A 57671-nucleotide genomic window follows, 5' to 3' on the forward strand; every position below is an offset into this window, starting at 1 on the left:
CGCCCGCCTCGGACGCGGCCAGAATGGTCGCGCTGGCGATACCGGCGGTGTCGTGGGTGTGGAAGTGGATCGGCAGGCCGACCTCTTCCTTCAGCGCCCGGATCAGAATGCGGGCCGAGGCCGGTTTCAGCAGGCCCGCCATGTCTTTCAGGCCCAGCACATGCGCGCCCGCATTGCGCAGTTCTTTCGCCATGCCGACATAGTATTTCAGGTCATACTTGGCGCGGTCCGGGTCGAGGATATCACCGGTATAGCAAACCGTGCCTTCGCAGATTTTGCCGTTTTCGACGACCGCATCCATGGCGACGCGCATATTCTCGACCCAGTTCAGCGAGTCAAATACGCGGAACACGTCGATATTCTGCGAGGCCTGACGCACGAATTCCTGCACTACGTTGTCGGGATAGTTGGTATAGCCTACGCCGTTCGCGCCACGCAGCAGCATCTGGGTCATCAGGTTTGGCATCGCCTCGCGCAGATCGCGCAGGCGCTGCCAGGGGCATTCCTGCAGGAAGCGATAGGCCACATCAAAGGTCGCGCCGCCCCAGCATTCAACGCTGAACAGCTGCGGCAGGTTCGCCGCATAAGTCGGCGCGACCTTGATCATGTCGATCGAGCGCATCCGCGTCGCCAGCAGCGACTGGTGCCCGTCGCGCATCGTGGTGTCGGTAATCAGCAACTGCCGCTGTGCCTTCATCCAGTCGGCAACGGCCTGCGGGCCTTTTTGCTCCAGCAGATTGCGCGTGCCCATCTGCGGTTCCGCCTTCAAAGCGGGCGGGCGCGCCTCTTTCAGGTCGGGGCGCGGGGTTGGCCGGTCTTTGGTCTCGGGGTGCCCATTGACGGTGATGTCGGCGATATAATTCAGAACCTTGGTGCCCCGGTCGCGGCGTTTCTTGAACTGGAACAGATCGGCCGTCTCATCGATGAACTTGGTGGTGTATTCATTCGACAGGAAGGTCGGGTGTTTCAACAGGTTTTCGACAAAGGCGATGTTGGTGCTGACACCGCGCACACGGAACTCGCGCAGCGCGCGATCCATTCGCGCAATCGCTTTCTCGGGGGTCGGCGCCCATGCGGTGACCTTGGTGAGCAGCGAGTCGTAATACCGCGTGATCACCCCGCCCGCATAGGCCGTGCCGCCATCCAGACGAATGCCCATACCAGTGGCCGAGCGATAGGCGGTAATCCTGCCATAATCGGGGATGAAGTTGTTCAGCGGATCCTCGGTGGTCACCCGCGTCTGCAGTGCATGACCGTTCAGACGAATCTCATCCTGACTGGCTTTGCCGGTGGCCTCGGCCAGCGTCTTGCCCTCGGCGATCAGGATCTGCGCCTGCACGATGTCGATGCCCGTGACCTCTTCGGTGACGGTGTGCTCGACCTGCACGCGGGGGTTCACCTCAATGAAGTAGAACTTGCCGGTGTTCATATCCATCAGGAATTCGACAGTACCGGCGCATTCGTAATTCACATGGGCGCAGATGCGCCGGCCCAATTCGCAAATCTCGGCGCGCTGTTCGTCGGTCAGGTAGGGGGCAGGGGCGCGTTCCACCACTTTCTGGTTCCGGCGCTGGACCGAGCAATCGCGCTCGTAGAGATGATAAATCTCACCATGCTTGTCGCCCAGGATCTGCACCTCGACGTGACGAGCGCGGGTGATCATCTTTTCCAGATAACCCTCACCGTTGCCAAAGGCGGCTTCGGCCTCGCGGCGGCCCTCCAGAACCTTCTCTTCCAGCTCATCCTCGGACAGGATCGGACGCATCCCGCGCCCGCCGCCTCCCCAGCTGGCTTTCAGCATCAGAGGATACCCGATCTCGGCGGCCTCTTTCTTGATGGCGGCCATGTCGTCGCCCAGCACTTCGGTCGCCGGGATCACCGGCACATCGGCGGCAATCGCCACTTTCCGCGCGCTGGCCTTGTCGCCCAATGCGCGCATGGTCTCGGCCTTGGGACCAATGAAGGTGATGCCGTTCTGAACACAGGCGTCAACGAAATCCGGGTTCTCGGACAACAGGCCGTAACCGGGGTGGATCGCGTCGGCACCACATTCCTTGGCCACGCGGATGATCTCATCAATTGACAAATAGGCTGCGACAGGTCCCAGATCGGCCCCGATGCGATAAGCCTCATCCGCCTTGAACCGGTGGAGGCCCAGCTTGTCCTCCTCGGCGAAGACCGCGACGGTTTTCTTCCCCATCTCGTTGGCTGCCCGCATAACACGGATCGCAATCTCGCCGCGGTTGGCGATCAGGATTTTCTTGAAGTCTGTCATTTCGGGTCCCGGTCTTTATAGGTGTGGCCTTTTGCTTAGGCGGACAATACGGCCACGTACATCTGTAGTTCTGGGTAGAACCGGCATGTTATCGCTCGCAAACGCCGCCTTTTGGCGCTTTTCTTTTACACATGCTGCGTCGCAGCATCAAATGTTGTATTTTTGTTTCGAATTTTGTTTGACGGCGAGCGCCCTGCACTGGCTCGCCATCCTGCGGGAAAACAACACATTCCCGGTTTGGACAACTGCATCGCAGCGCCTTTGCCGATCTGCAATCCCGACCGTTGAACGACTGAATGACCAAACTGGTATAAGCCTGTCTGAACGGCGACGCTGGTATTGATGATTCGCGCCACCTGATGCGGTTCCGGCCATGTCCAGCGCCGGAACCGGTTTATTGGCGACGATCAAGCTGCAGGCGTGTGGGACGCTCCGTTGATCTTATAGGCGTCATTCCCGGCGACCTCCTTGGTAGCGCCACCCCCCATCGCGGACCGTGCGACCTGCACCTGATTGCGTCCCTTGTCCTTTGCAGCATAAAGCGCATCATCCGCTGCTCTCATCAGGTCCTGAGGCATCGTACCATGCGCCGGATAATGCGCGACCCCGACCGAGATGGTAATGCGCGGCAGCGATTTCTCACCATACCGGACCGAGATCGCCTCGACCGCCTGCCGCACGTGCTCGGCGCGGGTCAGGGCGTCATCGGGCGCGTTGTCGGGAAGGATCAGCATGAACTCTTCACCGCCAATCCGACAGGCGACCTCATCCCGGTCGCAGCCCTGTTCCAGTGCCGAGCCAACGGCGCGCAGAACCATGTCGCCTGCGTCATGCCCGTGCGTGTCGTTGAATTTCTTGAAATGGTCGACATCTACCGCAATCAGACTGAGCGCAGCGCCGGTCTGCTGGCTGCGGCTGATCGCTTTGCGCAGCGTGTCCGTCATGTGGCGGCGGTTGAACAGCCCGGTCAGAGGGTCGCGCACCGACTGGTCATGCAATTGATCTCGCATGCGCACATTGGCGATTGCCATGCTGATCTGTTCGGCGCACAGCTGTGCCAGTTTCTTACTGTCGTGAAACGCCTCGCCACTGCCCTCATGCGCGCGCAGATGCAGCAGGCCGACGGTCTCGCCATGGGCCAGAATAGGAAAACAGAAATAGGGTCGCCCGTCATGCGGTTCCGCATGTTCGCAGACAAAATCGATCTCGGACGCGCCGAATTCATAAGTCCGGCCACGCCGCAGGCCCCAGCAGCCCTCGGGGTGGATGTGCGCCTTGTGCGACCCGCCGTTCCAGCTGGCGCAGCCATCCAGCACATCGCGCGAATTGGAATAGACATACACGCTGCCCTCGGCCTCGGGCAGGATATGGGTCATGAACCGCGACACCATGTCGAACAGCTCATCCAGCGAGCGGCTGGATTGCAGCCATTCGTTCAGCTCTCCCAACAGCCGCACCTCGCGCGCCAGACGCAACTGATCGTCCATCAATGCGCGTTCCTTCGCGGCGCGGCCCCGCAGATCGCGAACCTGTTTGCGGTTCGTGCGGTAGATCACCAGAATCACTGCCGTCAGTGCCAGCAGTGACACACCGCACAGCACCGCCAGCGACCATCGGACGCGCGTGATGAACAGATCGCGCTGCGGTGTGATGTCCGAATAGAATTCGATCGCGCCCAGAAACTGACCGTCCTTGATCACCGGCGTATAAATCTCGGCCACGTGGCAGGTTTTCTTGCCTGATCCCGCCATCACCTCGTGATTCAGTCCGCTGACTTCAGAGACCGGCTTTTCCTCATGCTTGTAATATGAACCACCCGCAGCGACGATTTCGGTGAAATAGGGCTTGGAGTTAACCGTCCCGACATCCCCCGCGCGCGTTGACCAGAACACGCGGCCCTGACTGTCGAACAGCTTGAACCGGTAGATGTCCGAGGTTTCGGGTAAAAGTTCCAGAAACTCTTCATCATGATCATCCAGAATGCCGTGTTTGAACGTCGCCTCGACATCGTGCAGATGGCTTGCCACCTGTTGGTTCAATTGCGCTGCGCGATGCCGCAGGTCCGATTCCAGCATCCGGTCGACCACCGGGGCCGGGATCGCGTAAATCCCCCAACCCGCCAGCGCCGTCAGCATCATCAGCATCGCCGAGATGCCCGCTATTTTCAGGGCCGAGGTCCGACCCGCCATGTCATTCTGTTTCATAACCCGCGCTCCCACAGCAATGGGATCAGGATGTTTGGCAAGGTTTGACAGAGGGTTAATGGCGTCGGGATGATTATCTAGAATTGATCGGATCACGTTGCAAATTCCTTGCGAACAAGGCGTGAACAAACCCTTTCCCTTGGCGCGCATCCGGCGTAGTTTGGACCCATGAGCAGTTTTGACGAAATGGACGCCTTCGAGGGCGCATCGCTGTCGGCGCGGGCGATGCCTGCGGCGTCTGCCGAGTATCTGAACGACCTCAACCCGGCGCAGCGCGAAGCGGTCGAACGGCTGGATGGCCCGGTGCTGATGCTGGCCGGGGCCGGGACGGGCAAGACCAAGGCGCTGACCGCGCGGATCACCCATCTGCTCAGAACCCATCGGGTGCGCGAGAACGAGATTCTGGCGGTGACATTCACCAACAAAGCCGCGCGCGAGATGAAAGAGCGTGTGGGCCGGATGCTGGGCCGCCCCGCCGAGGGGATGCCTTGGCTTGGCACGTTCCACGCGATCTGCGTCAAGCTGCTGCGCCGCCATGCGGAACTGGTGGGGTTGAAATCGAACTTCACTATTCTGGATACCGACGATCAGAAGCGGTTGCTGAAACAACTGACCCAAGCAGCCAATATTGACGACAAACGCTGGCCCGCCCGGATGCTGGCCGGGATCATCGATGATTGGAAAAACCGAGCGCTCACGCCCGACAAGGTGCCTGCCGCGGATGCGGGGGCCTATAACCACAAGGGCATCGAGCTTTACGCCCAGTATCAGACCCGTCTGCGCGAATTGAACGCGGTGGATTTCGGTGACCTGCTGCTGCACATGGTCACGATTTTCCAGACCCACCCGGACGTGTTGGAGCAATACCAGCGCTGGTTCCGCTATATCCTTGTGGACGAATATCAGGATACCAACGTCGCCCAATATCTCTGGCTGCGCCTGCTGGCCGGGGGGCATAAGAATATCTGCTGCGTTGGCGATGACGACCAGTCGATATATGGCTGGCGCGGGGCCGAGGTGGGCAACATCCTGCGGTTTGAGAAGGATTTTCCCGGAGCGTTTGTGGTCCGGTTGGAACAAAACTACCGCTCGACCCCGCATATTCTGGCTGCTGCGTCGAATGTCATTCGCGGCAATGAAAGCCGCTTGGGCAAAGAGCTTTGGACTGACCGCGAAGAAGGCGAAAAGGTTCGTCTGATCGGCCATTGGGACGGCGAGGAAGAGGCGCGTTGGATCGGCGAGGAAATCGACGCGATGCAGGGTGGCACGCGGGGTGTACGGCCGATGAACCTCGATGAGATGGCGATTCTCGTCCGCGCCTCGCACCAGATGCGCGCGTTTGAGGATCGGTTTTTGACCATCGGTCTGCCGTATAAGGTGATCGGCGGCCCTCGGTTCTATGAGCGGATGGAGATTCGCGATGCCATGGCCTATTTCCGGCTGGTGGTTAGCCCCGAGGATGATCTGGCGTTCGAGCGGATCGTGAACACGCCCAAGCGCGGCCTTGGCGACAAGGCGCAGCAGACGATTCAGGTGGTGGCGCGGGAAAACGGTGTGTCTTTGGTCGAGGGCGCGCGGATCGCGGTCGACAATGCTCTGATCAAAGGCAAAGGGGCCAAGGCGCTGCGCGAATTGATCGACGGGCTGGCGCGGTGGAATGCGATGACGCGCGGGCCTCGGATCGAAGTGGATGATGACACGGTGATCGACGATGGCGTGTCGCCGATCCGCTATGGCGCGCCCGAGCATACGCATATCGAGCTGGCGCAGATCGTGTTGGACGAATCTGGCTATACCGCGCATTGGCAGAATGAAAAGACACCCGAGGCACCGGGGCGGCTGGAGAACCTCAAGGAACTGGTCAACCAGTTGGACAATTTCGAGAACCTGCAGGGGTTCTTGGAACATGTCAGCCTTGTGATGGACAATGAGCAGGACGGCGACGGGGCCAAGGTCTCGATCATGACGCTGCACGCGGCCAAGGGGCTGGAGTTCCCTGCCGTGTTCCTGCCGGGATGGGAGGATGGCTTGTTCCCCTCACAGCGGTCGATGGACGAATCCGGGCTGAAGGGTCTCGAAGAAGAACGGCGGCTGGCCTATGTGGGCATCACCCGCGCCGAAGAGGTGTGTACCATTTCTTTTGCCGCTAACCGGCGGGTGTTCGGGCAATGGCAGAATTCCATGCCCTCGCGCTTTATCGACGAATTACCCGAGGATCATGTTGAGGTGCTGACGCCTCCGGGGCTTTATGGCGGCGGGCAAGTTACGACCAGCATCGAGACCCGCGCGGCGGAGGCGAATGTTTATAACTCGCCCGGGTGGAAGCGGATGCAGGCGCGGCACGGGCAGTACGGGATGTCTCAGCCCCGCGAGAGCCGCAATACAGTGATCGATGCCACCGCCGTGGCCAGTTTCACGCTGGGCGAGCGGGTGTTTCACCAGAAATTCGGCTATGGTGCGGTAATCGGTATCGAAGGCGACAAGGTCGAGGTCGAGTTCGACAAGGCCGGGGTGAAGAAGGTGGTCTCGCGCTTTCTGACCACCAAGGATGACGTGCCGTTTTGAATTTTTGCGAGGCTCTGCCTCGCGCTCCGAGGTATTTTTGAACAGAAGAAGCAGGGGGCGTTCGCGCCCCTTTTTTGCTTTGGGAAAAGAAAAACGGCGGTTCCTAGGGAGGAGAAGGGGAACCGCCGTTCTTTTCTACATCAGGGCAGGGAGGAGGAAGCCCCGATGTATCCGAACCCGGGTTTGATCCCGGTATGAGGAAGACGCGGCGACGTCAGGGAGGAGGAAGACGTCGCCGCGCGCTTTCAACATCGAGGCAGGGAGGAGGAGAGCCCCGATGTATCAGGTTCCGGCGGTCAGGGCCGGTATAAGGTGCGGCAACGTCAGGGAGGATGAGAGACGTTGCCGCTGAAACACAGGTCCGAAAGGGAGGAGGACGGACCTGATCTCGGTGTATCGTGTCGCGCTTAATGCGCGATCTGCTCTTCGGTGGCCTGCACGGCCAGCCGGCGGATCATCGACCGGTGCAGGCCCAGATCGGCCAGTTCGCGGTCGGACAGGGCCGACAGTTCGTTGACCGTTTGGCGGTACAGGCGATAGCGCGCAACGCGGGCTTTTACGTTGTCAACCAGCGCTGCGATACCGAATGCCGGCGCGCCTTTCAGGGTTGTGTGTGTGCTTGCGACTGCCATTTTCATCATCCGTTCATTCTTGCTGCTGCCGGCATCGTCCGGCGCTTGCTTGAGACTGAAAATAGGCAAATGCTGCGATTGCACAATAGCTGGCGATGTCAATGCTGCTATGCAGCAAATGCATGGATATCAGGATGTTGAGGTAAAGCCCTTGAAAATATGGGTTTTGGAGATGTCTTTTCCCTAGGGTCAAGATTGCGCGCATCAAACGACCCGGGATTGATGCCTGTTGTTTGAGCACGACTTCACGAAATTTGAGCGTTTGGAAAGGCAATCCTGAGAAAGGGAAGGGTACGACTGCGTCGTGAGCGCGCTTTAAACAGGGTTTGAGTTTTTCGTAGTTGGGATCGGCAATTTGATGTGGAAAGGTCAGGATTTCCAGCCTGAAGCGTTCTGCCTGAAATGCGGGCTTGCTGTCGGCTTTCTTTCTTCAATGATGAGCGGTCCCGGGCGTCACCCTTTCATCCAACTGACTTGGTTAGTGTGTCAAATCCCATAAGGCAGTTGGTGGGGTGCGCGTTTGCAATACGCCGAAATCCTCACGCAGTATTTGACATCTGCGCGTCTCAGGATGGACAACGCCCTTTGGTTGCTTTGAAACCAGCACTTTATCCTTTTACGGCTTGGGCATCTTTCCTCCGCCCGTCTGCTGAATGACATGGGTCGACTCATGCGCGGGCAGCATCCCGTTTTTGGCGTCCCCGCCTTTCAGGTGATCGACCACTTTGTCCACTTTTGCCATGGGCATGGGCCGTTCTTCGTTTTGCAGTTGTTTCCTCGTCTATTTTCTGGGACTGCGGCTTGGTATGCGACAGAACTCGGCAACCAGAGCTTTCATTCTCACATAAGTGATATGCTTGTCCGCATTGTGTAGCCAATTCTGGCCGCAGTGGTCTGAGACTATATGAGAGTGGGGTGAACCTGTTACTTTCCCTTTGTTCAGTGCGTCGCGATTTGGGCGAACTCCGCTAATTTAGGAGTGACGGGAAATTATGGGCGCGACCGGGATTCTCATGGGGCTGAGTCCGAAACGAATCGTCAATAAGGCCCATTTTCCAATCAGAATACGGCCGTCACTAAGAAAATCCAAAAATTATTGGGAAATCGTGGGATACGCGAATTGCCCTGAATTTGATGCACATTTATGCGATGCTTTGATATTCTTATCAATATATGGTGCCCAAGGGTGTTGATTTGGTGTTTTACCGACACCTTCAACACCTGCTCAGCGAGTATAGTCCCAAGATTTCCCTTGATTTCCATAATTTCCCATGCGATCCCTTGTTTACCCGATGAGGGCGAGGACAGTTAAGGGGCGCCAAACGACCCCGGACCAAAAATACAAAAACAGGTTTCATACAGGCATCTCGCTTTCATCACTCAACAGATCCGGCGCGCGGGCGAGCAGACATCCCCCCAGGTGGCGCGCGCAGCTGGACATCCCGCTCAGCGGGTCAATGCGGCGGGTTGATCAGTGGCAGCAGATCAACCCGCCGTTTTTACTTCCGGGGGGAACGTGAATTTTGAGGTGGGGCGCAAGCGAAAGGGACAGTCGTCTTGGCGCGCAGGTTTAGAGGCGAAAGCCAGCATAAGGTAGATACGAAGGGCAGGGTCTCGATCCCGGCCTCGTTTCGCCGTGTGCTTGAAGCGTCCGACCCAAACTGGCAGCCCGGTGACAATCCTGAACTGGTGATTGTCTATGGCGACCACCGCCGCAAATACCTTGAATGCTATACCATGCAGGCGATTGACGAGGTCGACGCCAAGATCGACGCGTTGCCGCGTGGCTCGATGCAGCGCCGGATGCTGCAGCGGCTGTTCCACGGTCAGTCCTTCCCGACCAATGTTGATGAGACGGGCCGTCTGGTCCTGCCCGCCAAGCTGCGCACCAAGATCGGTCTTGAGAATGAGGCGTTCTTTATCGCCGCCGGGGACACCTTCCAGATCTGGAAACCCGAGACTTACGAGGCCGACGAACTGGCCGCGACCGAGGAATGGCTCGACGATCTGCCCGAGGATTTCGATCCGATGCAGTATCTTGACGGCATCGGGGATGGGTGACGGCATGGCCGGCGCTCAGACCTCATCGAACCCTCACATCCCTGTTCTGTTGCGTCCGTTGCTGGCTGCCGTTGCACCTGTGTCGGGTGTCTGGCTGGACGGCACATTCGGCGCGGGCGGCTATACACGGGGCCTGCTTGAGGACGGGGCCGAGAAGGTCATCGGGGTGGATCGCGACCCGCTGGCCTTTGAGATGGCCGCCGATTGGGCCGGGGACTATGGCGACCGGTTGGTGATGCAGCAGGGTGTGTTTTCGCGCATGGATGAGTATGCGCAGGACCTCGATGGCGTGGTGCTGGACCTTGGTGTCTCGTCCATGCAGTTGGATCAGGCCGAGCGTGGTTTTTCCTTCATGAAGGACGGCCCGCTGGACATGCGCATGAGCCAGCAGGGCGAAAGCGCCGCCGATCTGGTCAATACCGCGACCGAGGCGCAACTGGCTGATATCCTGTTCCATTTCGGCGAAGAACGCGCCAGCCGTCGCATTGCCAAGGCCATCGTCAAGGCGCGGGCAGAGGAGCCGATCACCACGACTCTGCGTCTGGCTGAGATCATCGAATCCTGCCTGCCGCGCCCCAAACCCGGGCAATCGCACCCGGCAACGCGCAGCTTTCAGGGGCTGCGGATCGCGGTGAATGCGGAATATGAAGAACTGTTTCAGGGTCTTATGGCTGCCGAACGTGCTTTGAAGCCCGGCGGGCAGTTGGCCGTTGTGACCTTCCATTCCATCGAGGACCGGATGGTCAAACGGTTCTTCCAATCGCGCGCGGGCAAGACGGGCCGCGCCAACCGTTATGCGCCTGAGATGGCGCAGGAATTGCCGCAATTCACGCTCAAGACCCGCAAGGCGGTGGGTCCCGACGATCAGGAATTGCAGGAAAACCCACGCGCGCGCTCGGCCAAGCTGCGCGTGGCGATACGAACTGAGGCTCCGGCGGGGGAAATTGAGGCCCGCGCCATCGGGATGCCGCAACTGGGGGGACGGGGAAGATGAAGAGTATATTATATGTGTTGACGGCCCTTTCTGTCTTTGGGCTGGCGCTTTGGGCGTATCAAGAGAACTACCGAACGCAGCAGGTGCTGAAGGAAACCCAGTCGCTGCAGCGCGAGATTGGAATTGCGCAAGCGCGCCTGGCGGTGCTGAATGCAGAATGGGCCTATCTGAACCGGCCCGACCGCCTGCGGGAACTGGCGGATCTCAATTTCGAACGTCTGGGCCTCTTGCCTCTGCGCGCACAGCAGTTTGGCCGCGCCGATCAGATTGCCTATGGCGAAGACCCCGACCTACCCATCGTCGATCCGCTTGAACTGCAGGAAATCACCGATATTCAGGCGCTGGGCGAGGTACAGTTCCCATGACCCGCACGCCGCTCCGCCCGCTGGCCCGTATTCTCGATGCCCGCGCCAAGGGCGAAAACCCCAAGACGATTGAGCGCGAGAACATCCGCAAACGCCACGAAGACATGAAAGACCGCGCCCGCGCCCGGGCCGAAGGCCGCCTGCTGGTGCTGGGCTTGTTCTTCTTCTGCGCCTTCTCGGTCGTGGGTTTCCGCATGGGCGTTCTTGCAACCTCCGAGGCGCAGGAACCGCTGGCCAGCGCACCGGGTGCTTCCATCGCCATGCAGCGCGGCAATATTGTCGACCGTGAAGGGCGCATTCTAGCGACCAATCTGGACACCTATTCCGTCTACGCCCAGCCGCCCCTGATGATCGACCCGATTGCGGCTGCGGATCAACTGGTCGCGATCTTCCCCGATCTGGAAAAAGAGCGTCTGGTCAAGGACTTCACCGGCAAGCGCAAGTTCCTGTGGATCAAGAAACGCATCTCGCCCGAGCAGAAGCAGGCGGTGCATGACATTGGCGATCCGGGCATCCTGTTCGGCCCCCGCGAAATGCGGCTTTATCCAAATGGCAAGCTGGCCGCGCATATTCTGGGCGGCTCGGGCTTTGGCCGCGAAGGCGTCAGCGCCGCCGAGGTGATCGGTGTGGCCGGTGTCGAGAAACAGTTCGACGATTATCTGCGCGACCCGGCCAATGGCAACAAGCCGCTGCAACTGTCGCTGGACTTGACCGTTCAGGCCGCCGTTGAGCAGGTGCTGTATGGCGGCATGAAGATCATGAACGCCAAGGGTGCCTCGGCGGTTCTGATGAATGCACATACCGGTGAGGTGGTTTCCGCTGCCTCGCTGCCGTCCTTCGATCCCAACGACCGCCCACGCCCGCCGACCTCGGGGTTTGATCCTTCGGACAGCCCGTTGTTCAACCGCTATGTGCAGGGGGTGTACGAGCTGGGTTCAGTGTTCAAAATCTTCACCGCTGCGCAGGCAGTGCAACTGGGATTGGTGAATTCCAACACGATCATCGACACCTCAGGCCCGATGAAGATCGGCCGTTTCCCAATCGGTGAATTCAATGGCAAGAACTATGGCGAGATCAGCGTGGCCGATGTGATCGTCCACAGCTCGAACCGGGGCACCGGGCGGCTGGCGCTGCAGATCGGCGCGCAGCGGCAACAGGACTTTCTGAACGCGCTGGGCATGTTCGACCCGACCCCGTTCGAGATTGTCGAGGCCAAGGGCGGCCAACCGCTCAAGCCCAAGAAATGGGGTGAGCTGAGCACCGTGACCATCTCCTACGGCCATGGCCTGTCGACCAGCCCGATGCATCTGGCTGCCGGGTATGCCGCAATTGCCAATGGCGGGCACTACGTCAGCCCGACCATCTTGCGCCGCAGCGGTCCGCAATACGGCCCCCGCGTGATGTCCGAAAACACCGCCAAGCAGGCGCAGAACATGCTCCGCAAGGTGGTCACCGATGGCACCGCCAGCTTTGGTGACGTGGCGGGCTATGATGTCGCAGGCAAAACGGGCACCGCCGACAAGCCCAAGCCGCGCGGCGGGTACTATGAGGACAAGGTGATCGCTACCTTCGCCACCATCTTCCCGGCCTACGATCCGAAATATGTGCTGATCGTCACGCTGGATGAACCGTCCATCGTGGCTTATGGCGAAAAGCGCCGTACAGCGGGTTGGACGGCTGTGCCGGTTGCCGCCGAACTGATCGCGCGCATCGCGCCTTTGTTGGGCCTCAGACCCCGGCTTGAGCCTGAGGCGCGCGCTGCTATAACGCTGACCTCAAATTAGGCTGTTCGGCGAAAGGTGGGTCATGGGCAATCAGTCAAAGAAACTCAGCGAACTGGCCCTGACCGCACGGGGCGGGGCGAATCCTGACATTACCGGACTGGCGGTCGACAGCCGGGAGGTGAAGGACGGCTTCCTCTTCGCGGCCCTCCCCGGCACCCGCGTCCACGGCGGAGAGTTCATTCACTACGCCTTGCGCATGGGGGCTGCGGCTATTCTGACCGACGCCGAAGGGGCAGAGATTGCCGCCCAAGAACTGGCCACCTCGGACGCCGCCCTGATCGTCACCGAAGACCCGCGTCAGGCGCTGGCCGGGGCTGCCTCCCTGTGGTTCGGCGCGCAGCCGCAGACCATCGTCGCGGTCACCGGTACCAACGGCAAAACATCCGTCGCCAGCTTCGTCCGCCAGATCTGGACGGAACTGGACCTTGCGGCCGTTAACCTCGGCACCACCGGGGTCGAGGGCGCATGGACCGCCCCGCTGGCCCACACCACGCCCGAACCGATCACCCTGCACCGCTGTCTGGCCGAGGCCGCCGCGAATGGTGTGACCCACGCGGCGATGGAGGCCTCGTCCCACGGCCTTGAACAGCGCCGTCTGGACGGGGTGCATCTGGCCGCCGCCGGATTCTCGAACTTCACGCAGGACCATCTGGACTACCACGACACGTTCGAGGCCTATTTCGCCGCCAAAGCGGGCCTGTTCGACCGGGTGTTGCCCGAGGACGGCGTCGCGGTGATCAACCTCAGCGATCCCAAGGGCGCTCAAGTGCGCCAAATCGCCGAGGCGCGCGGACAGAACATCATCACCGTCGGCCCCGAAGGTGCCGATCTTTGCCTTCTGAATCAACGCTTTGACGCCACCGGGCAGGATCTGCGCTTTTCGTGGAGGGGCAAGGTTCATCAAACACGCCTGAACCTGATCGGCGGTTTTCAAGCCGAAAACGTCCTGCTGGCTTGCGGGCTGGTCATCGCCGCCGGAGAAGACCCCGATCGCGTGTTCGAAACCCTGTCGCATCTGACCACCGTCCGGGGCCGGATGCAGCTGGCCGCGACGCGCGAAAACGGCGCGGCGGTGTTTGTCGATTACGCCCATACGCCCGACGCCGTCGCGACCGCACTGAAGGCGATGCGTCCGCATGTCATGGGCCGCCTGATCGCCATCGTCGGCGCGGGCGGTGACCGGGACGCCACCAAACGCCCGCTGATGGGGCAGGCGGCGGCAGAAAACGTCGATCTGGTCTTTGTCACCGATGACAACCCGCGCAGCGAAGACCCGGCCACCATCCGCGCCGCCGTCATGCTGGGTGCGCCCGAGGCCACCGAAGTGGGCGACCGCGCCGAGGCCATCCTGCGCGGCATCGACGCCCTGCAACCGGGCGATGCATTGCTGATTGCGGGTAAAGGCCATGAAACCGGCCAGATCGTTGGTGATCAGGTGCTGCCCTTTGACGATGTGGAACAGGCCAGCATCTCGGTCGCCGCATTGGACGGGAGGGTCGCATGACGCTCTGGACCGCTGCCGAGGCTGCCGAAGCCACCAAGGGCCGTGCGACCTCCGATTGGCAAGTGGACGGCGTTTCCATCGACACCCGCACATTGCAACCCGGCGACCTGTTCGTTGCGCTCAAAGCCGCCCGCGACGGTCATGATTTCGTGGCACAGGCGCTTGAGAAAGGCGCAAGCGCCGCGCTGGTGTCCCGCATCCCCGAAGGCGTATCCGAGGATGCACCGTTGCTGATCGTGGATGATGTGTTGCAAGGACTCGAAGCGCTGGGGCAGGCCGCCCGCGCCCGGACCGACGCGCGTGTGGTGGGGGTGACCGGCAGCGTCGGCAAGACCTCGACCAAGGAAATGCTGGCCAGCATTCTGGAAACCCAAGGCAAAACCCATGCCAGCGTCGCCAGCTACAACAATCATTGGGGTGTCCCGCTGACGCTGGCGCGGATGCCACGTGACACCGAATTCGCCGTGATCGAGATCGGCATGAACCATCCCGGAGAAATCGCCCCTCTGGCCTGTCAGGCGCAGCCGCATGTGGCGCTGGTGACCACTGTGGCGGCGGTGCATCTGGAAGCTTTCGAGGACGTGGCAGGCATTGCCCACGAAAAGGCCGCGATCTTCGACGGGCTGACAAACGGCGGAGCCGCCATCGTCAATGCCGATATCGACCACGCCGACATCCTGCGCGACTGCGCGCGGGCCAAGGGCGCGAAGATCGTCGAATTTGGTCGCGCTGCACCGGATTATGCCCTGACCGGGGTGGAGCAGGGGCCCGACAATCTGCAGGCGCAAGGAACCGTCAGCGGCAAGCCCATCCGGTTCGACGTGCAATCGGCAGGCACCCATTTCGCCATGAACGCACTGGGCGCTCTGGCCGCTTGCGTCGAAATGGGCGTCGATCTGGATCAGGCCATCGCGGGCCTGCGCCGCTGGTCTCCGGTCAAGGGGCGCGGCATGCGCGAGGTGATCGCGCTGCCAGAGGGGCAGATCGAATTGCTCGACGACAGTTACAACGCCAACCCGACCTCGATGGAGGCCGCTCTGGACGTGCTGGCCGCATCCCAAGGCAAACGCAAGATCGCGTTTCTGGGCGATATGAAAGAACTCGGCGCGCAGGAACAGGCGATGCATGCCACGATGGCGGATGTTGCGGCAATGGCGCAAGTCGATCAGGTCCATTGCATCGGCCCGCTGATGCAGGCGCTGCATCAGGCGCTGCCCGAAGGCAAACGGGGGCTTTGGGCTGAGACCAGCGCCGAGATGGCCGCGCACCTGCCCGAACTGATCCGTGATGGTGATGCGGTGTTGGCCAAGGGCTCGCTTAGCATGGCATTGGCGCAGATTGTTGACGGTCTGCGGAAAATGGGGCAAGTGCGCGCGTGATCCATGCCCGGCGTGTAAGAAAGGTTTTGGTATGCTCTATTGGTTGACCTTCCTGTCGGACGGAGGCGATTTCTGGAACCTCTTCCGCTATATCACCTTCCGCGCAGGGGGCGCCTTTCTGACCGCGCTGATCTTTGGGTTCATCTTCGGCAAGCCTTTGATCAACGTGTTGCGTCGCAAGCAGGGCAAAGGCCAGCCGATCCGTGATGATGGTCCCGAGGGGCATTTCTCGAAGGCCGGAACCCCCACCATGGGCGGGCTGCTGATCGTGGGCGCGCTGGTGACCTCGACTCTGATCTGGGCGCGATGGGACAATCCTTATGTCTGGATGGTGCTGTTCGTGACGCTGGCCTACGCGGCCATCGGCTTTGCTGACGATTATGCCAAAGTCTCGAAGCAAAACACATCGGGTGTGTCGGGCAGAATGCGGTTGGCGTTGGGTGTGTTGATCGCAGTGTTAGCGGCGCTTTGGGCAACGTTGCACCACCCGGCGGATCTGCAAAACCAACTGGCGCTGCCGATCTTCAAGGACACGCTGGTAAACTTGGGGGTGTTCTACATCCCGTTTGCAATTGTGGTCATTGTCGGCGCGGCGAATGCGGTGAACCTGACCGATGGTCTGGACGGGTTGGCGATCATGCCCGCGATGATCGCGGCCTCGACCCTTGGCGTGATCGCCTATGCGGTGGGGCGGGTCGACTTTACGGAATATCTCGACGTCCATTACGTGCCCGGCACGGGTGAGATCCTGATCTTTACAGCTGCATTGTTCGGCGGAGGGCTCGGGTTCCTTTGGTACAATGCTCCACCGGCAGCGGTGTTCATGGGCGACACCGGATCGCTGGCCCTGGGCGGCGCGCTGGGCGCCATCGCCGTGGCCACCAAGCACGAGCTGGTTCTGGCCGTGGTCGGCGGTCTGTTCGTCGTCGAAGCGCTGAGCGTGATCATTCAGGTGCTCTATTTCAAGCGCACGGGGCGGCGGGTGTTCCTGATGGCTCCGATCCATCATCACTATGAGAAAAAGGGCTGGGCGGAACCGACCATCGTCATCCGCTTCTGGATCATCTCGCTGATCCTCGCGATGATCGGGCTGGCGACGCTGAAGGTCCGGTAACGCTCCCGCCGGGTTCGGAGGGCCTGCGGCCCCCCTGCCACCCGTTGGGCCCGGCTCGCGCTGTCGCGCGAGCCTGAACCCGCCCTTGCCTTTGGCAAATCCTTCGGTGCAGGGTGGCGCAGATTTCTAGGCGATGAAGGTGGGCGGCATGATCCCGGTCAAAGGGTTTTCAGGACAGAAGGTTGCAGTTCTGGGGCTGGGTCGGTCGGGCCTGACCACCGCGCGGGCGCTGCGCGCAGGCGGGGCCGAGCCGATCTGCTGGGATGACAACCCCGCCGCGCGTGAGGCTGCCGAGGGTGAAGGCTTCGCCTGCGCCGATCTGCGCCGTCACGGGGCGTTTGAGGGGGTTGCGACGCTGATCGTCTCGCCCGGTATCCCGCATCTTTATCCCTCGCCCAACCCGGTTGTGGCCGCCGCTTTGGACGCGGGTGTGCCGGTCGACAATGATATCGGTCTTTTCTTTCGGTCCTTCGCCGGACCGGAGTGGAACAATTACGACACCCCGCCGCGCGTCATTGCGGTGACCGGCTCGAACGGCAAATCGACCACCGCCGCGCTGATCCACCATATTCTGACTGAGGCGGGGCGCGACTCGCAACTGGCGGGCAATATCGGGCGGGGCGTTCTGGATATCGATCCGGGCGGTGATGGTTCGGTCGTGGTGCTGGAGCTTTCCAGCTATCAGACCGAACTGGCCCGCGCGCTGACCCCGGATGTGGCGGTATTCACCAATCTCTCACCCGATCATCTGGATCGCCATGGCGGCATGGGCGGCTATTTCGCTGCCAAGCGCCGCCTGTTCGCCGAGGGCGGGCCGGATCGCGCGGTGATCGGCATTGACGAGGCCGAGGGCGCGTTTCTGGCCGGGCAACTGGCCGAAGGCCCGACGGATGACCGGGTGATCCGCGTCTCGGTGGCGCGCAAGCTGACCGCGCCGGGCTGGCAGGTCTTTGCGCGCAAAGGATACCTGGCTGAATACCGTAAGGGCCGTCAGGCGGGCTCTATCGATCTGCGTGGCATCAAGGGCCTGCCCGGCACGCATAACCACCAGAACGCCTGCGCAGCTTATGCTGCCTGCCGGTCGCTGGGCCTCGCGCCCCGGGTGATCGAGGATGCGCTGCACTCCTTCCCCGGCCTGCCGCATCGCAGTCAGATCATCGCCGAGGCGGGCGGGGTGACCTATGTGAACGACTCCAAGGCCACCAATGTCGACAGCGCCCTGAAAGCGCTGAGCGCGTTCAAACAAATCCGCTGGATCTGCGGTGGGCTTGAGAAAGAGGGCGGGCTGGCAGCGTTGAGCCAAGTCAGCGATCATGTGGTCAAAGCCTATGTCATCGGGCGCGAGGCTGCGAATTTTGCGTTGCAACTGGCACCCGAAACTCAGGTCTGTACGACCATGGCCGCCGCCGTCGAACAGGCAATGTCAGAGGCACAGCCCGGTGAGACTGTATTGCTGGCTCCTGCGGCGGCCAGTTTCGACCAATACGACAATTTCGAACAGCGCGGAGAGGACTTTGCCGTTCAGGTCAAACAACGGTTGGCTGGTTAGGGATTTGCAATGATCCGCCGGTTCAGCGAAGCTGGCGGGTGATCGACTTGACGTTCGGAACCTGCTGGATTTGCCTGCCTGCAACTCAACAAAAGGATATTCCCATGAAATATCTAAACCTGACTCTGATCGTGCCAGCCCTCGTTATAATGGGGGCCTGCACCAATACAGGAGCCAATTATCAGCCCGTTATTGATGGTGCTGTGGGCCCGAACTACAATGTGGATTTAGCGCAGTGCCAGCAATTGGCTGCTTCCCAGGCCAGCGTCGATGGATCGACCGCAGGTAATGCCGCAATAGGTGCCGCAGGTGCCGCTGCGACCACGGCGATCATTCAGGACAGCAGCGACAATCTGGGCCGTGCAGCCGTTGCCGGTGCGCTGGTCGGCGCGGGCGCGGATGTGATCAACAAGAACCAGAACAAGGAAGTCATCGTGCGCAACTGTATGCGCAATCGCGGCTACAACGTCGTCGGCTAAGGCCGCGCGATCGATTGTGTAGGCTAACGGCCTGCGATGGCGCACCCGGCGGCGTGGCCCGAGGACCACGCCCACTGGAAATTATAGCCACCCAGCCAACCGGTGACATCTACCGCTTCACCAATGACATAGAGGCCGGGGACATCCCTGGCCTCCATCGTTTTTGACGACAGATCATCGGTGTCGATCCCGCCCAGAGTGACCTCGGCCGTGCGATACCCTTCGGTACCCGAGGGCGTCAGTTCCCAACCCGACAGCGCCGCGACCAGATCGGACAGCGCCGCATCGGACTGATCCGCCAGATTGCCCGCCATCGGGATTTCTTTGCTCAGATGTTCCACCAGCCGCGCGGGCAGATGCCGCGCCAGTTCCGTGGTCAGGGCCTTGCGCCCTCCGGCCTGACGCTGATCGCGCAGCAGGTCGAACAGGGGCAGGTCAGGGATCAGGTTGACCCGGATCACCTCACCCTCGCGCCAGTAGGAGGAGAGTTGCAACACCGCTGGCCCGCTCAGGCCGCGATGGGTGAACAGCAACGCCTCGTCAAAGCTGGTGCGGTCATTCGCAAGACGCGCGGGCAGGGACACGCCCGAGAGGTCCCTGAACCGGCCCTCGGAAAAGGTGAACGGCACCAGCGCCGCCCGGGTCTGGGTCACCCGCAACCCGAATTGCTTTGCGATGTCATAGGCCAGCCCGGTCGCGCCCATCTTGGGGATCGACTTGCCACCCGTCGCCAATACCAGATTGGCACAGGTCAAGTTGTGGCGCTGCCCCTCACGCTCGAATTCCAGCGCAAAACCAATCTCAGTCTTGCGCAGATCACGCAGCGAGGTCTGCACCCACAGCTCGGCCCCTGCCTGCGCCATCTCGTCCAGCAACATCTGAATGATCTGTTTCGATGATCCGTCGCAGAAAAGCTGCCCCAGCGTCTTTTCGTGCCAGGTAATGCCGTGACGACCAACCAGATCGATGAAATCCCACTGCGTATACCGTGCCAGTGCGGATTTGCAGAAATGCGGGTTTTGCGACAGGAAATTACCCGGCCCTGCGTACATATTGGTGAAATTGCAGCGTCCACCGCCCGAGATTCGGATCTTTTCTCCCGCTGCCTTTGCGTGGTCGATCACAAGCACCCGCCCGCCACAATGCGCCGCGCACATCAGGCCTGCCGCACCGGCGCCAAGGATGATCGTGTCGAAAGTCATAAGCTGCGCATGACCGGATTTCGTCGCGTTTGCAAGAGTCGGCGGGATAGGCCCTTGATTAGTGAGTTTCGGTTTCTGACTCGGAAATTTCGAGGCAAACTCAACATGCCGAGCGCCCCTCACGGCACCGTGGGTGCAGGGTCGTCACAGTGGCACGGGCGATCTTTGGCGCGATACTTGACCCACTTTAGGAGGGAATTTACCAATGAGCGGCACAATCGAAGTTCAATGATTTTTCCCAGTCGCGCGGAGTCTCGTTTCCATGTCCTCGTCCGTTTTTGGCGCATTTCGTTCCGACTCCACCCTGTCAGATGCTGGCGCATCGACAACTGTCGTGGGGTCTTCGTTTCAGATTTCAGCCTATAGCCAGATCACGATTGAAGATGGCGCAGACGGCACAATCTACAGCGGCGACAGCATTTCTAACGAAATCTCGAACGACCCGGCGCAAACCTTCAACGGAGAGATCATCTTTTGGGATTTCACGGTTTCGGTCACGGATGGCACCAATACCTATGAAATCGCCCTGTTCGATTTTGATATCAATGGAGATGGCAACTCGATCGGTGTGGATGCCGAGGACGGGTTTTTTCTGGGCTTTATCGGCGGCAATATCCCGCCGCTGAACACCACACTGACAATCACAGCGATTACGGATAACGGCCCCAGCATCGATGTCGATACTGTCGTTCCGTGTTTTGTGGCGGGTACAACCATTCTTACTCCTGACGGTGCTCGCCCGATCGAAAGCCTGTGTGTTGGCGATCTGGTCGAGACGATGGACAATGGCCCACAGGCGATACGCTGGATCGGATCGCGGGAGCTGGACAGTATTGACCTGACGATGAAACCCAAACTCAGGCCGATCCGTATCCGCAAGGGCGCGTTGGGGCAGGGGCTGCCCGAGACTGATCTGCTTGTCTCACCGCAGCATCGCATGTTGGCCAGATCACCCATTGCGGCACGAATGTTCGCCAAGCACGAGGTGTTGATCCCTGCAAAGCGGCTTTTGGATCTGCCGGGGGTTTCGATTGAAGATGGGGCGGCACCGGTGATTTATATTCATCTTCTTTTTGATCGTCATGAGGTCATTTTCGCCGAAGGCGCTCCCACCGAAAGCCTGTTCACAGGACCCGAGGCGTTGAAGGGCGTCGGCCAAGAGGCTTTGGAGGAAATCACCGAGATTTTCCCTGAAATCGCGACGGAAGCGCATACACCGATGACCGCACGTCCCATTCCGCCAAAAGGGCGGCAGATGCGCAGCATGGTCCAACGCCACGTAAAGAATGGGAAGCCTTTGGTCTCTTAGCTCTTGCGGCATGTGCCGCTGATGGCGTTTGGCAGGACACTGCGCGAGCAGCGATCATGGGGGCTTGGAACCTCTTCCAGAAGATACCGCAAATTTTGTGCAGAGCCTTCATTCCGCTAGCCCAAACGCCAAAATCCCTGTAGACTTGCACTCAGACCCCGAAAACGGGGCGGCAACGAGGCAGATAGTGGCGGTATCTCATGACTGAGATGGTGTATGGCGCGGTCCGGGACACGCGCGGAGAACCGATTCTACCAAAATGGTGGCGAACGATTGATCGCTGGACGATGTCCTGTGTCCTGATCCTGTTTGTCATCGGGCTGTTGCTGGGGCTGGCCTCGTCGCCGCCGCTGGCCGGTCGCAACGGGTTCGATCCGTTTCACTATGTCGAGCGTCAGGCGCTGTTCGGCGGGATGGCGCTGATTGCCATGCTTCTGACGTCGATGATGTCGCCGACGCTCGTCCGACGGCTGGCCATTCTCGGTTTTCTGGCCTCATTCGTGGCGCTGGCCTTCCTGCCGGTCTTTGGTACTGACTTTGGCAAAGGCGCTGTGCGCTGGTATTCGCTGGGATTTGCGTCCCTGCAGCCATCCGAGTTTCTGAAACCCGGTTTCGTGGTGGTGGCCGCATGGCTGCTGGCTGCATCGCAAGAAATCAACGGGCCTCCGGGGCGGTTGTGGTCGTTCGCGCTGTGCATGGCGATTGTGGCGATGCTGGTGCTGCAACCCGATTTCGGGCAGGCCTGCCTGATCCTGTTTGGCTGGGGCGTGATGTATTTCGTCGCAGGCGCGCCGATGCTGCTGCTGGTTGGCATGGCCGGGGCTGTGGTTCTGGGCGGCATGTTTGCCTATTCCAATTCCGAACACTTTGCCCGCCGCATCGACGGTTTCCTGAACCAAGAGGTCGATCCGACCACTCAGCTTGGCTATGCAACAAACGCTATTCAGGAGGGCGGCCTGTTCGGTGTCGGCGTGGGTGAGGGACAAGTGAAATGGTCGCTGCCCGATGCGCATACGGATTTCATCATTGCGGTCGCGGCTGAGGAATACGGGCTGATCCTCGTTCTGATCATCATCGCGCTTTATTCGCTGATCGTCGTACGCTCGCTTCTGCGGCTGATGCGCGAACGTGACATGTTCATCCGTCTGGCCGGGACCGGGCTGGCCTGCATGTTTGGCGTGCAGGCGATGATCAACATGGGCGTCGCCGTGCGCCTGCTGCCCGCCAAGGGCATGACTTTGCCGTTCGTCAGCTATGGCGGCTCGTCGCTGATTGCGGGCGGCATCGCGGTTGGTATGCTACTGGCGTTCACCCGTTCTCGCCCTCAAGGCGAACTGGGCGACATTCTGCGCGGACGAGGCTGATGCCATATCTTCTGATCGCAGCGGGCGGCACCGGGGGGCATATGTTCCCCGCGCAGGCGTTGGCCGAGGCGATGCTGCACAAAGGCTGGCGCGTGCGCCTGTCCACCGATCCGCGCGGCGCGCGCTATACCGGGGCCTTCCCCGAAGGCGTCGAAATCGTCGAGGCTTCCTCGGCCACCTTCGCCCGCGGTGGCCTGGCCGCCAAGGTATTGGTCGGCCCTAAGATCGCCGCGGGCGTCACCGGCATGGCCGCGCAGATGATGCGCGACAAGCCCGACGTCGTTGTGGGCTTTGGCGGCTACCCCTCGATCCCGGCGTTGGGTGCTGCAACACTGCTGAAAATCCCGCGCATGATCCATGAACAAAACGGCGTTCTGGGCAGGGTCAACCAGGTGTTCGCCACCCGCGTGGCGCAGGTGGCCTGCGGTGTTTGGCCAACCGACCTGCCCGATGGGGTGAAAGGCATCCACACCGGCAACCCGGTCCGAGCCAGCGTGCTGGAGCGTGCGGGCGCGCCTTTCATTCCGCCCGGTGACTATCCGATGTCCGTTCTTGTGATGGGCGGCTCTCAGGGCGCGCGCGTTCTCAGTGATGTCGTGCCTGGCGCGATTGCGGCCTTGCCCGAAGACTTGCGCGCCCATATTCGCGTGTCGCATCAGGCGCGGGACGAAGACGGAGAGCGCGTCACTGTGTTTTACGCCGAACACGGCATCCGGGCCGAGGTTCAGCCATTTTTTGACGATGTGCCGCGTCGCATGTCTGATGCGCAGCTGGTTGTCAGTCGGTCGGGTGCCTCCAGCATAGCCGACATCTCGGTGATCGGTCGCCCTTCGATCCTGATCCCGCTGGCCACCGCCGCGGGCGACCACCAGACCGCCAACGCGCGTGGACTGGTTCAGGCGGGCGGGGCGATCATGATCCCTGAAAACGCCCTTGACGTTTCCGCGTTGACCGAGCAAATGACCACGGTTCTCACGAACCCCGAAGCCGCACAGAAAATGGCCCATGCCGCGCTATCGGTCGGGGCTCCGGACGCGACCGAGCGTCTGGTAGCCCTTGTCGAACAAATGGCGCAGAAGGAGACCTCATGAATCCAGCAACCAAACTGCCGCAGGACGTCGGACCGATCCATTTCGTTGGCATCGGAGGCATCGGAATGTCGGGCATTGCCGAAGTGCTTTTGAACCTTGGCTATCAGGTGCAGGGCTCGGACCTCAAGGCATCAAAGATCACTAACCGTCTGGCCGCGCTGGGGGCTGAGATTTTCGAAGGCCAGCGTGCCGAGAACCTGCAAAACGCTGCCGTGGTTGTCACATCGACCGCGATCAAACCGGGCAACCCGGAACTGGATCAGGCCCGCGCGCAAGGCCTGCCCGTGGTGCGTCGTGCCGACATGCTGGCCGAATTGATGCGCCTGCGTTCGAACATCGCGATTGCCGGAACCCACGGCAAGACCACCACAACCACGATGATGGCCGAGTTGATGGTCGCGGGCGATTTCGACCCGACCGTCATCAATGGCGGTATCATCCACGCCTACGGCTCGAATGCCCGCATGGGGCAGGGCGAATGGATGGTGGTCGAGGCCGACGAATCCGACGGCTCGTTCAACCGCTTGCCTGCGACCATTGCCATCGTCACCAATATCGACCCCGAGCATATGGAGCATTGGGGGGATTTCGACACGCTGCGCGACGGCTTTCACGAGTTCGTCTCGAACCTGCCCTTCTACGGCCTCGCCGTCTGCTGCACCGACCATGCCGAGGTTCAGGCGCTGGTAGGCCGCATCACCGACCGCCGCGTGCGCACCTATGGCTTCAACGCACAGGCCGATGTGCGGGCTGAAAACCTGACCTATAAAGGCGGCGTCGCTCATTTCGACATTCACTTGCAATACGAAGACAAGGTAATCGAAGACTGCACCCTGCCAATGCCCGGCGACCACAATGTCTCGAACGCGCTGTCGGCTGTGGCCGTGGCCCGTCATCTGGGCATGAAGGCGGCGGAAATCCGCGACGCGCTGGCGAATTTCGGCGGCGTCAACCGCCGCTTCACCAAGGTGGGCGAAGTGAACGGCGTGACCATTATCGATGATTACGGCCATCACCCGGTCGAGATCGCCGCCGTTCTCAAGGCCGCACGCCAGGCGACCGAAGGCCGCGTCATCGCTGTTCACCAACCTCACCGCTATTCCCGCCTGTCCAACCTGTTCGATGATTTCTGCACCTGCTTTAACGATGCTGATGTGGTTGCCATCGCCGATATCTTCGCGGCCGGAGAAGATCCGATTGAAGGCGCATCCCGGGACGATCTGGTGCAAGGCCTGATCCGCCACGGCCACCGCCACGCCCGCGCCCTGCTGGACGAGGCAGATCTTGAGCGTCTGGTGCGTGAACAGGCCCGCCCCGGGGATATGGTCGTCTGCCTTGGGGCAGGGACCATCAGCGCCTGGGCCAATGGGTTGCCGGACCGGCTGATGCTCAAGGCGGGGTAAGCAGGTGGCGGCGTCCATCATACTCGCCTGCTTTTGGGTTCTGGCATCGACTCTGGTGGCCATGTTACCGATGCGATTGCAATTCCCGCCCGGGATTGTCCTGTTCGTCAGCGCCCCGGCGCTGATCGTCTGGTTGGGTTATGACTACGGCTGGTTCTACTCTGTACTGGCAGTTGCAGGTTTCGCTTCCATGTACCGCAATCCCATCCGTTATTACTGGCGCAGATGGACCGGCCGAGAGGTGTCTGAATGAACTGGTCCCTTGCCCTTGCTGGCCTGTGGGGGCTTGTCGCCAACATTCTGGCGATGATTCCCAGTAAGGACAATCACTGGACTCGCGCTTATATCCTGATCGCCGTGGGGATTCCCATTCTGGGTTATGTCACCTATCAAAACGGGCCTTGGATCGGGCTGATTGTGCTGGCAGCGGCCATGTCGGTGTTGCGCTGGCCTGTGATCTATCTGATCCGTTGGACAAAGGCGAAATTGCAGGGCATGAAGGCGACCAACAAGTAACGGCCGTACTCAGGAGACCCCCATGGTCGACATCGCCACTTTCGCCTATCTGCCCCTGATATCCTTCGTTTTCGGAGCATTCGCGGGATTTGTCGCCGGTCGCTGGATTGGCGTCAAGGGACTGCTTTGGTTGCTTGCGTTGGCCGCTGCCACGGCCCTTGTGCTGATCGTGATGCTGGCCGGTGTCGGAACCGGAGAAGAAGAGCAGGCCTTCGGCCCCTTCGTCTGGCTGACCGGCGCGGTTCTGCCCTTCCTCTTTGCTGCCATCATGGGCGGCGTCGGCGGGCGCAGCCTGGCCGCACGGGCCGGGGAATGAGCAACGTGCCCACTGTCCGGGGCCGCCTGACCAAGGCGCGTCCGCTCAACGATCTCACATGGCTGCGTGTCGGAGGGCCCGCAGATTATCTGTTCCAGCCCGCTGATGTGGAGGACCTGCAGGATTTCTTGCGCAACTTACCCGCAGAAGTACCGGTCTTTCCCATGGGCGTCGGCTCGAACCTCATCGTCCGCGACGGGGGCTTGCGCGCCGTAGTGATCCGGCTGGGGCGTGGGTTCAACGGAATTGCGATCGACGGCCCCACCGTCACCGCCGGGGCCGCCGCGCTGGACGCGCATGTGGCGCGCAAGGCGGCGGGTGCAGGCGTTGACCTGACCTTCCTGCGCACCATCCCCGGCTCTATCGGCGGCGCGGTGCGCATGAACGCGGGCTGCTATGGCAGCTACACCGCAGACGTTCTGCAAAAGGCCACCATCGTGACGCGGGCCGGAGAGGTTAAAGACCTTACGCCCCAGGACCTCAACTTCCGATACCGCCAGTCCGACTTGCCCGAAGGCGCAGTGCTGATCTCGGCCACGTTCCAAGGCGCCAAAGGCGACCCTGCCGAGCTGCACGCCCGCATGGAAGCGCAGCTGCAAAAGCGTGACGAGACCCAACCCACCAAAGACCGCAGCGCCGGATCGACCTTCCGTAACCCCGCCGGGTTTTCCTCGACCGGCAAGGCCGACGATGTCCATGACCTCAAGGCATGGAAGGTGATCGACGACGCGGGCATGCGCGGTGCCACCAAAGGCGGCGCGCAGATGAGCCCCAAGCATTCGAACTTCCTGATCAATACCGGCGACGCCACTGCCGCAGACCTCGAAGGTCTGGGCGAAGAGGTGCGAAAAAAGGTTTACGAAACAAGCGGCATCACGCTAGAGTGGGAAATCATGCGGGTCGGTGATCCGCTGGAATAATAAAGCCCCAACCGTCAGACCAAAATCAGGCAATTAACGGCGACGGATCAAAGGCATAAACGCAGTACGGACCACCACATAAGGTCCGGGGACATTGAGGCGCACATTGGGTATGTCGAGCAGGACAAACCCCAAAGTGGCGGTATTGATGGGCGGCCCCTCAGCGGAACGCGAGGTGTCACTCAGCAGCGGGCGCGAATGCGCAGCCGCCCTTGTGGGAGAAGGCTTTGAAGTGGTCGAGCTGGACGCAGGTCCCGACCTCTATGCGCGCCTTTTGGACATCAAACCGGATGTGGTTTTCAACGCCCTGCATGGCCGCTGGGGCGAGGACGGCTGTGTGCAGGGTCTGCTGGAATGGATGCGCATTCCCTACACGCATTCCGGGGTTCTGGCCTCAGCCTTGGCTATGGACAAGCAGCGCAGCAAGGAAATCTACCAGACCGAGGGCCTGCCCATCGTGCCCAGCGTGATCGTGCCCAAGGTCGAGGTGATCGAGGTTCACGTGATGGAGCCGCCTTACGTGGCCAAACCCAACAACGAAGGCTCCAGCGTCGGCATCTACATCGTCCACGAAGGCTCGAACGGCCCCCCTCAACTGTCCGACGACATGCCCGAGCATATCATGGTCGAGAAATACGTCGCAGGCCGCGAACTGACCGTGACCGTGATGGGCGACCGCGCCCTGACCGTCACCGAGATCATGACCGATGGCGGTTGGTACGACTATGACGCCAAATACAAGCCGGGTGGCTCGTGGCACGTGCTGCCCGCTGACATCCCGCAGGATATCTTCGACCGCTGCATGGAGTATGCGGTGAAAGCCCATAACGCTCTGGGCTGTCGCGGCGTGACCCGCACCGACTATCGCTGGGATGACAGCCTCGGCGCGGATGGTCTGTTCCTGCTGGAAACCAACACGCAGCCGGGCATGACCCCGACCTCGCTGGTGCCCGAACAGGCCGAACACATCGGCATGACCTTCGGCCAGCTCTGCGCCTGGATGGTGGAGGACGCCTCATGCGACCGCTGACCGCCACGCGCACGCCCGTCATCCATCGGTCAAAACCGCTGGCCGGACCAGATGCCGATTTCGCCTCTGGTGCCCGGTCTGAGGTCAAGCCCAGGTTCCGTCTGCATGGCCTGTTCCGGCGCAAGGCGACCCGGCTGGATCCGGCGCCGTCGCGCCTCAGCTACCGTATTCAGCGCTGGATGCTTACCCCCGGCATCCGGCGTGGGCTGAAATTCGGTCTGCCCGTTGTTGCGGTTTGTGCCGCCATTGGCTTCTATTTCAGTGCCGAGGACCGGCGCGAGGCAGTGGTCGCCTATGTCAACGACATCAAAACCTCGATCCAGCAGCGACCTGAATTTATGGTCAACCTGATGGCGATTGACGGGGCAGGCACGAACCTGTCGGAAGACATTCGCGACGTGGTGCCATTGGATTTCCCGATCAGCTCGTGGGATCTGGATGCCGAACAAATCCGCGACACGATTACCGGCTTGGACCCGGTCAAATCCGCCACGGTGCGCGTGCGACCCGGCGGGATCTTGCAAGTGGACGTGGTCGAGCGTGAGCCGGTTGTGGTCTGGCGCACCCGTCGCGGAACCGAATTGCTGGACGACACCGGCGCGCATGTGGAGCGGATTGCGTCGCGCAAGGATCATGCAGACCTGCCCTTGATCGCGGGCAAGGGGGCAGACGGGCATGTGGCCGAAGCGTTGCAGCTTTTGGCAACTGCGCGCAGTCTGGGCGGGCGTGTCCGTGGACTTGTGCGCGTGGGCGAACGTCGGTGGGATCTGGTTCTGGACCGGGGTCAGCGTATCATGCTGCCCACCGAACGCCCGGTGCGGGCGCTGGAGCGCGTGCTGGCCGTGAACGAAGTGCAGGACTTGTTGGAACGGGACGTGGCCGCAGTTGATATGCGTCTGGGTCAACGCCCGACAATCAGAATGACGAAAACCGCCAGCGAAGACTGGTGGAACACAAAAACAGATGTGAGTAGCGGACAGTAACCATTATGATGACCGATCTTTACCAGTCCCAACGCGCCATGCGGCAGATGCGCAGGCAGGCAATGCAACGCGGTGTGGTTGCGATTCTGGATGTGGGTAGCTCCAAGATCGCCTGCCTGGTCCTGCGGTTCGACGGGGCTGGTCGGCTGAGCGAGGATAACAGCATCGGCTCGTTGGCCGGACAGACCGGTTTCCGGGTGATTGGCGCGGCAACGACCCGCTCGCGCGGTGTGGAGTTTGGCGAAGTCACAGCCATGCAGGAGACCGAGCGCGCCATCCGGACCGCATTGCAGGCGGCACAGAAAATGGCCGATATTCGGGTGGATCATGTGATCGCCAGCTTTTCCGGGGCCAATCCACGCTCGTATGGGCTCGACGCGCAGGTTGATCTGGAAGGACAGGTTGTCACCGAGGCCGAGGTAGGCCGTGTGCTGAACGCCTGCGACGTGCCTGACTATGGGGCAGGCCGCGAGGTTCTGCACGCGCAACCGGTGAACTTTGCGCTGGACAACCGCTCGGGCCTGATCGATCCGCGTGGGCAGATGGGGCAGAGCCTTGCGGTCGATATGCACATGCTGACGGTCGATGCGGTGGCGATTCAGAATATCGTGCGCTGTATCAAGCGTTGCGATCTTGAACTAGCGGGGATTGCGAATTCGGCCTACGTCTCGGGTATCTCGGCGCTGGTCGAGGATGAGCAAGAACTGGGGGCCGCCTGTATTGATATGGGCGGCGGCACCACCAGTGTGTCGATCTTCATGAAGAAACATATGATCTACGCCGATTGCGTGCGCATGGGCGGGGATCATGTGACCAGTGATATCTCTATGGGCTTGGGTGTGCCGGCCAACGTGGCAGAGCGAATCAAGACCTTCAATGGCGGTGTCCATGCGACGGGTGCGGATGACCGCGACCTGATCGATATTGGCGGCGATACCGGCGATTGGGAACACGATCGCCGCACTGTCAGCCGCGCGGAACTGATCGGTATCATGCGTCCTCGGGTCGAGGAAATTCTGGAAGAGGTACGCATCCGCCTTGACGCGGCCGGGTTCGATCATATGCCCAGCCAGCAGATTGTGCTGACCGGCGGGGCCAGCCAGATTATGGGGCTGGACGGGCTTGCGACCCGCATCCTCGGGCAACGCGTGCGTCTGGGTCGTCCGTTGAGGGTGCATGGATTGCCGCAATCAGCCACGGGGCCGGGGTTCTCGTCAGCTGTCGGGCTCAGCCTGTTTGCCGCGCATCCGCAAGACGAATGGTGGGACTTTGAAATTCCGGTCGATACCTATGCGGCGCGCCCCTTCAAACGTGCCGTGCGCTGGTTCCGTGACAATTGGTAAGGCGCTGATCGCGGGACTGGCTGCCACAGTCCCGTTTGCGCTGCAGGCGCAAACCCTCATCACTCCGGATGTGTTTCTCAGCGCGGTTCAAGGCAAAACGGTCAAGTTTCACGATTACCCCAGCGGCGATTTGGTTGGAACCGAGGAATTCCTGAGCCGCACTGTCTCGGTTTGGCGGATGGAGGGGCGGGGCTGCGTCTATGGGCAAATCACCACGCCCGACGGGCAAATCTGTTTTCTCTACGATGACGATGCGGATGGTCTGCCCGTCTGCTGGTGGCCCTATTTGCATGAAGATCGCCTGATGGTCCGGCTGGCCACATTTGCCTATACCGAAATTCAGGAAGTGCGCGGCATCACCGAGGACAGTTTAGATTGCCCAAGTGCTCCTGTTGGCTAAAATCGGGTTGCACCGCCGGACGTTATCCCGCAAGATATCCACAGGACCCGTCAGAGGCCCAGCGGCAGGACCCGAGCAGTTTTTCCGCAGATGTGACAAGTAAGACTTTGGTAAGTTTCCACGCTCTTCGGCAGTGGGGTGAATTTTATTGCCTTGTAGTCAAAGGGCTGGCTTCCCCAATATCTGGCGAACGAACCGATATCGCCGTAAGGTTTGCCTTATTCTCTCCATATTTTGTGGGATTGGGCGATTTTTGACGTGACGTTTGCCGTTTCGCTGGGTAGGATTAGGGGCGGATAGGTAAGAAAAACACCGCTTTGGCGGGTCAATAAAACAGGCGGACAGAGTATGACATTGAATCTTTCGATGCCCGGGCACGACGAACTTAAGCCTCGGATAACAGTATTTGGCGTTGGCGGGGCAGGTGGCAACGCCGTCAACAACATGATTGAAAAACAGTTGGATGGCGTGGATTTCGTCGTCGCCAACACCGACGCGCAGGCACTGCAGCAAAGCCAGTCTTCGGCGCGGGTTCAACTGGGTGTCAAAGTCACCGAAGGTCTGGGTGCGGGCGCACGACCCACTGTGGGCGCGGCGGCCGCCGAAGAAAGCATCGAGCAGATTGTCGATCATCTGGCGGGCGCGCATATGTGCTTTATCACGGCCGGGATGGGCGGCGGTACCGGGACGGGCGCGGCTCCGATCATCGCGCAGGCCGCGCGGGAACTGGGCGTTCTGACCGTGGGCGTGGTAACCAAACCCTTCCAGTTCGAAGGGGCCAAGCGGATGCGTCAGGCCGAAGATGGCGTTGAATCGCTGCAGAAGGTTGTCGACACGCTGATCATCATCCCGAACCAGAACCTGTTTCGCCTGGCCAACGAAAAGACCACGTTCACCGAAGCGTTCTCGATGGCGGATGACGTTCTTTACCAAGGTGTTAAGGGCGTGACCGACCTCATGGTGCGCCCCGGCCTGATCAACCTCGACTTTGCCGACGTGCGCGCCGTGATGGACGAGATGGGCAAAGCCATGATGGGGACAGGCGAAGCGACGGGCGAAGATCGCGCGGTGCAGGCCGCCGAGAAGGCGATTGCCAACCCGCTGCTGGACGAAATCAGCCTCAAAGGTGCCAAGGGCGTGCTGATCAACATTACCGGTTCGGACGACCTGACTCTGTTCGAGCTCGACGAAGCCGCCAACCGCATCCGCGAGGAAGTGGACCCCGAGGCGAATATCATCGTCGGCTCGACCCTCGATACCGCGATGGAAGGCGGTATGCGCGTGTCCGTTGTCGCCACCGGGATCGACGCGACTGATGTTCAGACAGAGGCGCCTGTCGCGCGCCGTTCGATGTCCGAGCCGCTGACCCGGACCGTGTCGGCAGAAGAACACGCCCCCGCTGCGGAAGAGGTGCAGGCACCTGCCGCCGAGGATGCAAATATCGCACCATCCCTGTTTGAATCGATCGAAGATGTCGAACTGAAAGACGGCTGGTACGAAGAAAAACAAGCGGTAGCCGAAGAAGATGACGGTTTGCCGCCGCCGGCATATCAGCCTCAGGTCGCGCAGTTCGAACTACAGCCCGAGCCGCAGGAAGAGGTGACGGAAACCTATGCAGCGCCGCGTGCGGCGGAGCCGGGCACGCCGTCTCCGGCCGCGATGCAACGCCTGCAGGCTGCGGTTCAGCGCGTTCCGTCCGCCAAGCAGCACCTGTCTGCGGAAAGACCGCAAGATCCAGCGCCGCATGGACGTCCGGAATCCGAGGAGCGGCCGCGGTTCGGCTTCAACCGTCTGATCGACCGCATGACCGGTCACGCTGCCGATACGCCGGCGCACCCCCCGCGCCAGCAGCCCGCGATGCGGGCGTCCGAAGCGGCGGCCCCGGCCCATGAAGAGGCGGATCCGGATCAGGACCGTATCGAAATTCCCGCCTTTTTGCGCCGCCAGGCCAACTGATCGCGGTAACAAAATCCTGTCAAAGAGCCGCCGAAGGGCGGCTCTTTTTCTTTATTTTTCATGTTGTTATAGTAATATCAGCAGGGTTTTGCCGATCTGTCACATTCATGTTTCATTCGGTTGCAAAGAGTGAGTTGAGCCTTAGCGCGCCTTTCCTTAACTGATTGGCAACACAGCCATCACTCAGGCTGGACACCACGCGTTGAGGACAGTCTTGCAACATACGCTCAAATCATCGGTCACTTTCAAAGGCGTCGGGTTACACGGCGGTAAACCTGCGACCATGGTTCTGAAGCCTGCTGCAGCTGGTCATGGTATCTGGTTCAAGCGGACCGATATCGAACTGGGCAACGCGCTGATCCCGGCCATCTATGACGTGGTTGAACGCACACCTTTGTGCACCCGTCTGGTCAATGACGCGGGCGTGTCTGTCTCGACAATCGAACATATCATGGCAGCGCTGGCTGGATGTGGTGTGCATAACGCTCTGATCGAGATTGACGGGCCGGAAGTTCCGATCATGGATGGGTCATCCATCGAATTCGTGCGCGGCATCATGGCCAAGGGCGTCCGCCGCCAGGCCAGCCCCGTTTTGGCCTTTGAGGTCCTGAAACCTGTTACTGCAACGCGTGAGGGGGCGAGCGCCTCGATCGCGCCGGCGGATCGACTGATTATCGATTTCCATATCGAGTTCGAAGATGACGCTATCGGAAAGCAGACCAAGACGCTGGACATGGGCAACGGCTCGTTCGCGCGTGAGCTTTGCGACTGCAGGACCTTCTGTCGTCGAACCGATGTGGAAGCGATGCGGGAGGCCGGACTGGCCTTGGGCGGAACACTGGACAACGCGGTGGTTGTTCAGGGGGATGAGGTTCTGACACCCGGTGGTTTCCGCCACGCCGATGAAGCCGTGCGCCACAAGATGCTGGATGCGCTGGGGGATCTGTACCTGGCAGGCGGTCCGATTCTGGGTCATTTCACCGGCGACAAATCGGGCCATGCGATGACCAACACATTGCTGCGGAAACTGTTCGAAACACCCGGCGCCGTGCGCCCGGTATTGTGCACACCGGAACAGGCTGCACGCCTTCCGGGGCAAGGCCTTGTATGGGATGAAATTCCCGAAGTTGCCTGAACCGATCAACTCTACGACATTTCCGCCAGCAGGCGCATAATGCGTTTTGCACCGGAGTTATATGTGCTAAACCAAGGCCCGATCCGGGGCGAAACCCGTTAGACATGACGACAAGGATGGGCGGAATGGTTGGCACCAAAGCGGCAGTCAGAATCGCAGGCGCGTTTCTTCTGGCAGCGGTTTTGACGGCTTGCGGCAGCAAAGGCGCAGACCGCGATCAAAACCTGGAAGGGTTTACCCCTGAGCAGATTTTCACCCGAGGTGAGTTCGAGCTGTCTCAGAATCGGTCCGATGATGCGGCATGGTATTTTTCTGAAGTCGAGCGTTTGTATCCCTATTCCGACTGGGCCAAGCGCGCACTGATCATGCAGGCGTTTTCGTTCCATTCGGACGAGAATTACGAAGAAAGCCGGGCGGCCGCACAGCGGTATATCGACTTTTATCCGGCGGACGAAGATGCAGCCTATGCGCAGTATCTTCTCGCGCTCAGCTACTATGACCAGATTGACGAGGTGGGGCGCGATCAGGGCCTGACATTCCAGGCGCTGCAGGCGCTTCGCACGGTGATCGAAGTTTATCCCGACAGTGAATATGCGACTTCGTCGGTTTTGAAATTTGATCTGGCGTTTGATCATCTGGCCGGCAAAGAGATGGAGATCGGACGTTATTATTTGCGTCAGGATCACTATACCGCGGCCATCAACCGGTTCCGCGTGGTGGTCGAGGACTTTCAGACGACATCCCACACCGCCGAGGCGCTTTACCGTCTGATCGAGGCGTATTTGTCGCTGGGTCTGGTGGATGAGGCGCAGTCGGCCGGTGCAATCCTCGGATACAACTACCAGTCCTCAGAGTGGTATGATGCGGGCTACAAACTGCTGGTCTCGCGTGGGTTGGACGTCAAGAGCCGTGGTAACAACTGGCTCAGCCAGATTTACCGCCAGACGATCAAGGGTGAATGGTTGTAAGCGCTATGGCTAAAGGCTTGGGACGTTAAAGACCCGATGCTGCGCGCCCTCGATATTCGCGACATGCTGATCATTGACCGGTTGGAGTTGACCTTCCAGCCGGGGCTGAACGCTTTGACCGGCGAAACCGGGGCGGGCAAATCAATCCTGTTGGATTCGTTGGGTTTTGTGCTGGGCTGGCGTGGACGGGCCGAGTTGGTTCGCCAGGGGGCCGCGCAGGGCGAGGTGGTGGCTGAGTTTGAACTGCCCGAGGGCCATCCGGCCCATGCTGTTCTGGCCGAAGCCGGGATTCCCGGCGGCGAAGAACTAATCCTGCGCCGCATCAACACTGCTGAAGGGCGCAAGACCGCATGGGTCAATGACCGACGGTGTTCCGGCGAGGTGCTGCGGGCGTTGTCGGAAACCCTGATCGAGTTGCACGGCCAGCACGACGATCGGGGGCTGCTGAACCCGCGCGGTCATCGCGCCATGCTGGACCATTATGCCGGTGTCGCAGATCACCTGAAGGCGGTTCGCACCTGCTGGTCGGACATGGCGCGTGCCAGGAAGGCTCTGACCGAAACCGAGACCGCTCTGGCTGCCATGCGCGCCGAGGAAGACTTTCTGCGACATGCTGTGGCCGAGTTGGACAAGTTGGACCCGCAACCGGGAGAAGACGCCGAGCTCGACGCGCGCCGCCGGATGATGCAGGGGGCCGAGCGCATCCGCGATGACGTCGCCCGCGCCTTTGATCTACTGGACGGTGACGGGGCCGAAGGTGCCATGTCTGATGCCGTGCGCTGGCTGGAGGGTGTGTCGGACACTGCAGGCGGGCAACTTGAGGCTCCAATCGCCGCGCTGGGCCGCGCTCTGATCGAATTGGGCGAGGCGCAGGACGGTGTTCAGGCTTGCCTTCAGGCGCTGGACTTCAATCCGGCTGAACTGGAAGCCGCCGAAGAACGCCTGTTTGCCATCCGGGCTTTGGCGCGCAAACATGATGTCGCGCCGGATGATCTGGGTGGTTTCGCGGATACCTTGCGCGACCGCCTGAACAAGCTTGAGGCCGGGGACGCCGATCTGGCGGAGCAACGCGCGGCAGTCGAAGCCGCTCGGACCGCATTTGACAAAGCGGCAGAGGCGCTGAGCCGCGCTCGAAAGCAGTCTGCGGGTCAATTGGATGCCTCGGTCATGGCAGAACTTGCTCCGCTGAAAATGGAACGCGCGGTGTTTCAAACGGAGATTACTCCGGCCGATCCGGGTCCCGAGGGTACGGATGCTGTTGCCTTTACCGTGGCGACCAACCCGGGGGCACCGTCCGGACCGCTGAACAAGATTGCCTCGGGCGGCGAACTCAGCCGGTTTCTGCTGGCGCTCAAGGTTTGTCTGACCGGTGAAGACAGCGCCCGCACCATGATCTTTGACGAGATTGACCGGGGTGTCGGCGGCGCGACCGCTGATGCGGTGGGTCGCCGTCTTGCTTCACTGGCGCAGGGCGGGCAGGTGTTGGTCGTCACCCACTCGCCTCAGGTTGCTGCCCGGGCGACGCATCACTGGCGGGTGCAAAAGCAGGTGAATGACGGGCAAACCCTGTCCACCGTGATCCCGCTGGCCGATCCCGACCGCGTGGATGAGATCGCCCGCATGGTCGCAGGCGATACCATCACGGATGAGGCGCGCGCCGCTGCGCGGGCCTTGCTGGACGCTTAAGCCCTGTCACAGACGCGATCCTTCTTTTATCTGTGCCGCCCGTGGCTTAGTAAGGGATATGGACCCATCCGCCGAGGGCAAATGACCCAATCGACCCGCACTGTTCTGCGTAACCAGCTCAATCAGGCCCTGGCGGCATTGAGGGATGCGTGGCGGGTGATGTTGCGCCGGGGGCCCAGCCAGATCCAGTTCTGGTTCATTGCGCTGGCGATCGGGATTGCGGCGGGCTTCATGGCCTTGGGCTTCCGCAAGGGTATTCAGGCGCTGCAAGCATGGGTCTATGATACCGAAGACATTCTTATGCTGCACAGCCATGTCGAAAAACTGCCCTGGATTCTGATCCTGATTACCCCGATCATCGGTGGCTTGATCGTCGGTGTCATACTGCACAAATTCACCGATGACGGACGGGTGCGTTCGGTTGCGGATGTGATCGAGGGGGCAGCCCTGACCAATGGCCGGGTCGAAGGCAAAGCGGGTGTGGCGTCTTTCTTCGCCTCGCTGATTACGCTCAGCACCGGCGGATCGACAGGACGAGAGGGGCCCGTCGTGCATATGGCCGGTGTGATCTCGACCTGGGTCAGTACCCGTATTCATGCGGACGGTATCACGGGTCGCGATCTTCTGGGCTGTGCCGTTGCCGCTGCTGTATCGGCCAGCTTCAATTCGCCAATCGCAGGGGCACTGTTTGCGCTTGAGGTCGTTCTACGCCATTTCGCGGTACACGCCTTTGCGCCCATCGTCATCGCCTCGGTCGCGGGCACCGTGATCAACCGGCTGGAATATGGTGACGTGACCGAGTTCACCCTGGAAACGCCGGGCTCGTTGCAGTTCTATGTGGAGCTTCCGGCTTTCCTGATCCTTGGCCTGATCTGCGGGTTGGTCGCGCTGGTACTGATGCGCTCGATTTTCTTTGCCGAGGATATCGGCAACCACATTCAAAACCGGCTGTCCTTGCCGGGTTGGCTGCGGCCCGCGGTGTCCGGTGCGATGCTGGGCCTGATCGCGATCTGGTTTCCGCATATCATCGGGGTGGGGTACGAAACAACGATCCGGGCGCTGACCGGCGATCTGGTGTTGTCTGCCGCGATCCTGTTTGCCGTCGTCAAAACGGTGGCAGTCGCGATCACCATGGGCGGCCGAATGGGGGGCGGTGTGTTCTCGCCCGCGCTTATGGTGGGCGCGTTGACAGGGCTGGCCTTTGGCCTGATCGCCACCGGACTTTTGCCGGACGTGTCAGGGACACATACACTCTATGCCTTTGCCGGGATGGGTGCCGTCGCCGCGGCCGTACTGGGCGCGCCGATTTCGACCACGATGATCGTGTTTGAGCTGACGGGCGACTGGCAGATCGGGTTGGCGGTCATGGTGTCGGTTTCGATGTCTACAGCACTGGCCTCGCGTCTGGTGGATCGGTCGTTCTTCCTGACCCAGCTGGAACGACGTGACGTGCATCTGGCGGCCGGACCGCAAGCCTATCTGTTGGCGATGCTGCGCGCCGGTGCCGTTATGCGCCCTCTTGGAGATGCCCGCTCAATTACGCGGGATGAGGCGCAGGCCCTGATGGAGCAGGGCTTATGTATAAAGGCCACCGCAACGCTCGAGGCTGCGATGCCCTATTTCGACCGGGACGAGATCCCTTGTATCCCGGTCGTCGAAACCGCCGGAGATGGGCGCGAAATCCCAACCGGCGCGCTGTATCACATCGATGCGCTCAAAGCGTATAACCGTGCTCTGGCCGCGACTGCGGCCGAGGAGCACTCATAGCCTAGCCATCATAGACCGTGGCCGCGTCGCCAAGATAATTGTCCCAGGCAAACCAGTAAGAGATGTGGCCCGCCACGCGCGGCAATTGCGCGCCATCGGGCCCAACCAGCGCTTCTTCGGTCATGGTCCATTTCTGGCCGGACTGATCCACAAGGTCTCCGCCGGACGTCGAGAACTGGTTCGATTTCCGCTCATACGCGCGGACGGTGCGCCTGTCTTCGTTGCCGATCAGAACCAGAGGACGGTTTGCAATCGCATCGTTGATAACGCGGCGACGCCCAAAAGCATCCAGCGGCCACGCCCGCGCCGCACCGAATTGGCGCACGGCAAAGACGTAATCTTTCTGCCGGTGATCTTTTTGATCCACCAAGGCCGGGAACATCAGTTCGGGTGAGGCGAAATATTCCCGGTAGACCACGCCTGATCCGTAGTTCCGCCGGTGCCCGGTATCCAGTGACAGAATCTTGGTGTCGGGATGTGAAGTTTTCCAGCTGTCCCACGTGGTGATCACCACCGGACGCTGTTGTAATTCGATCCCGCTATTGACCAGAGGTCCGACCACCGGTTTGCCGGTATACTGGTTCCACAGCGAATGCGTTTCGCGGTCAAACATCAGTTTGTTCGAGCGGTAGAGGAACCCCGATGAGCCAAAGACCAGCGGTTTGCGGCGCCCTTCAACCCGGGTTTCAAACAGGATGCCCGACCCGCAGAGCGTGCAATAGGCCAGTGCCACGGGCACGCCGCCGATCACCTCGTTGAACATCTCGTGCCAGCCCATAATCCGCAGCGGATAGGCGCGCACGTCGCCGTTGATTTCAACCCCGAACACAAGATCATCCGGTTTCATGTAATCGGCCTGCTTCGCCGAGATCAGCTCGGGATTGTCCAGCGATGGAATACCATCCTTGACCACGCCCCCCCACGAGATCTCCTCAAGCCTGATCTTCATCTTGTCCCGGTCCAGATATTGAGGGCGCAGGAACACGTCGAAGTTCTGGTCGATGCCCAGCAGAACCTCGCGCTTGAACGGGATCAGCGAGGGGTGCGGGACGATCTGGGGGTTGCGCTCTTGCCAGAGCATCCAGTCAAACCAGTCCGCCCCAATCGACTGACCTGTCAGCGCGTCCATAACTTCGGCGATGTCATCGTCCCGCCGCCGGGCAAAGCGCATTGCTGTCAACAGCGCGGGCACCACGTCGGGATTACCGCGTTCCTTCAGGAAGGCCATACCGGCTTCGAAATCCGTGCGGCTGGAGTACAGGGTCGTCCGAATGGCATTCAGTACCGGATCCTCCTGCGCCCAAAGCGCGGAAGGGGCCAGGGCGCTTGCCCCCAGCAAACCGTGAAAACTGCGACGCGTGAGTGGCATGGTATCCTCCGATAGACTCCATGCCCACTTTGCACACTGATGTGCTCACGTTCACGCAACACCCTTGTGAACGGAATGTATTATTTGATCAGGGCTTGTCGCTTTGGTCGTCGTCGGGGTGCTTCAGTGTCAGAGGCGGATCCTGAGGGGCTTCGGAAACCGGTGCCGGTGCAACCACGGGCTCGGGCGTGTTCTGCCCCAGAACTTCGTCCGGACCCGGCACGGGACGCACGCCGGGCGTTACCTCTTCTGCGACTGGTGGGGCAGTCGGCTCAGGCACCTCTTCGATGGCATCGCCGGGGATTGCGCGGCGGAATACCAGAACGTTGCGCCAGTTCGTGGTCGATCCGGTCAGCCCGCTGCGTTCTTCACTGGGTAAAAGTTCGGCGCGTTGATATTCCCAGCCGTCCTGACCCAGCTTGTTGAGCAGTTGTTCAACCGAATTGGCAAAACGGCCTTCTGGTGTTTTGACCCCTTTGGCCTTGGTGCCCTTTTGCGGGGCGGGAACAACTTTGTATTCGTAGCGGTGCATCATTCGGTCCCGATTGCCATCTCTCGGCACGTTAACATTTTGAAGCGCCGGGAAAAGCGAACTTCTTGTGGGCGTGAAAATCAACCCGCAGTGTTGCCTTCAGCCCGCGCTGCTTTTGCGACAAGCGACAGGCAAAGCTCGGTCGCAAGGGCCATGTCCTGAACTGATATCCACTCCAGCGGGCCGTGAATGCATTGCATCCCGGTAAAGATGTTGGGCGTCGGGGTGCCGAATTCAGTCAGACGCGACCCATCGGTTCCGCCCCGGATCGGGACCGAGACGGGCTCGATCCCCTGTTCGCGGCAGGCCTCGCGGGCCAGATCGACGGGGGTCATGTCCTTTTCCAGCCAGTAACGCATGTTGCGGTATTGATGGGAGATGTCGCAGGTGATGGTCGCGCGCGGCTCGGTCGCCTGCACGGCGGCGCAGACCTGACGGACGATGTCGCGCTGGGCCTCAAGCCCCTCCATTTCGAAATCGCGCAGGATCAGCTTGATCTCCATCTCGGAGGACCCGCCGTTCATGTCGGTGATATGGATGAACCCCTCGCGCCCGTCGGTGACCTCGGGTGTCATGGTGGCTTGCGGCAGGGTCTGCACGATCTTTGCGGCCAGATGGGCCGCGTTGACCATCTTGTCCTTGGCCAGGCCGGGGTGGATCGAGACGCCGGTGATGTTGATCACCGCACGATCCGCCGAAAAGCTCTCGTACTCGATCTCACCCACGTCCTGCCCGTCCAGCGTATAGGCGAAATCGGCCTTGAGATCCTTGGGCAGTTGCTCGGTCACGCCGCGCCCGATCTCTTCGTCAGGGGTAAAGGCGATGCGGATGGGGCCATGGGCGATGTCTTTGTTCTCAATAAGATGCCGCGCCATCGTCATCAGGATCGACACGCCGGCCTTGTCATCCGCCCCCAGCAACGTGGTGCCAGAGGCGGTGATCAGGTCATGGCCGATCTTTTCGGCCAGATAGGGGTGCTCTTCGGGCGAAAGAACCAGATCAGGGTCATCGGGAAAGGTGATCTCGCCGCCGTTATAGCCTTTGATGACTCGCGGTTTCACGCCGGTTGCGTTGAATTGCGGGGCGGTGTCAACATGGGCCAGAAAGCCGACCGTCGGGCCCTCAGCCGTGCCGGGGATCGTCGCCACGACCACGCTGTCGCCGGTGATCTCAACATCCTGTGCGCCGATCTCTGCCAGTTCCTTTTGCAGCAGATGCAGCATGTCGAACTGAATGCCGGTGCTGGGGGTCGAGGGCGAGGTCTCGTCGCTTTGGCTGTCGATGGCGGCATAGCGCATCAGCCGGGTTTCGAGTTCCTGATCAAATCTGTTCTGCATCGTACCCTCCCTCTTTGCTGCCGAAGAAAGGGGGTAAATGACAACGGAGTCAAGCGGGTGGCCTGACTCCGTTTTATGTTTCACAATGGGTTTATGATCCCAGCTTTTGGGCGACCAACTGGTTTACCGCTTTTGGGTTGGCTTTGCCGCCGGTGGCCTTCATCACCTGACCAACGAACCAGCCCGCCAGTTTGGGGTTCACCTTGGCCTTTTCGACCTGCGCCGGGTTGGCGGCGATGATCTCATCCAGAGCGGCCTCAATCGCGCCGGTGTCGGTCACCTGCTTCATGCCGCGCTCTTCCACGATCTGCGCCGGGTCGCCGCCTTCAGTATAGACGATCTCGAACAGGTCCTTGGCGATCTTGCCCGAAATGGCGTCCGACGCGATCAGGTCGATGATCCCACCCAATTGCGCCGGTGATACGGGCGAGTCGGTGATGTCGTGGTCTTCTTTCTTCAGGCGACCAAACAGCTCGTTGATGACCCAGTTCGCGGCCAGCTTGCCGTTGCGGCCTTTCGCGACGTCCTCGAAATAAGCGGCGCTTTCGACCTCGGCAGTCAGGACCGACGCGTCATAGTCGGTCAGGCCGAATTCGGCGATGAACCGCGCCTTTTTGTCGTCGGGCAGTTCCGGCAGCTTTGCGGCGATGTCGTCTACCCATGCCTGTTCGATCTCCAACGGTAGCAGGTCGGGGTCGGGGAAGTAGCGGTAGTCATGCGCTTCTTCCTTGGACCGCATCGAGCGGGTCTCGCCCTTGTCCGGGTCATACAGGCGGGTTTCCTGATCGACGGTTCCGCCGCCTTCGACGATGGCGATCTGGCGACGCGCTTCGACCTCAATCGCTTGCTGGATGAACCGCATCGAGTTCATGTTCTTGATCTCGCAGCGCGTACCCAAATGCGAGAAGTCCTGCGTTTCCTGATACTTCTCATACGCGCCCGGCAAACAGATCGAGACGTTCACGTCCGCCCGCAGGTTGCCGTTTTGCATGTTGCCGTCGCACGTACCCAGATAGCGCATGATCTGGCGCAGTTTGGCGATATAGGCGGCGGCTTCTTCCGGGCCACGGATGTCGGGGCGGCTGACGATCTCCATCAGGCAGACACCGGTCCGGTTCAGGTCGACGAAGGACATATGCGGATCCATGTCGTGGATCGATTTGCCTGCGTCCTGTTCCATATGGATACGCTCGATGCGAACCATGCGCGCGGTGCCGTCGCCCATTTCGACCAGCACTTCGCCTTCGCCCACGATGGGGTGGTAGAGCTGGGAAATCTGGTATCCCTGCGGCAAGTCGGGGTAGAAATAGTTCTTGCGGTCGAACGCCGATTTCAGGTTGATATCCGCCTTCAGGCCCAGCCCGGTCCGCACCGCCTGTTCCACGCAATATTCGTTGATCACAGGCAGCATCCCCGGCATCGCCGCATCAACAAAGGCCACGTTTGAGTTCGGCTCGGCCCCGAATTGGGTCGATGCGCCGGAAAACAGCTTGGCATTGGATGAGACCTGAGCGTGCACCTCCATCCCGATCACCAGTTCCCAATCGTGCTTGGCCCCGGCAATGGTTTTAACTTTGGGCATTTCGTATGTCAGGTCGAGCATGGCGCGCCTCATTTCCGCAAAAGTCTAGGTTTGCGTATTAGGCGCGCCGGGCCAAAGGAGCAAGGGGCAAAGGCGGTTTAGTTCCCGGTGACCTGCAGCCCGGTCGGGGTGAATGTCACGCTTTGACCGCTACGCAGTTCATCCCGAAGCAGCCCTGCGATTGCGCGCATTGCGTCACGGTGGCCCCGGGCGGCGAACCGCTCGGGAGAGCTGACGCGCAGGCTGTTGTTGAACCCATCGGCCGCATGCGCCCAGATCAGCGGGTGCAATTCGGTCAGATGGTCGCGGATCAGCCAATCTGCCGCTGCGCAAATCTGTTTGCGCGCCTGATCGGCACGCGGACACGCCCCAATTCTGGACTTGAGCGTGATCGCACAATACGCAGCCAGCAGGTTGATCGTCTGCTGATCCGGGCGGCGCGTTACGATATCGCGCATCCCTTCCAGAAAATACTCAACATCCACGCGCGCACAGGCTTCGTCATCCAGCGCGATGGCGTCGAATTGTACCCAAGTGTAGCCACCCGCGCCCCAGATTTTCTGCGTGCGGGCCGCGTTGCGCAGGGCCTGCACTTCCAGTTCTTCGTAGCTGCCGAACCAGCGCGGCAGCAAATGGCTGCCCATGGCCCGCATGTGGCGGTGGTTTTGCGGGTCCAACGAAATCAGAGCCTCATATTTCTCGGCCACCCGCGCGCGCGCGACACGCTGACCTGCCAGCAAGGCGCAATCCGCAGCGGCAATGGCCGGGCTGTCCGGCAGCGCCGCCTGACAATCCGGCAGAATGGCCGCGGCCCGGTCGAAATGCGCAGCGCAACGCGATTGATGCAGCGGCGGCAGGGCACCACCGCGTCCCCGGGTGCCACGCCAGGCCCATGCCAGGTCGATATGCGCCAACGCAACAACCAGACCGATCATCGGATCATCAGGATGATCCTGCATCTCACCTTCCAGTTCGGAAATGCCGCTGAGCAGATCATAATCCGAGATTGCCTTGCCGTCCGACAGCGCATGCTCTACCGCCAGAACGACATCCGAGCGGGCCCCGAAAGCCAGAAGATCAACAATTGGCTGTCCGCAAGGTGAGACATCGCGCGACCGGTCTGCGGCCAGCATTTCCTGCGACAGTTCGCTCCAGCGGTCCTGACGCGCGAACGCGCGCCCGCGTTCGATCATCTTCTTGGCGACCAGATCTTCTGGCCCGGTTTTTGCGACGGGAATGTTCAGTTGGCCGGTATCCACAAACCGCGACTGTCCGGCAGCATCTGACACAGATGCCTGCGGGGAAGCGGGATAGGTATGACCTGAGAATCTGGCTGAAAACGCCTTGAAGGACCGGAACATGGCTTAACTCGAACTATTAAAACATAGGTAACAGATTAAACTTGCCTAAAAATGTTCGAAAAATCAAGGTGACGGGGTTCGGGTCGGCGGATTTCGGATCAATTTGTTCTGAATTTGTGAATCGTTTCAGAAAACCCGGAAATGGTGACGTTCGACGGTAAATCCGGCGTGCTGAAGCAGTTTTTCAAGATTTTTATGGGGCGGCAGCGATTCATCTGGCAATCTGACTTTCTTGTCGGACCGTAATATTGCCGTGACCCGAACGGAGAAATCCCATCGTGTGTCAAATCGAAAGCGATCAATGTCCGACAATTCCAAGTTGCCCGATCGTTGACCGGAATGCCAACTCAGGGCCGTATCGCTCAGCTCCATCCCGGCGTTGGTGTCCTTTATGACATCCCAAAGCGCCGGCAAGGTGGGCAAGGCCAGCAAGACCATCAGCCACCAGACGGCGTCGAACAGCACCATCAAGGCCACAAGCGCGGCGTATATGCAGATCAGAAGGATCACCGCACGTTGCGACCGGTTATGGCGTGTAAAGGTAAACGCGGTCATGAGCCGAGAATGCGGGACACCATTTCTGTCGAATCGCGGGACAGGTCAGGCGTTTCTGCAATCCGCGTCAACTGCGCGCGCATCAGGTCCTGCCGCGCCGCATCATAGCGCCGCCAGGTCTGGAACGCCGCACACATGCGCGCCGTTGTCTGCGGGTTCACCGGGTCCAGCCGGATCAGCCAATCTGCAAGCAAGGCATAGCCTGCGCCGCTTTCATGGTGAAAACCGGCGTGGTTCATGGCCATTGCACCGATCAGAGACCGGAAGCGATTTGGATTTTTCCAGTTGAAGTCCGGGTGGTCAGTCAGGGAACGCGCGTTTCCGACCGCAGTTTCCGGAGTCGCCATAGACACTTGCAGTCCGAACCACTTGTCGATGACCAGCCGGTCGTGCTGCCACTGGGTGTAGAAAGCGGCCAGTTCGGCTGCGCCCTTGCCCGCACGCAGCAAGCAGGCCAGCGAGGTCAATTGCAAGGTCATGTTGTCGGCATTGGCATAGTCTTCAGCGGCCTTTAGCCCACCATCCAGACGCGTCGTCAAAGACAAGGTTGCGCTGCCAAGCGCGCGCTTGCCTGATTGTTGCGCATCCGGGCTGTAGGGTGCATCGACCAGAGATTCGCTCTGCAATCGGGGAAGAAGGTCCTGCACATGCTGCGCGGTTGCCTGTCTTAGCGTCTCAACCGCGGTCCAGATCGCCATCGGGTCGGGCGTGTGGCCCTGCTCGTGCAGGGTGGCGGCGAGTTCCGACTGAGTCGGCAAGCCCAGCATCAAAGCGCGATAAGCCGGGTCCAGTTCACGGTCGCGTAGCACAGACATCAGCCCGTCCAGATAATCGGAATCCGGGGCCGCGTCGTCGCGGATCATGCGCAGCAGCGTATCCTGCGCAAGCGAACGTCCGGCCTGCCACCGGTTGAATGGGTCAGTGTCATGAGCCAGCAGGAACGCACGTTCCGCGTTGCTCTGATCCTGTTCCAGAATAACCGGGGCCGAGAAGTCCCGCAGGATTGAAGCCGTGGGTTTGGCGGCCAGCCCGGGGAAAGTAAAGCTTTGCTCGCGCTCTGTTAATTCCAGAACCTCAGTCGCGCGGACCTCATCGCCATTTGGCCCTAAAAGACCCACGGCAACCGGAATGACCTGTGGCAGCTTTTCGGGCTGACCGGGCGTGGGCGGGGTATGTTGCGACAGGGTCAGGGTATAGGTGCCGTCGGCCCATCCTTCCGCCACTTTGACGCGTGGCGTGCCCGATTGGCTGTACCAGCGTTTGAACTGAGTTAGATCACGGCCCGTCGTGTCCTCGAACACTTTGATCCAGTCTTCAATTGTGCAGGCCTGCCCGTCATGCCGGTCGAAATAGAGGTCCAATGCTTTGGCATAGGCGTCATCGCCCACCAGCCTTTTCAGCATTGCGATCACCTCGGCGCCTTTTTCGTAAACGGTCGAGGTGTAGAAGTTGTTGATTTCCTGAAAGCTCTCGGGCCTGACAGGATGGGACAGGGGGCCGTTATCCTCGGGGAACTGACGGGCGCGCAGGTCGATGGCATCGTGGATGCGCTTGACCGGGGCCGAGCGCATGTCCGAAGTGAATTGCGCATCGCGGAAGACCGTTAACCCCTCTTTCAGGCACAGTTGGAACCAGTCGCGGCAGGTGATGCGGTTGCCGGTCCAGTTGTGGAAATATTCATGCGCGATGATGGCTTCGATCCGCTCAAAAATTGTTGTCGGTCGAGGTCTCGGGGCTGGCCAGCACAGCCGAAGAGTTGAATATGTTCAGCCCCTTGTTTTCCATTGCGCCCATGTTGAAATCGTCGACAGCCACGATGTTGAACACGTCCAGATCGTATTCGCGGCCATAGACATCCTCGTCCCATTTCATCGACTTCCTCAGCGCCTCCATGCCAAAGGCGCATTTGCCCTCATCCCCTGGGCGGACCCATAGGTTCAGTTCAACATCCCGGCCTGACATGGTGTTGAACTGGCCGGGATGGGCGATCAGATCGCCCGCGACCAGCGCGAACAGATAGGCGGGTTTGGGCCAGGGGTCGGTCCACTCTGCCCAACCGTCACCCTGGCCCGAAGGGTTGCCGTTGGACAGCAGCACGGGAAGGTCGCCATTGATGCGCACGGTAAAGGTCGACATCACGTCAGGGCGGTCCGGGTAGAACGTGATCTTGCGGAACCCTTCCGCCTCGCACTGGGTGCAATACATGCCGTTCGACATATACAGCCCCTCAAGCGCGGTGTTGTTGCCCGGATCAATCTCGACCTCAGCCTCCCAGACGAAAGGCGCATCAGGGGCCGGGACGGTCAGGCCCTTGTCCGTCACTTCAGGCGCGACCACACCTCCGTCAATCGCGGCCCGGATCAGTTTCAGATCTTCGCCGTGCAGGAAAAACGTGCGGTCCGTAGCATCGGGGTTTGGACGAAAGGCGATGCGCGAGGTCACGCGCGTGGCATGTGCAGCCAGATCGAATGTCAGATGCACGTTGTCTACCAGATACCCGAAGGGGGTGTAGTCTTTCAGATAGATCGTCGTAGGAGCAGCATCACGCATCATGGACCTCGTGCAGATTGGTTCATGCGCGACGTTATGGGCTGTGGCGGCGGGCTGCAAGCGGGGCTGGCGGGTTCGATAACGCATGAAATGATATTTTGGTAAGGTTTTTTTACCGGAACGCAACGGCATACGTTGCCTGTCGGAAACTTTCGCTCTACATGCTGGCTGCATACAGTGGCGCACATCGGCGGGGAGAGAGAGCATGAGCAACCGACAGACACGCAGCGGACTAGGGGTCGATACGGTTTTGGCCGAGTTCATCGAAGGTCAGGCCCTGCCGGGGACAGGCGTAACCGCCGATGCGTTCTGGGATGGTTTCGCACGTATGGTGACCGAATTGGGCCCGAAGAACCGCGCCTTGCTTGCTGAACGGGAAGACATTCAGGGTCAGATAGATGCATGGCACGCTGATCGAAAAGGTCAGGACCATGACGCCACCGCTTATCAGGCCTTCCTGCGCGAGATCGGATATCTTGTCGAGGAGGGTGCCGATTTCCAGATTGAGACCGCAAATGTCGATCCTGAAATCGCGACAATTCCCGGCCCTCAGCTTGTTGTGCCCATCACCAACGCGCGGTTTGCCCTGAATGCTGCCAATGCACGCTGGGGCAGCTTGTATGATGCGCTTTATGGAACGGATGCGATGGGGGATTTGCCCGCCGCCGGAGGCTATGACGCCGCACGTGGCGCGCGTGTTATCGCCTGGGCCAAAGGCTTTTTGGATGATGCAGTCCCATTGGCCAATGGGTCATGGGCCGACGTGACCGGGCTGCGGGTCGAGGGCGGCGCGTTGGTGCCGGCTTTGGCCGATGCCGCGCGTTTTGAGGGCTTTGGTGGTGCAGCCGAACAGCCTGATTTCGTGCTGCTGAAGCACAACGGGCTGCATATCAGGATCGTGATCGACGCCGCTAGCACTATCGGGGCCACCGACCCGGCGGGTATAGCGGATGTGCAGATGGAATCGGCGTTGTCCACGATCATGGATTGCGAGGATTCCGTGGCCTGTGTGGACGCCGAGGACAAGGTCGTCGCCTATGGCAACTGGCTCGGCCTGATGAAGGGCGATCTGACCGAAGAGGTGACAAAGGGCGGTAAGACATTTACCCGCAAGCTGGCTGATGATCTGATCTATACTACGGCTGAGGGCGAGGCGGGTACGTTGAAGGGCCGCTCGTTGATGCTGGTGCGAAATGTGGGACACCTGATGACCAACCCCGCCGTGCTGGACGCCGAAGGGCGTGAAGTTGGCGAGGGGCTGATGGATGCGCTGTGCACCACGCTGATCGCCATGCACGACCTGCAGCGCGACGGCGGGAACTCGGTCAAAGGGTCCGTCTATGTGGTGAAACCCAAGATGCACGGCCCCGCCGAGGTGGCTTTTGCGGTCGAGATATTCGACACGGTCGAAGACATCCTTGGCCTGCCGCGAAACACGGTGAAGCTGGGCATCATGGATGAGGAACGCCGCACCTCGGTCAATCTCAGGGAGTGCATCCGCGCAGCAAAATCGCGTGTGGCCTTCATCAATACCGGGTTCCTCGACCGGACCGGGGACGAAATACACACCTCGATCGAGGCCGGTCCGATGCTGCCCAAGGGCGACATGAAAGTCACGCCGTGGATCACCTCATATGAAGATCGCAATGTCGATATCGGTCTTGCCTGCGGTCTCAAGGGCAAGGCGCAGATCGGCAAAGGCATGTGGGCGATGCCTGACCGGATGGGCGATATGCTGGACGCCAAGATCGGCCACCCGCAGTCGGGCGCAACCTGCGCATGGGTGCCATCGCCCACTGCCGCAACTTTGCATGCCACGCATTATCACAAGGTCGACGTTCTGGCACGTCAGGATGAGCTGGCCGCAGGCGGCGCGCGCGGTACGTTGGATGACTTGCTGACGGTGCCGCTGCTGGGTGGACGCAATCTGAGCGATGATGAGATCACCCGCGAGATCGAGAACAATGCACAAGGGATCCTTGGCTATGTGGTGCGGTGGGTCGATCAGGGCGTGGGCTGTTCGAAAGTGCCGGACATCAACGATATCGGCCTGATGGAAGATCGCGCGACCTGCCGGATCTCGTCGCAGGCGCTGGCCAATTGGCTGCATCATGACATTGTCAGCGAACAGCAGGTCATGGGCGCGATGCAGAAAATGGCGGCGGTGGTGGACCGCCAGAACGAAGGGGATGCGGAATATCGACCGATGGCGCCGGGGTTTGACGGCATTGCCTTTCAGGCTGCCTGCGATCTGGTGTTCAAGGGCCGTGTTCAGCCGTCAGGTTATACCGAGCCGGTTTTGCACGCCCGCCGTCTGGAGCTGAAAGCCAGCCTTTGAAACCCTCTCATTGAAAGGACACGACATGGCAGTTTCCCTGCGCAAAGCCCGCACAATCATCCGCAAGACCCTTGAAAAAGGCCATGAGCTGGAGCTGAAACCGCTCTCGGTCGTCGTTCTGGACGCCGGTGGCCATGTGATCGCGTTTGAGCGCGAAGACGGGGCTGCCCCCGGTCGCTTTGCGATCGCGCAAGGCAAGGCCTATGGTTCGGTCATGCTGGGTATGGCTGGTACTGCGCAAATGGCCCGGGCTGAGGCACAGGCTTATTTCATGGCTGCAGTGAACGGCGTTTACGGCGGTCAGGTCGTGCCTGTTCCGGGGGGTGTTTTGCTCCGTGACAAAAAAGGCGCGGTGATCGGTGCGGTTGGAGTCACTGGTGATACATCAGACAACGACGCTGCCGCCGCGCTGGCTGGTATCGAAGCCGCCGGGCTAATCGGCGAGATCTGAAACTTATTTTATGGGGCTACCCAACTGCGGACGCGCCGCCACCCAGGCCGAAAGCGCGAACACAGCCAATGCACCGGCCATATCGGTCAGGTGGTGCCCTCCGTGTGAGAGGATGGCGGGCACCATCGCCAGATTCAGTGCAAGTGCCGGATAGAAAAACGGCGTTTTGTAAAGATACCAGACAACCAAAAGCAGCATCACCGTGTGATATGAAGGAAACGCGACGGTTCCCAGGATGTCTTCCGGCGCGATAATGGCCAATCCATTCTGGGACAGATACAGCAGCGTCTGCGCATATGCGCTATTTGTGACCAGTCCGATCTCTTCTTCGAGACCTTCTGGTAAATTGAAGAAGGCCGACGGACCGACGCTGGGCGCCAGCCACCAGATCAGCGTCGTCAGCATAAGGCTGAAACTACCCGCAATGAGCGCGCGATTTAGTGTGTCCGCCCTCCCTGTAAGAGCGAGAATGCCAATCAGAACAAAGAGCTGCGGCAGAGAGCTCAGGTAAACCCAGCGCAGCGCGCCTGCGATTTCCGGGTAGCCTGCCACTGCCTCAACGAAATCAGGCCAAACATATCCAACCACCGCATCGGCGCGCAGCAGCAAGGTGTCGGTTGTAAGCTGCCCAATTGGAAACCGAAGATAGATCAATATCGTCGACAGCCCCATGAAACCAAGGAACAGGCTGTTTGCGATGGCAAGCTGGGCGATGCGAGGCTGGTTCTTGTAGCACCGGATATAGCAGCCAACCGCGAACAGCCCAATGGCTGGAATGAGTGTCAGAAAGAATGCGGACCACGCGACGGGTTGGGATTTCAGTACCGATAATGCGCCGCAAAGAATCAAGATCAGCAGCAGTGACGAGCTCAAGAGAGTTTCTGTGCGGGACAGCCCCAGTCGTTCAGAGAAAACTGTTACCACTCCTTGTTCGACTGTTGAGTTCGCCATGAGACCTGCCTGACCTATTTCGCCAACTAGTGCATCATATTTGCGGCATATCTTTGGCGTTCCTGCGCAGTTGTTGAGAAATTCACATCGCAAGCTGCGCCACCGCACTTTGAAATACGGCCCGGGTTTGGCATGAATGGTCGGGCAGTCTGCAAACAGTGAGGAAGTGAATGTCTCGTCCTGTCGTCGGTATCATCGGCAATTCATATCTGATGAATGATCAATATCCGACTCATACCGGTGGGACGATGAACTCGGACGCTGTGGCGAATGTGTCGGGGTGTCTGCCACTGCTGATCCCCGCCGACCCGCGCTATGTGTCGGTTGAGGAATTACTGGATGTCTGTGACGGCTTTCTACTGACCGGTGGTCGCCCGAATGTACACCCAGAGGAATATGGAGAGCCCGCGACCGAAGCGCATGGTGATTTCGACCGCGCGCGCGATGCGATTACCCTTCCGTTGGTACGGGCCTGCGTTGATCGTGGGCAGCCGTTCTTTGGTATTTGCCGCGGGTTTCAGGAAGTCAACGTGGCGCTGGGCGGGACGTTGTATCCCGAAATTCGGGATTTACCGGGGCGGATGAACCACCGGATGCCGCCCGACGGCACGTTGGAAGAGAAATTCGCCCTGCGCCACGTGGTGACTCTGACCGAGGGCGGTGTGTTCCATCGGCTGATGGGCGCGCGCGAAGTCATGACCAACACGTTGCACGGGCAGGGTATCAAGACAATCGGGCACCGCGTCGTGATCGACGGTCACGCCCCTGATGGCACACCCGAGGCGATTTACATCAAGGATGCTCCGGGCTTTACCCTGTCTGTGCAATGGCATCCGGAGTGGGATGCTGTGAACGACCCGGTGTCGCGTCCGTTGTTCGAAGCCTTCGGTGACGCGGTTCGGGCATGGTCAGCCGGATCGCGCACGGGATTGTTCCAGCAAACCGCATGACGTCTGCGCCGGCCCGAGAGAGAAGGGCCGGACCGACGCAGTGTGATCAAACCAGCAGGTTGAACTGATTGATCAGGGGCAGGGTGCGAGCGCGCTCGCCTGTCAGGTCGAACAGGGCGTTGCCAAGCGCGGGCATGGACGGAGGCGTTCCCGGTTCCCCAACACCACCCAGATGGGGGTTGGTTTCCAGAATGCGCACCTCAGTCACAGGTGCATTATGCATGCGCAAGGCGTCATAGTCGGGGAAGTTGTATTGCTCGACCTCTCCGTCCGCAAAGGTGATCTCTCCCATGACCGCCGCCGACAGCCCGTAGATCATGCCACCGAACATTTGTGCCTCGACCGTACCGGGATCCAGGGCCAAACCGACGTCACAGGCAATCCACGCATTGGCGATACGGATGGTGCCGTCCTCGTCGACCACTTCGATCACCTGAGCAACCGGGGTGCCGAAGCTGTAGCTCATCGCCACGCCGCGCCCGACGCCATCCGGTGTCTCTCCGGTCCAGCCGGACATGTCCTTGACGGCCTGCAGCACGCCCGCCGAGGGACCGTGCTCGGCCTTGGCCAGTTCCAACCGGAACTCCAGCGGATCACGACCGGCGGCATGGGCCATCTCGTCCATGAAGGTTTCATGGAAGAACCCGTTATAGCTGTTGCCGACCGAGCGCCAGAACCCCACGGGGACGGCCAGATCGGCGATATGACCGCTCATCCGGTAATTGGGCACCGCGTACGGCTGGTTAAAGAACCCTTCGACCAGCACTTTGTCGGGGCCACCGCCAGGCAGTCCGGTATAGCGCTCGACCGCCTGCTGAGTGCAGGATTGTGACGCGACCTTGCCGTCGATCAGCACCGCCTTGCCATCCTTGACCGCACCCCGCATCCGGGCCAGCGCCGCCGGGCGATAAAAGTCGTGGCGCATGTCTTCTTCGCGGCTCCAGGTTGTTTGAACCGGAACGCCGGGCATGGCCATTGCGACCCGGGTGGCAATTTCGGCAAAGTCCAGCTCACCACGCCGCCCAAAGCCGCCGCCCAGATAGGTGGTGTGGACCTCAACGGCTTCTTTGTCCAGATTGGCCGTGTTGGCCGCGCGGATTTGCAGGAGTGTCGGGGCCTGATTGCCGCACCACAGATCCAGTTTGGTGCCGGTAAACAGGGCGGTGGCGTTCATCGGCTCCATCGTCGAATGCGCCAGATAAGGCACGCGATATTCGGCCGAGATTTCGGTGGCACCTTCAGGCAGCGTGTCCACGTCGCCGTCATCGCGCATTGTCGAATTCGGTGCGTCGTCAAAGGCTTCGGCGATCTTTGCGAACAGCGCTTCGGTGTCGGATGGGTACGGGGCCTCGCCCCAATCGACGTCTATCGCCTCGACCGCTTGAATGGCCAGCCATGTGTTGTTGGCAATGACTGCCACGCCAGTCCCCAGATCGACCACCTTTTCGACGCCGGGCATGGACCCGGCCGTGCTGGCGTCAAAACCGTTCATCGCGCCGCCCAGTTTGGGGTTCATCCGTACCGAGGCGAATTTCAAACCCTCCGGGCGCACGTCGATGCCGAATTCTGCGTTTCCGGTGGATTTTCCCACCACATCCACACGGGGCAGGTTTTGGCCCAGCAAGCGCCAGTTTGCCGGGTCGCGCAGTTCGATATGAGGCGGATCGATCTGCCCGGCAGCTTCGGCCAGTTCGGTGTAGGGAATACGCGTGCCGTCAGGCGCAATCACCGCACCGCTTTCAGTTTTCAGTTGCGCCCGGTCAACGCCCAACCGGTCCGCGGCCGCCTGTTTCAGGGTTTCGCGGGCGGTTGCTCCGGCCTCGCGCATCCGTTCGAACCCGTCCTTCATCGAGGTCGACCCGCCGGTGACCTGCAATTGCAACGTTTTGCCCAACACGCCCAGAGCCTCGCCCAGATTGTGCTGGAAGTCCGAGATGTCGTAGCCCTTGTTCGGCAGTCCTTCGCCAATGAGGGTGCTGTTGTAATAGGCCGCTGCGGCAGGCCCGTGCAAAACGCGGATATCGTCCAGTTCTACGTCCAGTTCCTCGGCGATCAAGGCTGCCCATGTGGTCATGACGCCCTGTCCCATCTCGGCGCGCGGTGCAAACAGCGTCACACCTTTCTGGTCGATCAGGATAAAAGGGCTGAGAACGGTTTCGCCCTGACCCGGTTTCAAGGGATTGGCCGCCGGGCGGCTGACGTAATAGGCCCCAAAGGCCACGCCGCCGACAACGGCAGCGGACCCGATCAAGAACGTTCGACGGAGGATTTTGCCAATAGATGCCATTTCTTATGCCTCCTTCAACCGGGATGCCGCATCATGGATCGCTGCCCGGATACGTGGATAGGTGCCGCAGCGGCACAGGTTACCCTGCATCGCGTCGTCTATCTCGGCATCCGAAGGGGCGGGGTTCTCGGCCAGCAGCGCAGCCGCCTGCATGATCTGGCCGGATTGGCAGTAGCCGCATTGCGCGACCTGATGATCGACCCAGGATTGTTGGATTGTCGCCAGGGCATCCGGTGTGCCCAGCCCTTCGATCGTGGTCACATCGCCCCAGACATCGGACAAAGCGACCTGACATGACCGAACAGCCTCTCCGTCGATATGTACCGTGCACGAGCCGCAAGCTGCAACGCCGCAGCCGAATTTGGTGCCGGTCAACCCGACCTCGTCCCGCAGGACCCACAAAAGGGGAACATCATCAGGCAGATCCACTTGATGGGTCTTTCCATTGATAGTCAGGGCGGTCGCCATGGCGCATCTCTCTTGGTTGTGGTTGGTGTTCTGACATATTTATCGAAAAGTGTCAGGTTGTCAATTGACATAATAAACAAAAAGTGTCAGATCGGATTCATGACTGACAAACTGGATGATCCAAAGCAGCAGGCGATCCTGGCTTCGGCGCTCGAGGCGTTTGCGACTTATGGGTTTCGCAAGACTTCGATGGATGACATCGCCAAAGGCGCAGGCATGTCGCGCCCGGCGGTCTATCTGCATTACAAGAACAAAGAAGCCATAGTGCGCAGCCTGACGCGTGCGCATTATGCTGAAAAGACAGAAAATGTGGCACGAGCTTTGTCTGATGAGGGCAGCGTGTCGGATCGGCTGAGTCACGCGATCAGTGCGCAGATCGACGGCATGGCCACCATCCTCGCATCTCCTCACGGGATGGAGATGCTGGACACAAGTAAATCGACAGCCTCGGATATTTTGGCCGAAGGTGAGACGACGCTGACCGCTCTTTACGCCGATTGGCTGCGGCGCGAGGACAGCGCCGGGCGTGTTCGCCTGCCCAACGGACCCGACGAGACCGCCAAAACCATTACTGCCACCCTGATGGGTATCAAATTGACCGCCGTCAATGCTGATGAGTTTCAGTGCCGCATTTCTCAGCTGGCCGCGTTGCTGGGGGCGGGGCTTGAGGTCAGGTAACCCGCTGCCTAATCTTGAATTCAGGTTTGTCCCACAGCTTGTTGACGATGATATCCGCCAGAATGTCCACCGCCTGCTCGACGTCTGTCTCGTCAATGTATAACGGCGTAAAGCCGAACCGCATGACATCCGGCGCACGGAAGTCTCCGATCACGCCACGGGCGATCAGCGCCTGCATGGCGGCGTACCCTTCGACAAATCGGAACGAGACCTGACTGCCACGCTGCGCCGGGTCGCGGGGGCTGGCAAGATGCAGGTCGGGGCAGGTGGCTTCGACCCGGGTGATGAACAATTCGGTCAGTTCGATGGATTTTGCGCGGACATCAGCCATATCGGCCATGTCCCAAATATCCATTGCGGCTGACAAGGCCGTCATCTGGAGGATCGGAGGGGTGCCCACCCGCATTCTTTCGATGCCCGTGCCGGGGCGGTAATCCAGATCGAAGGCAAAGGGGGCTTCATGCCCCAGCCACCCCGACAGGGCAGGCCGCACCCGGTCGGCCAGTCGCGGGGCGACATAGATAAAGGCCGGCGCGCCGGGACCGCCGTTCAGATACTTATAGGTACAGCCAACGGCGAAATCGGCGTTGCAGCCGGACAGGTCCACCGGAATCGCTCCGGCGGAATGGGCCAGATCCCAGACTGTGACTGTCCCGTTCGCATGCGCCTGTTCGGTCAGCGCCTTCATATTGTGCATCCGGCCCGTGCGGTAATCGACCTCGGTCAGCATCAGCACGGCGACATCTTCTGTAATGTTTGTCGCGACGTCCTCGGGGTCTACCACGCGCAGTTCGTAATCCGGGCCGAGCGAACGCAAGAGGCCATCGACCATATAAAGGTCGGACGGAAAGTTGCCGTTATCCGAAAGCACGACCTTGCGGCCGGGGCACAGCTCGAGCGCCGAGGCCACGGCCTGATAAACCTTGATTGACAACGTATCACCCGTCACCACACTGCCCGGTTCGGCCCCGATCAGCCGTCCGATACGGTCGCCCAGACCGGTTGGCAATCCCATCCATCCGGCCTTGTTCCAGCCGGTGATCAGCATCTGGCCCCATTCGTCCTGCATCATCTTCTGCACCCGTTCCCCGGCAGAGCGGGGCAGCGGCCCAAGCGAGTTTCCGTCAAGGTAGAGAACGCCCTCGGGCAGATCGAACATGGCTTTGGTGGCGGTGAAATCGGTCATGATGGTCCTGCAAGTGAACTTGCGCACAGGGCTAGCCCATCTGACCGGGCCTGTCCATCTGCGCGCAGGTGCGAAATCCCTGCGACCATCTGTTGTTTTGCCATTTCCGACAGAAAGCGGTAGACGAGCGGTCAAATGCGACACCCGTCGCTTGAAAAGGGCAGAAAGTAATCCGTACATGCGCACCGTCGATCTTCCTCCGGTCTGGTTGCTGGGCTTTGCCATCCTCGCGTGGCTACAGGCGCGGTACGTTTCGTTCGGCCTGTCGTTGGACGGAGGGTTCACGGATCTGATAAGCGGTGTGTTGATCGGGGCCGGGCTTATCCTTGCGGTTCTGGCCATTGCCGAATTTCGCCGGTTTAAAACCACGGTCATCCCGCACAAGGTCCCGACGTCGATGGTGCAGACGGGGATTTTCAAGCGCAGCCGCAACCCGATCTATCTGGGCGATGTTCTGATCCTTGCTGGATTGATCCTGCGGTTTGATGCCGTATTGTCGCTGGTTCTTGTTCCCATCTTTGTCTGGGTGCTGGAGCGCCGGTTCATCCTGCCGGAAGAAGATCGCTTACGCCGGACCTTCCGCGCGGACTTCGCACGCTATGAACGTCAAACTCGACGCTGGATATGATGGATAAGGCGTTTGTAACTCAGCGTCAGTATTGCTGCGCTTGCGTAATGAGAAATGTTGCGCAAGAAAGATGAATGTTAAACGAGAAATACCGATCAGCCGCTCGTTCAGAGTGATAACTAGGGGGAAATGCCGGTGAAGATAGGCACACCAA

Annotated in this window: 48 protein-coding genes and 1 pseudogene (2 of these 49 running past the window's edge); 33 read left to right on the forward strand and 16 right to left on the reverse strand. The window is 60.4% G+C overall.

Annotated elements, in window-relative coordinates:
- Together ACR0K4_RS04205 and ACR0K4_RS04210 are read right to left on the reverse strand one after the other, a co-directional pair.
- On the reverse strand, positions 1-2275 hold the 5' portion of the coding sequence (locus ACR0K4_RS04205) for a pyruvate carboxylase (RefSeq protein ID WP_480852950.1). Its footprint begins 1163 nt before the window's first position; the window shows 2275 of its 3438 coding nt (coding positions 1-2275); its start codon is at positions 2273-2275; the stop codon falls past the left edge of the window.
- 407 nt (positions 2276-2682) lie between these two features.
- Entirely contained in the window at positions 2683-4479 is a 1797-nt protein-coding gene (locus ACR0K4_RS04210; RefSeq protein WP_480852952.1) for a sensor domain-containing diguanylate cyclase, read from the reverse strand.
- A gap of 168 nt (positions 4480-4647) precedes the next feature.
- Here ACR0K4_RS04210 and ACR0K4_RS04215 point away from each other — a divergent pair, with 168 nt between their 5' ends.
- Complete coding sequence (locus tag ACR0K4_RS04215) at positions 4648-7044, forward strand: ATP-dependent helicase (protein WP_480852953.1); 2397 nt, start codon at positions 4648-4650, stop codon at positions 7042-7044.
- Between the two features lie 407 nt (positions 7045-7451).
- On the opposite strand, the gene ACR0K4_RS04220 is transcribed toward ACR0K4_RS04215, so the two are convergent.
- Together ACR0K4_RS04220 and ACR0K4_RS04225 are read right to left on the reverse strand one after the other, a co-directional pair.
- Positions 7452-7676, reverse strand: coding sequence for a DUF1127 domain-containing protein (locus ACR0K4_RS04220; protein ID WP_480517079.1), 225 nt, complete (start codon positions 7674-7676; stop codon positions 7452-7454).
- 616 nt (positions 7677-8292) lie between these two features.
- A complete protein-coding gene (locus ACR0K4_RS04225) occupies positions 8293-8424 on the reverse strand; it encodes a hypothetical protein (protein WP_480517077.1) in 132 nt (43 codons plus the stop codon).
- Between the two features lie 809 nt (positions 8425-9233).
- Here ACR0K4_RS04225 and mraZ point away from each other — a divergent pair.
- The 9 genes from mraZ (at position 9234) to ACR0K4_RS04270 (ending at position 18905) form a co-directional block, all read left to right on the forward strand.
- The gene (gene mraZ / locus ACR0K4_RS04230; protein WP_480852954.1) at positions 9234-9737 is read left to right on the forward strand and encodes a division/cell wall cluster transcriptional repressor MraZ; all 504 of its coding nucleotides are present in this window, start codon (positions 9234-9236) and stop codon (positions 9735-9737) included.
- A 4-nt stretch (positions 9738-9741) separates the two neighbouring features.
- Positions 9742-10731: a 16S rRNA (cytosine(1402)-N(4))-methyltransferase RsmH gene (gene rsmH, locus ACR0K4_RS04235; protein ID WP_480852955.1), complete on the forward strand. Its 990-nt coding sequence runs from the start codon at positions 9742-9744 to the stop codon at positions 10729-10731.
- Positions 10728-11096, forward strand: a complete 369-nt coding sequence (ftsL, locus tag ACR0K4_RS04240; RefSeq protein ID WP_480852956.1) for a cell division protein FtsL — start codon at positions 10728-10730, stop codon at positions 11094-11096. Before rsmH ends, ftsL begins: the two co-directional genes overlap by 4 nt.
- The gene (locus ACR0K4_RS04245; RefSeq protein ID WP_480852958.1) at positions 11093-12880 is read left to right on the forward strand and encodes a peptidoglycan D,D-transpeptidase FtsI family protein; all 1788 of its coding nucleotides are present in this window, start codon (positions 11093-11095) and stop codon (positions 12878-12880) included. The genes ftsL and ACR0K4_RS04245 overlap by 4 nt, the downstream gene beginning before the upstream one ends.
- Positions 12881-12902: 22 nt before the next feature.
- Positions 12903-14384, forward strand: a complete 1482-nt coding sequence (locus ACR0K4_RS04250; protein WP_480852959.1) for a UDP-N-acetylmuramoyl-L-alanyl-D-glutamate--2,6-diaminopimelate ligase — start codon at positions 12903-12905, stop codon at positions 14382-14384.
- A complete protein-coding gene (locus tag ACR0K4_RS04255; protein WP_480852960.1) occupies positions 14381-15763 on the forward strand; it encodes a UDP-N-acetylmuramoyl-tripeptide--D-alanyl-D-alanine ligase in 1383 nt (460 codons plus the stop codon). The genes ACR0K4_RS04250 and ACR0K4_RS04255 overlap by 4 nt, the downstream gene beginning before the upstream one ends.
- 31 nt (positions 15764-15794) lie before the next feature.
- The gene (gene mraY / locus ACR0K4_RS04260; protein ID WP_480852962.1) at positions 15795-16877 is read left to right on the forward strand and encodes a phospho-N-acetylmuramoyl-pentapeptide-transferase; all 1083 of its coding nucleotides are present in this window, start codon (positions 15795-15797) and stop codon (positions 16875-16877) included.
- Between the two features lie 148 nt (positions 16878-17025).
- The gene (gene murD / locus ACR0K4_RS04265) at positions 17026-18426 is read left to right on the forward strand and encodes a UDP-N-acetylmuramoyl-L-alanine--D-glutamate ligase (RefSeq protein ID WP_480852963.1); all 1401 of its coding nucleotides are present in this window, start codon (positions 17026-17028) and stop codon (positions 18424-18426) included.
- Positions 18427-18530: 104 nt separating this feature from the next.
- Positions 18531-18905: a glycine zipper family protein gene (locus ACR0K4_RS04270; protein WP_480517059.1), complete on the forward strand. Its 375-nt coding sequence runs from the start codon at positions 18531-18533 to the stop codon at positions 18903-18905.
- A gap of 23 nt (positions 18906-18928) precedes the next feature.
- On the opposite strand, the gene ACR0K4_RS04275 is transcribed toward ACR0K4_RS04270, so the two are convergent.
- Complete coding sequence (locus ACR0K4_RS04275; RefSeq protein ID WP_480517057.1) at positions 18929-20107, reverse strand: BaiN/RdsA family NAD(P)/FAD-dependent oxidoreductase; 1179 nt, start codon at positions 20105-20107, stop codon at positions 18929-18931.
- 262 nt (positions 20108-20369) lie between these two features.
- Here ACR0K4_RS04275 and ACR0K4_RS04280 point away from each other — a divergent pair, with 262 nt between their 5' ends.
- The 17 genes from ACR0K4_RS04280 (at position 20370) to ACR0K4_RS04360 (ending at position 38294) form a co-directional block, all read left to right on the forward strand.
- Entirely contained in the window at positions 20370-21416 is a 1047-nt protein-coding gene (locus tag ACR0K4_RS04280) for a Hint domain-containing protein (RefSeq protein WP_480517055.1), read from the forward strand.
- A gap of 200 nt (positions 21417-21616) precedes the next feature.
- A complete protein-coding gene (gene ftsW / locus ACR0K4_RS04285) occupies positions 21617-22780 on the forward strand; it encodes a putative lipid II flippase FtsW (RefSeq protein ID WP_480517053.1) in 1164 nt (387 codons plus the stop codon).
- Positions 22780-23871: a UDP-N-acetylglucosamine--N-acetylmuramyl-(pentapeptide) pyrophosphoryl-undecaprenol N-acetylglucosamine transferase gene (locus ACR0K4_RS04290; RefSeq protein ID WP_480852964.1), complete on the forward strand. Its 1092-nt coding sequence runs from the start codon at positions 22780-22782 to the stop codon at positions 23869-23871. The genes ftsW and ACR0K4_RS04290 overlap by 1 nt, the downstream gene beginning before the upstream one ends.
- Positions 23868-25274, forward strand: coding sequence for a UDP-N-acetylmuramate--L-alanine ligase (murC, locus tag ACR0K4_RS04295; protein ID WP_480852965.1), 1407 nt, complete (start codon positions 23868-23870; stop codon positions 25272-25274). Before ACR0K4_RS04290 ends, murC begins: the two co-directional genes overlap by 4 nt.
- A 4-nt stretch (positions 25275-25278) precedes the next feature.
- Complete coding sequence (locus tag ACR0K4_RS04300; protein WP_480852966.1) at positions 25279-25527, forward strand: DUF2484 family protein; 249 nt, start codon at positions 25279-25281, stop codon at positions 25525-25527.
- Entirely contained in the window at positions 25524-25790 is a 267-nt protein-coding gene (locus ACR0K4_RS04305; RefSeq protein WP_480517045.1) for a DUF2484 family protein, read from the forward strand. The genes ACR0K4_RS04300 and ACR0K4_RS04305 overlap by 4 nt, the downstream gene beginning before the upstream one ends.
- 22 nt (positions 25791-25812) lie before the next feature.
- The gene (locus ACR0K4_RS04310; protein WP_480517043.1) at positions 25813-26106 is read left to right on the forward strand and encodes a hypothetical protein; all 294 of its coding nucleotides are present in this window, start codon (positions 25813-25815) and stop codon (positions 26104-26106) included.
- Positions 26103-27026 carry a UDP-N-acetylmuramate dehydrogenase gene (murB, locus tag ACR0K4_RS04315; protein WP_480852968.1) on the forward strand — a complete coding sequence of 308 codons (924 nt, stop codon included), beginning with the start codon at positions 26103-26105 and terminating at the stop codon, positions 27024-27026. Before ACR0K4_RS04310 ends, murB begins: the two co-directional genes overlap by 4 nt.
- Before the next feature lie 112 nt (positions 27027-27138).
- Positions 27139-28056 (forward strand): D-alanine--D-alanine ligase, encoded by a 918-nt coding sequence (locus ACR0K4_RS04320; RefSeq protein WP_480852969.1) that lies wholly within the window; start codon positions 27139-27141, stop codon positions 28054-28056.
- Positions 28044-29039, forward strand: coding sequence for a cell division protein FtsQ/DivIB (locus ACR0K4_RS04325; protein ID WP_480852970.1), 996 nt, complete (start codon positions 28044-28046; stop codon positions 29037-29039). Before ACR0K4_RS04320 ends, ACR0K4_RS04325 begins: the two co-directional genes overlap by 13 nt.
- Before the next feature lie 8 nt (positions 29040-29047).
- Positions 29048-30382 (forward strand): cell division protein FtsA, encoded by a 1335-nt coding sequence (gene ftsA, locus ACR0K4_RS04330; protein WP_480517304.1) that lies wholly within the window; start codon positions 29048-29050, stop codon positions 30380-30382.
- On the forward strand, positions 30369-30782 hold the full coding sequence (locus ACR0K4_RS04335) for a hypothetical protein (protein WP_480517035.1): 414 nt from the start codon (positions 30369-30371) through the stop codon (positions 30780-30782). The genes ftsA and ACR0K4_RS04335 overlap by 14 nt, the downstream gene beginning before the upstream one ends.
- 348 nt (positions 30783-31130) lie before the next feature.
- Positions 31131-32738, forward strand: a complete 1608-nt coding sequence (gene ftsZ / locus ACR0K4_RS04340) for a cell division protein FtsZ (protein ID WP_480852971.1) — start codon at positions 31131-31133, stop codon at positions 32736-32738.
- 214 nt (positions 32739-32952) lie between these two features.
- Positions 32953-33873 (forward strand): UDP-3-O-acyl-N-acetylglucosamine deacetylase, encoded by a 921-nt coding sequence (lpxC, locus tag ACR0K4_RS04345; protein WP_480517031.1) that lies wholly within the window; start codon positions 32953-32955, stop codon positions 33871-33873.
- Positions 33874-33998: 125 nt separating this feature from the next.
- Entirely contained in the window at positions 33999-34841 is an 843-nt protein-coding gene (locus tag ACR0K4_RS04350) for an outer membrane protein assembly factor BamD (RefSeq protein WP_480517029.1), read from the forward strand.
- 36 nt (positions 34842-34877) lie between these two features.
- Positions 34878-36527, forward strand: coding sequence for a DNA repair protein RecN (recN, locus tag ACR0K4_RS04355; protein WP_480517027.1), 1650 nt, complete (start codon positions 34878-34880; stop codon positions 36525-36527).
- 81 nt (positions 36528-36608) lie between these two features.
- The gene (locus ACR0K4_RS04360; protein ID WP_480852973.1) at positions 36609-38294 is read left to right on the forward strand and encodes a chloride channel protein; all 1686 of its coding nucleotides are present in this window, start codon (positions 36609-36611) and stop codon (positions 38292-38294) included.
- A gap of 1 nt (position 38295) precedes the next feature.
- Here the strand turns inward: ACR0K4_RS04360 and ACR0K4_RS04365 are convergent, their stop codons facing one another.
- The 7 genes and pseudogenes from ACR0K4_RS04365 to pepN form a co-directional block, all read right to left on the reverse strand.
- Positions 38296-39663, reverse strand: a complete 1368-nt coding sequence (locus ACR0K4_RS04365) for a DUF3179 domain-containing protein (protein ID WP_480852975.1) — start codon at positions 39661-39663, stop codon at positions 38296-38298.
- 88 nt (positions 39664-39751) lie between these two features.
- Positions 39752-40195 (reverse strand): DUF4177 domain-containing protein, encoded by a 444-nt coding sequence (locus tag ACR0K4_RS04370; protein ID WP_480852976.1) that lies wholly within the window; start codon positions 40193-40195, stop codon positions 39752-39754.
- An 80-nt stretch (positions 40196-40275) separates the two neighbouring features.
- Entirely contained in the window at positions 40276-41532 is a 1257-nt protein-coding gene (pepT, locus tag ACR0K4_RS04375) for a peptidase T (protein WP_480852978.1), read from the reverse strand.
- 91 nt (positions 41533-41623) lie between these two features.
- Positions 41624-43135 (reverse strand): Asp-tRNA(Asn)/Glu-tRNA(Gln) amidotransferase subunit GatB, encoded by a 1512-nt coding sequence (gene gatB, locus ACR0K4_RS04380; protein WP_480852980.1) that lies wholly within the window; start codon positions 43133-43135, stop codon positions 41624-41626.
- 77 nt (positions 43136-43212) lie between these two features.
- Complete coding sequence (locus ACR0K4_RS04385) at positions 43213-44403, reverse strand: hypothetical protein (protein WP_480852982.1); 1191 nt, start codon at positions 44401-44403, stop codon at positions 43213-43215.
- Positions 44404-44601: 198 nt separating this feature from the next.
- Positions 44602-45030, reverse strand: a complete 429-nt coding sequence (locus ACR0K4_RS04390; RefSeq protein WP_480852984.1) for a hypothetical protein — start codon at positions 45028-45030, stop codon at positions 44602-44604.
- Positions 45027-47580: pseudogene (gene pepN / locus ACR0K4_RS04395) on the reverse strand (aminopeptidase N). Before pepN ends, ACR0K4_RS04390 begins: the two are co-directional and overlap by 4 nt.
- A 205-nt stretch (positions 47581-47785) precedes the next feature.
- Here pepN and ACR0K4_RS04400 point away from each other — a divergent pair.
- A complete protein-coding gene (locus ACR0K4_RS04400; protein WP_480852985.1) occupies positions 47786-49918 on the forward strand; it encodes a malate synthase G in 2133 nt (710 codons plus the stop codon).
- Positions 49919-49943: 25 nt separating this feature from the next.
- Positions 49944-50369, forward strand: coding sequence for a GlcG/HbpS family heme-binding protein (locus ACR0K4_RS04405; RefSeq protein WP_480852987.1), 426 nt, complete (start codon positions 49944-49946; stop codon positions 50367-50369).
- Positions 50370-50372: 3 nt separating this feature from the next.
- Here the strand turns inward: ACR0K4_RS04405 and ACR0K4_RS04410 are convergent, their stop codons facing one another.
- Positions 50373-51320 (reverse strand): phosphatase PAP2 family protein, encoded by a 948-nt coding sequence (locus ACR0K4_RS04410; protein ID WP_480852989.1) that lies wholly within the window; start codon positions 51318-51320, stop codon positions 50373-50375.
- Positions 51321-51490: 170 nt separating this feature from the next.
- Here ACR0K4_RS04410 and ACR0K4_RS04415 point away from each other — a divergent pair, with 170 nt between their 5' ends.
- Positions 51491-52270 (forward strand): gamma-glutamyl-gamma-aminobutyrate hydrolase family protein, encoded by a 780-nt coding sequence (locus tag ACR0K4_RS04415; protein WP_480852991.1) that lies wholly within the window; start codon positions 51491-51493, stop codon positions 52268-52270.
- A 46-nt stretch (positions 52271-52316) separates the two neighbouring features.
- Here ACR0K4_RS04415 and ACR0K4_RS04420 read toward each other — a convergent pair whose 3' ends face one another.
- Both ACR0K4_RS04420 and ACR0K4_RS04425 read right to left on the reverse strand, forming a co-directional pair.
- Positions 52317-54557 carry a xanthine dehydrogenase family protein molybdopterin-binding subunit gene (locus ACR0K4_RS04420; RefSeq protein ID WP_480852993.1) on the reverse strand — a complete coding sequence of 747 codons (2241 nt, stop codon included), beginning with the start codon at positions 54555-54557 and terminating at the stop codon, positions 52317-52319.
- A gap of 3 nt (positions 54558-54560) precedes the next feature.
- Entirely contained in the window at positions 54561-55025 is a 465-nt protein-coding gene (locus tag ACR0K4_RS04425; protein WP_480516999.1) for a (2Fe-2S)-binding protein, read from the reverse strand.
- A gap of 99 nt (positions 55026-55124) precedes the next feature.
- On the opposite strand from ACR0K4_RS04425, the gene ACR0K4_RS04430 reads away from it, so the two are divergent.
- The gene (locus ACR0K4_RS04430) at positions 55125-55703 is read left to right on the forward strand and encodes a TetR/AcrR family transcriptional regulator (RefSeq protein ID WP_480852995.1); all 579 of its coding nucleotides are present in this window, start codon (positions 55125-55127) and stop codon (positions 55701-55703) included.
- Here ACR0K4_RS04430 and kynU read toward each other — a convergent pair.
- The gene (gene kynU, locus ACR0K4_RS04435; protein WP_480852996.1) at positions 55696-56889 is read right to left on the reverse strand and encodes a kynureninase; all 1194 of its coding nucleotides are present in this window, start codon (positions 56887-56889) and stop codon (positions 55696-55698) included. The genes ACR0K4_RS04430 and kynU overlap by 8 nt on opposite strands.
- Positions 56890-57067: 178 nt before the next feature.
- Here kynU and ACR0K4_RS04440 point away from each other — a divergent pair, with 178 nt between their 5' ends.
- Together ACR0K4_RS04440 and ACR0K4_RS04445 are read left to right on the forward strand one after the other, a co-directional pair.
- Positions 57068-57517, forward strand: a complete 450-nt coding sequence (locus tag ACR0K4_RS04440; protein ID WP_480852997.1) for a methyltransferase family protein — start codon at positions 57068-57070, stop codon at positions 57515-57517.
- Positions 57518-57652: 135 nt separating this feature from the next.
- Positions 57653-57671 carry the 5' portion of a Re/Si-specific NAD(P)(+) transhydrogenase subunit alpha gene (locus ACR0K4_RS04445; RefSeq protein WP_480516993.1) on the forward strand. Its footprint extends 1553 nt past the window's final position, so only the first 19 of its 1572 coding nucleotides appear in the window; its start codon is at positions 57653-57655; its stop codon lies beyond the right edge, outside the window.

It is taken from the genome of Ruegeria sp. K11, assembly GCF_056531905.1.

Excerpts from the sequence above, each read along its gene's own strand:
- ACR0K4_RS04210 (WP_480852952.1), bottom strand. The coding sequence starts at position 4,479 with ATGAAACAGAATGACATGGCGGGTCGGACCTCGGCCCTGAAAATAGCG.
- ACR0K4_RS04215 (WP_480852953.1), top strand. The coding sequence starts at position 4,648 with ATGAGCAGTTTTGACGAAATGGACGCCTTCGAGGGCGCATCGCTGTCG.
- ACR0K4_RS04220 (WP_480517079.1), bottom strand. The coding sequence starts at position 7,676 with ATGGCAGTCGCAAGCACACACACAACCCTGAAAGGCGCGCCGGCATTC.
- ACR0K4_RS04225 (WP_480517077.1), bottom strand. The coding sequence starts at position 8,424 with ATGCCCATGGCAAAAGTGGACAAAGTGGTCGATCACCTGAAAGGCGGG.
- rsmH (WP_480852955.1), top strand. The coding sequence starts at position 9,742 with ATGGCCGGCGCTCAGACCTCATCGAACCCTCACATCCCTGTTCTGTTG.
- ftsL (WP_480852956.1), top strand. The coding sequence starts at position 10,728 with ATGAAGAGTATATTATATGTGTTGACGGCCCTTTCTGTCTTTGGGCTG.
- ACR0K4_RS04245 (WP_480852958.1), top strand. The coding sequence starts at position 11,093 with ATGACCCGCACGCCGCTCCGCCCGCTGGCCCGTATTCTCGATGCCCGC.
- ACR0K4_RS04250 (WP_480852959.1), top strand. The coding sequence starts at position 12,903 with ATGGGCAATCAGTCAAAGAAACTCAGCGAACTGGCCCTGACCGCACGG.
- ACR0K4_RS04255 (WP_480852960.1), top strand. The coding sequence starts at position 14,381 with ATGACGCTCTGGACCGCTGCCGAGGCTGCCGAAGCCACCAAGGGCCGT.
- mraY (WP_480852962.1), top strand. The coding sequence starts at position 15,795 with ATGCTCTATTGGTTGACCTTCCTGTCGGACGGAGGCGATTTCTGGAAC.
- murD (WP_480852963.1), top strand. The coding sequence starts at position 17,026 with ATGATCCCGGTCAAAGGGTTTTCAGGACAGAAGGTTGCAGTTCTGGGG.
- ACR0K4_RS04270 (WP_480517059.1), top strand. The coding sequence starts at position 18,531 with ATGAAATATCTAAACCTGACTCTGATCGTGCCAGCCCTCGTTATAATG.
- ACR0K4_RS04275 (WP_480517057.1), bottom strand. The coding sequence starts at position 20,107 with ATGACTTTCGACACGATCATCCTTGGCGCCGGTGCGGCAGGCCTGATG.
- ACR0K4_RS04280 (WP_480517055.1), top strand. The coding sequence starts at position 20,370 with ATGTCCTCGTCCGTTTTTGGCGCATTTCGTTCCGACTCCACCCTGTCA.
- ftsW (WP_480517053.1), top strand. The coding sequence starts at position 21,617 with ATGACTGAGATGGTGTATGGCGCGGTCCGGGACACGCGCGGAGAACCG.
- ACR0K4_RS04290 (WP_480852964.1), top strand. The coding sequence starts at position 22,780 with ATGCCATATCTTCTGATCGCAGCGGGCGGCACCGGGGGGCATATGTTC.
- murC (WP_480852965.1), top strand. The coding sequence starts at position 23,868 with ATGAATCCAGCAACCAAACTGCCGCAGGACGTCGGACCGATCCATTTC.
- ACR0K4_RS04305 (WP_480517045.1), top strand. The coding sequence starts at position 25,524 with ATGAACTGGTCCCTTGCCCTTGCTGGCCTGTGGGGGCTTGTCGCCAAC.
- ACR0K4_RS04310 (WP_480517043.1), top strand. The coding sequence starts at position 25,813 with ATGGTCGACATCGCCACTTTCGCCTATCTGCCCCTGATATCCTTCGTT.
- murB (WP_480852968.1), top strand. The coding sequence starts at position 26,103 with ATGAGCAACGTGCCCACTGTCCGGGGCCGCCTGACCAAGGCGCGTCCG.
- ACR0K4_RS04320 (WP_480852969.1), top strand. The coding sequence starts at position 27,139 with ATGTCGAGCAGGACAAACCCCAAAGTGGCGGTATTGATGGGCGGCCCC.
- ACR0K4_RS04325 (WP_480852970.1), top strand. The coding sequence starts at position 28,044 with ATGCGACCGCTGACCGCCACGCGCACGCCCGTCATCCATCGGTCAAAA.
- ftsA (WP_480517304.1), top strand. The coding sequence starts at position 29,048 with ATGACCGATCTTTACCAGTCCCAACGCGCCATGCGGCAGATGCGCAGG.
- ftsZ (WP_480852971.1), top strand. The coding sequence starts at position 31,131 with ATGACATTGAATCTTTCGATGCCCGGGCACGACGAACTTAAGCCTCGG.
- ACR0K4_RS04350 (WP_480517029.1), top strand. The coding sequence starts at position 33,999 with ATGGTTGGCACCAAAGCGGCAGTCAGAATCGCAGGCGCGTTTCTTCTG.
- recN (WP_480517027.1), top strand. The coding sequence starts at position 34,878 with ATGCTGCGCGCCCTCGATATTCGCGACATGCTGATCATTGACCGGTTG.
- ACR0K4_RS04360 (WP_480852973.1), top strand. The coding sequence starts at position 36,609 with ATGACCCAATCGACCCGCACTGTTCTGCGTAACCAGCTCAATCAGGCC.
- ACR0K4_RS04365 (WP_480852975.1), bottom strand. The coding sequence starts at position 39,663 with ATGCCACTCACGCGTCGCAGTTTTCACGGTTTGCTGGGGGCAAGCGCC.
- ACR0K4_RS04370 (WP_480852976.1), bottom strand. The coding sequence starts at position 40,195 with ATGCACCGCTACGAATACAAAGTTGTTCCCGCCCCGCAAAAGGGCACC.
- pepT (WP_480852978.1), bottom strand. The coding sequence starts at position 41,532 with ATGCAGAACAGATTTGATCAGGAACTCGAAACCCGGCTGATGCGCTAT.
- gatB (WP_480852980.1), bottom strand. The coding sequence starts at position 43,135 with ATGCTCGACCTGACATACGAAATGCCCAAAGTTAAAACCATTGCCGGG.
- ACR0K4_RS04390 (WP_480852984.1), bottom strand. The coding sequence starts at position 45,030 with ATGACCGCGTTTACCTTTACACGCCATAACCGGTCGCAACGTGCGGTG.
- ACR0K4_RS04400 (WP_480852985.1), top strand. The coding sequence starts at position 47,786 with ATGAGCAACCGACAGACACGCAGCGGACTAGGGGTCGATACGGTTTTG.
- ACR0K4_RS04405 (WP_480852987.1), top strand. The coding sequence starts at position 49,944 with ATGGCAGTTTCCCTGCGCAAAGCCCGCACAATCATCCGCAAGACCCTT.
- ACR0K4_RS04410 (WP_480852989.1), bottom strand. The coding sequence starts at position 51,320 with ATGGCGAACTCAACAGTCGAACAAGGAGTGGTAACAGTTTTCTCTGAA.
- ACR0K4_RS04415 (WP_480852991.1), top strand. The coding sequence starts at position 51,491 with ATGTCTCGTCCTGTCGTCGGTATCATCGGCAATTCATATCTGATGAAT.
- ACR0K4_RS04420 (WP_480852993.1), bottom strand. The coding sequence starts at position 54,557 with ATGGCATCTATTGGCAAAATCCTCCGTCGAACGTTCTTGATCGGGTCC.
- ACR0K4_RS04425 (WP_480516999.1), bottom strand. The coding sequence starts at position 55,025 with ATGGCGACCGCCCTGACTATCAATGGAAAGACCCATCAAGTGGATCTG.
- ACR0K4_RS04430 (WP_480852995.1), top strand. The coding sequence starts at position 55,125 with ATGACTGACAAACTGGATGATCCAAAGCAGCAGGCGATCCTGGCTTCG.
- kynU (WP_480852996.1), bottom strand. The coding sequence starts at position 56,889 with ATGACCGATTTCACCGCCACCAAAGCCATGTTCGATCTGCCCGAGGGC.
- ACR0K4_RS04440 (WP_480852997.1), top strand. The coding sequence starts at position 57,068 with ATGCGCACCGTCGATCTTCCTCCGGTCTGGTTGCTGGGCTTTGCCATC.